The organism is Sphingobacterium kyonggiense (assembly GCF_039536825.1).
In the GTDB taxonomy this organism is placed as follows: Bacteria; Bacteroidota; Bacteroidia; order Sphingobacteriales; family Sphingobacteriaceae; genus Sphingobacterium; species Sphingobacterium kyonggiense.
Genome location: NZ_BAAAZI010000010.1, coordinates 232,494 through 290,164, shown reverse-complemented (window position 1 = coordinate 290,164; position 57,671 = coordinate 232,494). Strand labels below are relative to the sequence as shown.

52 protein-coding genes (2 of these 52 cut by a window edge) are annotated in these 57,671 nt (G+C 38.0%); 26 read left to right on the top strand and 26 right to left on the bottom strand.

Annotation, left to right across the window (positions count from 1 at the left end; all coding sequences use genetic code 11):
- Positions 1–1,084 carry the 5' end (the start) of a glutamate synthase large subunit gene (gltB, locus tag ABD676_RS13030; protein ID WP_344675148.1) on the bottom strand. It extends 3,416 nt beyond the left edge of the window, so the window shows 1,084 of its 4,500 coding nt (coding positions 1–1,084); it begins with the start codon at positions 1,082–1,084; the stop codon falls past the left edge of the window.
- Between the two features lie 208 nt (positions 1,085–1,292).
- Between gltB and ABD676_RS13025 the strand changes: the two genes are divergently transcribed.
- The 4 genes from ABD676_RS13025 (at position 1,293) to ABD676_RS13010 (ending at position 5,311) form a co-directional block, all read left to right on the top strand.
- Positions 1,293–2,393 carry a mandelate racemase/muconate lactonizing enzyme family protein gene (locus ABD676_RS13025; RefSeq protein ID WP_344675147.1) on the top strand — a complete coding sequence of 367 codons (1,101 nt, stop codon included), beginning with the start codon at positions 1,293–1,295 and terminating at the stop codon, positions 2,391–2,393.
- 198 nt (positions 2,394–2,591) lie between these two features.
- Entirely contained in the window at positions 2,592–3,572 is a 981-nt protein-coding gene (locus ABD676_RS13020; protein WP_344675146.1) for a deoxyhypusine synthase family protein, read from the top strand.
- 36 nt (positions 3,573–3,608) lie between these two features.
- Complete coding sequence (locus ABD676_RS13015) at positions 3,609–4,169, top strand: hypothetical protein (protein ID WP_344675144.1); 561 nt, start codon at positions 3,609–3,611, stop codon at positions 4,167–4,169.
- A gap of 191 nt (positions 4,170–4,360) precedes the next feature.
- Entirely contained in the window at positions 4,361–5,311 is a 951-nt protein-coding gene (locus ABD676_RS13010) for a hypothetical protein (RefSeq protein WP_344675143.1), read from the top strand.
- A gap of 29 nt (positions 5,312–5,340) precedes the next feature.
- On the opposite strand, the gene ABD676_RS13005 is transcribed toward ABD676_RS13010, so the two are convergent.
- On the bottom strand, positions 5,341–7,743 hold the full coding sequence (locus tag ABD676_RS13005; protein WP_344675142.1) for an OstA-like protein: 2,403 nt from the start codon (positions 7,741–7,743) through the stop codon (positions 5,341–5,343).
- Positions 7,744–7,837: 94 nt separating this feature from the next.
- Between ABD676_RS13005 and tilS the strand changes: the two genes are divergently transcribed.
- The 7 genes from tilS (at position 7,838) to ABD676_RS12970 (ending at position 12,968) form a co-directional block, all read left to right on the top strand.
- Positions 7,838–9,166 carry a tRNA lysidine(34) synthetase TilS gene (gene tilS / locus ABD676_RS13000; protein WP_344675140.1) on the top strand — a complete coding sequence of 443 codons (1,329 nt, stop codon included), beginning with the start codon at positions 7,838–7,840 and terminating at the stop codon, positions 9,164–9,166.
- Positions 9,167–9,171: 5 nt separating this feature from the next.
- Positions 9,172–9,657 (top strand): hypothetical protein, encoded by a 486-nt coding sequence (locus tag ABD676_RS12995; RefSeq protein WP_344675139.1) that lies wholly within the window; start codon positions 9,172–9,174, stop codon positions 9,655–9,657.
- An 82-nt stretch (positions 9,658–9,739) separates the two neighbouring features.
- Positions 9,740–10,042 carry a DUF4834 family protein gene (locus tag ABD676_RS12990; RefSeq protein ID WP_344675138.1) on the top strand — a complete coding sequence of 101 codons (303 nt, stop codon included), beginning with the start codon at positions 9,740–9,742 and terminating at the stop codon, positions 10,040–10,042.
- A gap of 36 nt (positions 10,043–10,078) precedes the next feature.
- On the top strand, positions 10,079–11,188 hold the full coding sequence (gene recF, locus ABD676_RS12985) for a DNA replication/repair protein RecF (RefSeq protein ID WP_344675137.1): 1,110 nt from the start codon (positions 10,079–10,081) through the stop codon (positions 11,186–11,188).
- The gene (locus ABD676_RS12980) at positions 11,175–11,492 is read left to right on the top strand and encodes a DciA family protein (protein WP_344675136.1); all 318 of its coding nucleotides are present in this window, start codon (positions 11,175–11,177) and stop codon (positions 11,490–11,492) included. The genes recF and ABD676_RS12980 overlap by 14 nt, the downstream gene beginning before the upstream one ends.
- Positions 11,493–11,514: 22 nt before the next feature.
- Positions 11,515–12,414 carry an EamA family transporter gene (locus tag ABD676_RS12975; protein ID WP_344675135.1) on the top strand — a complete coding sequence of 300 codons (900 nt, stop codon included), beginning with the start codon at positions 11,515–11,517 and terminating at the stop codon, positions 12,412–12,414.
- Positions 12,411–12,968, top strand: a complete 558-nt coding sequence (locus ABD676_RS12970) for a Crp/Fnr family transcriptional regulator (RefSeq protein ID WP_344675134.1) — start codon at positions 12,411–12,413, stop codon at positions 12,966–12,968. The genes ABD676_RS12975 and ABD676_RS12970 overlap by 4 nt, the downstream gene beginning before the upstream one ends.
- Before the next feature lie 11 nt (positions 12,969–12,979).
- On the opposite strand, the gene ABD676_RS12965 is transcribed toward ABD676_RS12970, so the two are convergent.
- Entirely contained in the window at positions 12,980–13,840 is an 861-nt protein-coding gene (locus ABD676_RS12965; protein WP_344675133.1) for a nucleotidyltransferase domain-containing protein, read from the bottom strand.
- Positions 13,841–13,905: 65 nt separating this feature from the next.
- On the opposite strand from ABD676_RS12965, the gene ABD676_RS12960 reads away from it, so the two are divergent.
- On the top strand, positions 13,906–14,346 hold the full coding sequence (locus tag ABD676_RS12960) for an SRPBCC family protein (RefSeq protein WP_344675132.1): 441 nt from the start codon (positions 13,906–13,908) through the stop codon (positions 14,344–14,346).
- Here ABD676_RS12960 and ABD676_RS12955 read toward each other — a convergent pair.
- From ABD676_RS12955 to hemA, 5 genes are all read right to left on the bottom strand, one after another.
- Complete coding sequence (locus ABD676_RS12955; RefSeq protein WP_344675131.1) at positions 14,341–14,961, bottom strand: L-threonylcarbamoyladenylate synthase; 621 nt, start codon at positions 14,959–14,961, stop codon at positions 14,341–14,343. The genes ABD676_RS12960 and ABD676_RS12955 overlap by 6 nt on opposite strands.
- Before the next feature lie 96 nt (positions 14,962–15,057).
- Positions 15,058–16,503, bottom strand: coding sequence for an asparagine--tRNA ligase (gene asnS / locus ABD676_RS12950; protein ID WP_344675129.1), 1,446 nt, complete (start codon positions 16,501–16,503; stop codon positions 15,058–15,060).
- Between the two features lie 154 nt (positions 16,504–16,657).
- Positions 16,658–17,629, bottom strand: a complete 972-nt coding sequence (gene hemB, locus ABD676_RS12945) for a porphobilinogen synthase (protein ID WP_344675128.1) — start codon at positions 17,627–17,629, stop codon at positions 16,658–16,660.
- Positions 17,630–17,680: 51 nt separating this feature from the next.
- Entirely contained in the window at positions 17,681–19,276 is a 1,596-nt protein-coding gene (gene hemC, locus ABD676_RS12940) for a hydroxymethylbilane synthase (RefSeq protein WP_344675127.1), read from the bottom strand.
- Positions 19,277–19,385: 109 nt separating this feature from the next.
- Positions 19,386–20,627 carry a glutamyl-tRNA reductase gene (hemA, locus tag ABD676_RS12935; protein WP_344675126.1) on the bottom strand — a complete coding sequence of 414 codons (1,242 nt, stop codon included), beginning with the start codon at positions 20,625–20,627 and terminating at the stop codon, positions 19,386–19,388.
- 290 nt (positions 20,628–20,917) lie between these two features.
- On the opposite strand from hemA, the gene ABD676_RS12930 reads away from it, so the two are divergent.
- On the top strand, positions 20,918–21,334 hold the full coding sequence (locus ABD676_RS12930; protein ID WP_344675125.1) for a hypothetical protein: 417 nt from the start codon (positions 20,918–20,920) through the stop codon (positions 21,332–21,334).
- A 454-nt stretch (positions 21,335–21,788) separates the two neighbouring features.
- On the opposite strand, the gene ABD676_RS12925 is transcribed toward ABD676_RS12930, so the two are convergent.
- The 5 genes from ABD676_RS12925 to ABD676_RS12905 form a co-directional block, all read right to left on the bottom strand.
- Complete coding sequence (locus ABD676_RS12925; protein ID WP_344675124.1) at positions 21,789–22,430, bottom strand: hypothetical protein; 642 nt, start codon at positions 22,428–22,430, stop codon at positions 21,789–21,791.
- Positions 22,427–23,503 (bottom strand): aminotransferase class V-fold PLP-dependent enzyme, encoded by a 1,077-nt coding sequence (locus tag ABD676_RS12920; RefSeq protein ID WP_344675123.1) that lies wholly within the window; start codon positions 23,501–23,503, stop codon positions 22,427–22,429. Before ABD676_RS12920 ends, ABD676_RS12925 begins: the two co-directional genes overlap by 4 nt.
- Positions 23,490–24,149, bottom strand: coding sequence for a leucyl/phenylalanyl-tRNA--protein transferase (gene aat / locus ABD676_RS12915; protein ID WP_344675121.1), 660 nt, complete (start codon positions 24,147–24,149; stop codon positions 23,490–23,492). The genes ABD676_RS12920 and aat overlap by 14 nt, the downstream gene beginning before the upstream one ends.
- Before the next feature lie 11 nt (positions 24,150–24,160).
- Positions 24,161–24,538: a 30S ribosome-binding factor RbfA gene (gene rbfA / locus ABD676_RS12910; RefSeq protein ID WP_344675154.1), complete on the bottom strand. Its 378-nt coding sequence runs from the start codon at positions 24,536–24,538 to the stop codon at positions 24,161–24,163.
- Positions 24,539–24,710: 172 nt separating this feature from the next.
- A complete protein-coding gene (locus ABD676_RS12905) occupies positions 24,711–25,160 on the bottom strand; it encodes a PepSY-like domain-containing protein (RefSeq protein ID WP_344675120.1) in 450 nt (149 codons plus the stop codon).
- A 1,044-nt stretch (positions 25,161–26,204) separates the two neighbouring features.
- Between ABD676_RS12905 and argH the strand changes: the two genes are divergently transcribed.
- Positions 26,205–27,536 (top strand): argininosuccinate lyase, encoded by a 1,332-nt coding sequence (argH, locus tag ABD676_RS12900; RefSeq protein WP_344675119.1) that lies wholly within the window; start codon positions 26,205–26,207, stop codon positions 27,534–27,536.
- Between the two features lie 52 nt (positions 27,537–27,588).
- Here the strand turns inward: argH and ABD676_RS12895 are convergent, their stop codons facing one another.
- Positions 27,589–28,647 (bottom strand): aldose epimerase family protein, encoded by a 1,059-nt coding sequence (locus ABD676_RS12895; protein ID WP_344675118.1) that lies wholly within the window; start codon positions 28,645–28,647, stop codon positions 27,589–27,591.
- 108 nt (positions 28,648–28,755) lie between these two features.
- On the opposite strand from ABD676_RS12895, the gene ABD676_RS12890 reads away from it, so the two are divergent.
- The 6 genes from ABD676_RS12890 (at position 28,756) to ABD676_RS12865 (ending at position 35,052) form a co-directional block, all read left to right on the top strand.
- Positions 28,756–29,226, top strand: coding sequence for a hypothetical protein (locus ABD676_RS12890; protein WP_344675117.1), 471 nt, complete (start codon positions 28,756–28,758; stop codon positions 29,224–29,226).
- 50 nt (positions 29,227–29,276) lie between these two features.
- Positions 29,277–30,623, top strand: a complete 1,347-nt coding sequence (locus tag ABD676_RS12885) for a deoxyguanosinetriphosphate triphosphohydrolase (RefSeq protein WP_344675116.1) — start codon at positions 29,277–29,279, stop codon at positions 30,621–30,623.
- 96 nt (positions 30,624–30,719) lie between these two features.
- Positions 30,720–32,831: a type IA DNA topoisomerase gene (locus ABD676_RS12880; protein ID WP_344675115.1), complete on the top strand. Its 2,112-nt coding sequence runs from the start codon at positions 30,720–30,722 to the stop codon at positions 32,829–32,831.
- 18 nt (positions 32,832–32,849) lie between these two features.
- On the top strand, positions 32,850–33,500 hold the full coding sequence (locus ABD676_RS12875) for an alpha/beta fold hydrolase (RefSeq protein ID WP_344675113.1): 651 nt from the start codon (positions 32,850–32,852) through the stop codon (positions 33,498–33,500).
- 89 nt (positions 33,501–33,589) lie between these two features.
- A complete protein-coding gene (locus ABD676_RS12870; protein WP_344675112.1) occupies positions 33,590–34,573 on the top strand; it encodes a hypothetical protein in 984 nt (327 codons plus the stop codon).
- Positions 34,574–34,626: 53 nt separating this feature from the next.
- A complete protein-coding gene (locus ABD676_RS12865; protein ID WP_344675111.1) occupies positions 34,627–35,052 on the top strand; it encodes an energy transducer TonB in 426 nt (141 codons plus the stop codon).
- Positions 35,053–35,168: 116 nt separating this feature from the next.
- Here the strand turns inward: ABD676_RS12865 and uvrA are convergent, their stop codons facing one another.
- Positions 35,169–38,018 carry an excinuclease ABC subunit UvrA gene (gene uvrA / locus ABD676_RS12860; protein WP_425565289.1) on the bottom strand — a complete coding sequence of 950 codons (2,850 nt, stop codon included), beginning with the start codon at positions 38,016–38,018 and terminating at the stop codon, positions 35,169–35,171.
- A 115-nt stretch (positions 38,019–38,133) separates the two neighbouring features.
- Between uvrA and ABD676_RS12855 the strand changes: the two genes are divergently transcribed.
- On the top strand, positions 38,134–39,180 hold the full coding sequence (locus tag ABD676_RS12855; protein ID WP_344675110.1) for a DUF2157 domain-containing protein: 1,047 nt from the start codon (positions 38,134–38,136) through the stop codon (positions 39,178–39,180).
- Positions 39,181–39,443: 263 nt separating this feature from the next.
- Here the strand turns inward: ABD676_RS12855 and lpdA (ABD676_RS12850) are convergent, their stop codons facing one another.
- A complete protein-coding gene (gene lpdA, locus ABD676_RS12850; RefSeq protein ID WP_344675109.1) occupies positions 39,444–40,832 on the bottom strand; it encodes a dihydrolipoyl dehydrogenase in 1,389 nt (462 codons plus the stop codon).
- A gap of 194 nt (positions 40,833–41,026) precedes the next feature.
- On the opposite strand from lpdA (ABD676_RS12850), the gene ABD676_RS12845 reads away from it, so the two are divergent.
- Positions 41,027–41,326 carry a DUF3817 domain-containing protein gene (locus tag ABD676_RS12845; protein ID WP_344675108.1) on the top strand — a complete coding sequence of 100 codons (300 nt, stop codon included), beginning with the start codon at positions 41,027–41,029 and terminating at the stop codon, positions 41,324–41,326.
- Here the strand turns inward: ABD676_RS12845 and ABD676_RS12840 are convergent.
- The 7 genes from ABD676_RS12840 to ABD676_RS12810 all read right to left on the bottom strand — a co-directional run bounded on the left by ABD676_RS12840 (position 41,323) and on the right by ABD676_RS12810 (position 50,669).
- A complete protein-coding gene (locus tag ABD676_RS12840; RefSeq protein WP_344675107.1) occupies positions 41,323–41,730 on the bottom strand; it encodes an acyl-CoA thioesterase in 408 nt (135 codons plus the stop codon). The two genes, ABD676_RS12845 and ABD676_RS12840, sit on opposite strands and share 4 nt — an antisense overlap.
- Before the next feature lie 254 nt (positions 41,731–41,984).
- Positions 41,985–43,391 (bottom strand): dihydrolipoyl dehydrogenase, encoded by a 1,407-nt coding sequence (gene lpdA / locus ABD676_RS12835; RefSeq protein ID WP_344675105.1) that lies wholly within the window; start codon positions 43,389–43,391, stop codon positions 41,985–41,987.
- A 204-nt stretch (positions 43,392–43,595) separates the two neighbouring features.
- Complete coding sequence (locus ABD676_RS12830) at positions 43,596–44,135, bottom strand: plastocyanin/azurin family copper-binding protein (RefSeq protein ID WP_344675104.1); 540 nt, start codon at positions 44,133–44,135, stop codon at positions 43,596–43,598.
- Positions 44,136–44,201: 66 nt separating this feature from the next.
- On the bottom strand, positions 44,202–45,824 hold the full coding sequence (locus ABD676_RS12825) for a response regulator (protein ID WP_344675102.1): 1,623 nt from the start codon (positions 45,822–45,824) through the stop codon (positions 44,202–44,204).
- A gap of 8 nt (positions 45,825–45,832) precedes the next feature.
- Positions 45,833–46,393 carry a chemotaxis protein CheB gene (locus ABD676_RS12820; RefSeq protein ID WP_344675101.1) on the bottom strand — a complete coding sequence of 187 codons (561 nt, stop codon included), beginning with the start codon at positions 46,391–46,393 and terminating at the stop codon, positions 45,833–45,835.
- Positions 46,394–46,404: 11 nt separating this feature from the next.
- On the bottom strand, positions 46,405–47,238 hold the full coding sequence (locus ABD676_RS12815; protein WP_344675099.1) for a CheR family methyltransferase: 834 nt from the start codon (positions 47,236–47,238) through the stop codon (positions 46,405–46,407).
- The gene (locus ABD676_RS12810; RefSeq protein ID WP_344675098.1) at positions 47,226–50,669 is read right to left on the bottom strand and encodes a response regulator; all 3,444 of its coding nucleotides are present in this window, start codon (positions 50,667–50,669) and stop codon (positions 47,226–47,228) included. The genes ABD676_RS12815 and ABD676_RS12810 overlap by 13 nt, the downstream gene beginning before the upstream one ends.
- A 470-nt stretch (positions 50,670–51,139) precedes the next feature.
- Between ABD676_RS12810 and floA the strand changes: the two genes are divergently transcribed.
- From floA to ABD676_RS12795, 3 genes are all read left to right on the top strand, one after another.
- Positions 51,140–52,117 (top strand): flotillin-like protein FloA, encoded by a 978-nt coding sequence (gene floA, locus ABD676_RS12805; protein ID WP_344675097.1) that lies wholly within the window; start codon positions 51,140–51,142, stop codon positions 52,115–52,117.
- A gap of 750 nt (positions 52,118–52,867) precedes the next feature.
- On the top strand, positions 52,868–53,386 hold the full coding sequence (locus ABD676_RS12800) for a KdsC family phosphatase (RefSeq protein ID WP_344675096.1): 519 nt from the start codon (positions 52,868–52,870) through the stop codon (positions 53,384–53,386).
- Positions 53,386–53,982, top strand: a complete 597-nt coding sequence (locus ABD676_RS12795; protein WP_344675095.1) for a Maf family protein — start codon at positions 53,386–53,388, stop codon at positions 53,980–53,982. The genes ABD676_RS12800 and ABD676_RS12795 overlap by 1 nt, the downstream gene beginning before the upstream one ends.
- Before the next feature lie 413 nt (positions 53,983–54,395).
- Here ABD676_RS12795 and ABD676_RS12790 read toward each other — a convergent pair whose 3' ends face one another.
- Together ABD676_RS12790 and ABD676_RS12785 are read right to left on the bottom strand one after the other, a co-directional pair.
- Complete coding sequence (locus ABD676_RS12790; RefSeq protein ID WP_344675093.1) at positions 54,396–55,085, bottom strand: response regulator transcription factor; 690 nt, start codon at positions 55,083–55,085, stop codon at positions 54,396–54,398.
- 35 nt (positions 55,086–55,120) lie between these two features.
- Positions 55,121–56,977 carry a sensor histidine kinase gene (locus tag ABD676_RS12785; protein ID WP_344675092.1) on the bottom strand — a complete coding sequence of 619 codons (1,857 nt, stop codon included), beginning with the start codon at positions 56,975–56,977 and terminating at the stop codon, positions 55,121–55,123.
- 126 nt (positions 56,978–57,103) lie between these two features.
- On the opposite strand from ABD676_RS12785, the gene ABD676_RS12780 reads away from it, so the two are divergent.
- A complete protein-coding gene (locus tag ABD676_RS12780) occupies positions 57,104–57,514 on the top strand; it encodes a hypothetical protein (protein ID WP_344675091.1) in 411 nt (136 codons plus the stop codon).
- 84 nt (positions 57,515–57,598) lie between these two features.
- Here ABD676_RS12780 and bla read toward each other — a convergent pair whose 3' ends face one another.
- A protein-coding gene (gene bla / locus ABD676_RS12775) for a class A beta-lactamase, subclass A2 (protein ID WP_344675090.1) crosses the window boundary here: on the bottom strand, positions 57,599–57,671 show its 3' end. It continues 836 nt past the right edge of the window; only the last 73 of its 909 coding nucleotides appear in the window; the start codon falls outside the window, past its right edge — the gene reads right to left on this strand; it ends in the stop codon at positions 57,599–57,601.

Sequence of the window (57,671 nt, the reverse complement as noted above, 5' to 3'; positions counted from 1 at the left end):
CCCCAATGATGTTGCCATCGGTAAAACAAAGTGCAGCAGGACCATCCCAAGGCTCCATTAGTGTGGCATGATATTCATAGAAAGCCTTTTTCAAAGGATCCATTTGTTCATTACCATCCCATGCTTCAGGTACTAGCATCAGCATCACATGAGCTAAGCTACGACCGCTATGTAACAGTAATTCCACTACATTGTCTAAACAAGCTGAATCCGATTGTCCTCTATCCACAACTGGTAATAGAATCTCCATTTCCTCAGCTGTAAAGTAAGGCGAAGAATACGCACGAACACCAGCATAAAACCAATTGAGATTACCTGTTAAAGTATTAATTTCTCCATTGTGAGCTAACATCCGGAAAGGCTGAGCCAATGACCAAGAAGGAAAGGTATTAGTCGAAAATCTAGAGTGCACTAACCCGAAAGCAGACACTACTCTTGAATCTTTTAAATCCGTAAAATAGCTTCCAACCTGGTAAGTTGTCAACTGACCTTTATAGATTATTGTTTTGCAAGATAGAGAGGCGATGTAAAGTGGGAGAGGGTATTCTTGTACTTTTTTTACTTTTTGGATGATTAGGCGTCGAAGAACATATAATTTCCGTTCGAAATCTGCCGTGCTTTTTACATCCTGAGGTCGTGCAACAAAGAACTGCACGATCTCTGGTTCGGCACTTAAAGCCGTTGGACCTATACCTTCTCGATTGACAGGGACGGTTCTAAAACCTAAAAATTCCATTTTCCTATCAGCAGCAGCTTCCTCTATTATATCCCGACAAATTGAATTCATCTCCTTGTCCTTTGGAAGGAACAGCATTCCAACACCATAATAGCCTGGTTCCTGAAGTTGAATGCCCAATTGTATACATTCTTCCCAAAGAAACTCATGCGGTAATTGAATCATGATTCCTGCACCATCACCAGATTCAGGATCACATCCACAAGCACCTCGGTGTTCCATGTTTTCCAACATGGTCAAGGCATCTTGTACTTGGGCATGATTCTTTTGCCCCTTGATGTGTGCTACGAAGCCTACACCGCAGGCGTCGTGTTCAAATTCGGGATGATATAGTCCTTCTTGCTGCATGGTATTTCGATAATTAGATTGCTTAAGTTGAGATTGCTAATATATGAATAAAAATCATATAAAATTATTAAAATGATAATATTTATTATGTTATATTGACTATAATGTAAATTATACGCTTGTTAGTAATTGATATTGTATTTGTTTCGTTATAAGGTTAGATAATTGGAATATCATTCGTTACATTTGTTAATCCAACAAACGAATTATGTTAATCAAAGAAGTTGAAATTTATAGACTGCGTATTCCTATGGAGCCTTTTGTTATTGCAACAGGCGTTATGGATTATGCGCAAAACACCTTTATTCGTATAAAAACCGATGGAGACCTATATGGAGTTGGGGAATGTTCTGCTTTTCCAATGATCGTTGGGGAAACACAAAACACTTGTATTGCAGTTGCACAGGACTTTGCTAAAATATGGATTGGAAAAGACCCATTGGCGATTGAGGAACGAATGGCCGAATTGCATCTTTACATTGCAAAGAATAACACCATCAAATCTGCCTTTGATATGGCACTATATGATTTGGCTGCTAAACATGCGAATTTACCGTTGTACCAGTTCTTGGGTGGAAAACCTCGGGAAATTATTACGGATATAACTTTGGGGATAGCCTCTCTGGAGGAAATGGCTGCAAAAGCCAAAGCTTTACATGATGGAGGTGCATTTGCCTTGAAGGTAAAACTTGGGAAGAAGCCTCAAGATGATATTGCTCGCATGAAAGCTATTCGTCAAGCAGTAGGTTTTGACATTCCTATTCGCATTGATGCCAATCAAGGGTGGACTTTCGAAGAGGCTGTAGAGGCTTTATGTGGTCTTGAGTCCTTGAAGATTCAATTCTGTGAGCAACCTATGCGAACCTATAACGATCATTTGCTTGCACAGTTACGTACAGAAACCATTGTCCCTATTATGGCCGATGAATCGGTTTATGATCATCATGATGCTGAACGCCTTTGTCGTACAGATTCTTGCGATTACATCAATATCAAATTTTCAAAATCTTCCGGTATTGCTGAGTCCTTAAAGATTCAAGCTGTTGCTGCCGAATACCATATTCCATGTATGATCGGTGGCATGTTAGAAAGCCGCCTAGCATTAGCTGCTAAAGCACACTTTGCTTATGCTGCTCCAAATGTTAAATTCTTTGATTTAGATACCTGTATGGTTGGGCACTTAGTCGATCCAGTTATAGGAGGGATACAATATGATGGTTATTCCATTAAATTAACAGAAGGTCCTGGAATCGCTGCTGATATCGCACCAGACTTTCTAGAAACCTGTGATAAATGGACAATTTCTTAATGATGATTTTACTCCAATTAAACAACGATACTTGGAATCTAGGTACTTCTGAGATCTTGATATTAGGTATTCTTCTGATCATAGTCATCTTTTTCTTGTATATTTTCAAGAAACTATTGAAGCGAAAGTAGCCCACTGGACCTCGTAAATTAGCGTTTAAATAAGTACCTTTGGGAAGATTTATCAGAATATAATATTATGAGTACACAAAGAGGACCTATTTCTCAATTTATTGAGAAAAACTACCTTCATTTTAATGCTGCTTCCTTGGTAGATGCAGCTAAAGGTTATGAAGATCATTTAGCGGCAGGTGGTAAAATGCTAGTATCATTGGCAGGTGCTATGAGTACTGCTGAGTTGGGTATTTCACTAGCTGAAATGATCCGTCAGGATAAAGTAGCTATTATCTCTTGTACAGGGGCTAACCTAGAAGAGGATGTGATGAATTTGGTAGCTCACTCACACTATAAACGTGTTCCAAATTACCGCGATTTAACACCTCAAGATGAATGGGAATTATTAGAAAATCACTATAACCGCGTTACGGATACTTGTATCCCTGAAGAAGAAGCATTCCGTCGTTTGCAATCTCACTTAGAGAAAGCATGGAAAGATGCAGAAGCTAATGGCGAACGTTATTTTCCACATGAATTCTTATACAAAGTAGTCCTTTCAGGTGACCTAGAACAATACTATGAAATCGATCCTAAGAACTCTTGGATTTTAGCAGCTGCTGAAAAGAATATTCCTATTATCGTACCGGGATGGGAAGACTCCACTACAGGTAACATCTTCGCATCTTACGTAATCAAAGGTGAATTAAATGTACATACCGTGAAAACAGGTATTGAATACATGATTTACTTGACAGAGTGGTACCGTGCGAATTCTGGTGGTAAAGGAGTAGGTTTCTTCCAAATCGGTGGTGGTATTGCTGGTGACTTCCCAATCTGTGTGGTTCCTATGATGTATCAAGATTTAGAGTGGCATGACGTACCTTTCTGGTCTTACTTCTGTCAAATATCTGACTCTACAACATCTTTCGGTTCTTACTCAGGTGCAGTTCCTAATGAAAAGATCACATGGGGAAAATTAGATACCGAATCGCCTAAATTCATCGTTGAATCTGATGCAACTATCGTTGCTCCATTGATTTTTGCATGGGTATTAGGACAATAGTATAATTATTATTTAAAGAGGGGATTAGCAATTAAATTGGAAAAGCCATTACATACTACGAATCCAGTAGCGCTTCAAGCCTTACTATCGGAGACTATATTTTCCATTCCAGAGGAAGGACTTCCAGTTACGGAGGTTATTCATGCTAGTCCAATTCAACATCATATTCAAACTCCTTCTAAGGTAGCAACTAATGCTACCCAGGAGGAGTTTATTTTTAAAGGTGATAAATCCACTGGGGTCTTATTTATCCTTCGTTATCCGGAATATCCCTATTTTTCTCCAAAGGCAGAAGAGGCCTTTCTCAAAACCATTGGAGCTTTACATTTGAATGCTGATAATGTGGCTGTAGTCAATTTGGCTAATCCACATAATCCTAATGATTGGAAAAGAATCATGGCATTCTTCCAACCAAAGAAAATAACCCTTTTAGGTGTAGAACCCCTTAGCTTAAATTTGCCCGCCATAGCGCATAACTCCTACATGCGTGGTAGAATCGCTACTGTATTTAATACCTTCTCCTTTGAAGAGATGTTCGCTGATGTACAGAAAAAGAAACTCTTCTGGATGGAATTCAAAACTTTTATCGGAGGATAATAAATTATTTTGTAAATAGCTGTGCTAAGTGATATTCTCCAAAAATCTAACAAAGCTATTTTACCATTTTTATATAATTCCAATAAGTTAATTTCTCTAATTGGAAACTCTTTCCTGTATTTTGTCGTTATCTATTAAGATTCACTAAGGCATTTAGATAGAAATTGTCTAGTACTTTTATTCAAATAGCAATGAAAAATATTCTGATACAATTATTTATCCTTCTCCCTTTTTTGTCTTCCTGCCAATCAAATGAAAAGACAACATCGTCAAAAGATTATATAGAAGCAAGTGCTTGGATTTCGTATGGAAAGTACAGCCCAAAGGGTAAGATCTATGTCGATAAACGCCTTCAGGAAGTTGATAAATCCAAAGCGAGTTATTACCTGGAGAAGGAAACTTTAGGCCAGGAGATTATTCCACGATTTGAATATAGGGGTAATACAGGAGACCATCATGAGGATAATAAGAAGTATGAAGACACCCCAATAATCAAGTATTTATATAAGTATAAGGGGATTCAAGATGATAAGATTGCTATTGTTACGACAGCTTCCGAATTAGTGGATGCACCAGGAGAATTTCTCTTTGATGGAAAAGCTTTTTCGGTCTATCCCAATGAGCAAGTACATGAAGTATTTCGCTTTGAAGTTGCCAGGATAAATGGCGAGTTATTGCGGTATGATGATACGGGGAAATTGCTTGAAACACGCTATTTCGATCAAGGACAAGAATATTGGAATACCTTAGATAAGGAAAGAGTACATCAGGATTTGGTTGGTACATGGACAATGGAGCTGGAGAATGATGGATCTTTCAAGAAGGTAATCTTGGTGATGGAGCTGTTGGAAACAGGGATGATGAAAACTTATCAAGAGATTTATTATAATGATGCTGATGCGGGGAAATTGCAATGGCGTCTAAGTGAATCGAATGAAAAGGAAGCAACTACCGCCTTATGGATTTATATCCCTTTATCAAATACAACAGGTGAGTTTCAGGTTCAATTGAAAGGAAAGACCATTGAAAATGATAAAGTAACCATCATTGATAAGGATCATATGAAATTTGAGATTACCTATTTGGCACCTAAATATGCCGATTCTAAAATCAAAGGTTATGATTTCAAGCGGAGGAAATAGATAAAGACATTAAATAGAAAAGGCAGGAATTAATTTCCTGCCTTTTCTATTTCCTTCAGTGGCTTCAGCACTGGATTTACTTTCTTTTGTAATGTATCTACTGCTGGTGTTTCTTTTATTGGGGTCAAAGGTTTCTCGATTTTCTTTGTTGAATCCTCTTCCCCTTTTTCTACTGGTACTTCTTTTTTCTCCGTTGGTTTACTTGAAGTTCCTTTCTCCGGTGGAACATCAGGTTTACCATCACCATCAGCATCTAGAACTGTAGGCGATTTTGATCGCTTCCTGCTCATCATGTCTTCAACTGATTTAGGTCTATCTTCTGGCTTCCAGATAAAGCCAGGAAGAACTTCATTTTCCTGTGTAATAAACTTTAAAGGATAAATCTTTTGGTCTACCTTATGAATCGAATGATAGTCGATGATTTGTTTGCCTTCCATCTTAATCTTGATCCGGCTACTGCGATCATGAAACATCTCTTTAATTCTATTGGTCTTATCAAAAGTGGTAAATACCAAGTTCTCTGCATTTCCATCGACATAGATGCGATCAATATTATTATTGGCAAAGAAGGCTGTAATCTTTCTTCCTTTCAGTTGATTAAATTTAACCGTGTCAGCTACAGCATTCACCATAAACGCATTATCCTTCAATAAGGCATTGTCCATCTTGTTGTTCTTGATCTGCATGTATATGGTATCCGAGGATATTTGAGAGCCATCTGACCAGATCATTGGTTTACCCATGAAACGAAACATGGAATCCACCATGCCATAATACACCGAATCAGAAACAGCCTGCAGGTCCGATTTATAGACGCGCACATTGTAATAGGCACGCACAATCCTTGTCCTGGCCGTGTCGGAATAGAGAACAGTAGAATCTTTTATGGTCGTATCTGCGGTTTGGGCAGCCACGAATGCCTTTTTCATAATACTATCTTGTTCTTTTCCAGTAGGCATAACTGCATTACGCCTTAATACCGAATCTGCTTTGGAATTAATTTGAATTTGTTTTGCATCCAAAGGTTTCGGAGGCGTCTTTTTTTCAGGTGCTGTTACTTTTGCCTTTTCCTGTTTTGGAGCTTGTCTTTTAACTGGATTTAGCTGTGGTGTTTTTAAGGATGTAGAATCCAATTGAGTCGAATCTCCTGTGGAAACTATATCAATTTCTTCAGGATCTCCATAGTCAACATCTTCACTCGTCTCCAATGTACCTCCATCCCGACTTAATTTAAGGTCTAAAGGTTTATAGTCTTTGACTAGGATTACTTTGGAAAATATAGTATCCGCAGTCATATAAGCCGTATCTACTTTGATATTGTCCTTAACAGGAGGACTCAATACGGAATCTGGAGGCGCTATTGCCACTTGTTTTATACCTTGATTTGAAAGTTCCTTACGTTCTTTCTCCGCTTGTTTCTCTTGTTCCTTTTGAACTTTCTCTTGTTCCTTCTCTAGTTTTCGCTGTTCTTTCTTTGTCAGCGGTTTAACCAAGGTAGAATCAGTGGCGGTAGAATCATTATTACTGGAGTCTTGTTGAACCACGTATTTAATCAATGGTCGCGTATGCATCATAATTGATTGATCCGATTCTAAGTATCGACCAAACTCACCAGAAGCATAAAACTTATCTAAAGTATCAATGAAAAGTACGTTACGGAAGGCCTCACCAATACCTTTATCCCGATCATAAAACAAACTGTCACCTTTTAAGAAACGACTTCCTTCAGTATATAAGTTGTTTTTATTGAATTTGGCAATTCCAAATGCCGTATTGTAACTTCCTTTTTCTGTATAAAGCTTTTCCCCTTTACGGCCGTTGATATTCGTAGGACCAAAGAAAAAAGCATCACGATACATGGTATTGTACTGCAATGTATCGGTGTAAATAACAGCACTTGGCGTTCTCACAATAACCTTATTTCGGAAATAGGCATCCTTCGTACGCTCAAAGTAATAAGCGTTCTTAGAAGTGATGGTATCGCCTTTGCCGACAATTCTTCCCCCACCAGTATATGTTCCGGTTTGTTTACCTGTATTGTAGGTCAGGTAATTTGTAGTTAAAGTGGTCTCCCCATCAATCATACGCACATTTCCAGTTAATACGGCTTGTTGGCTTGAGGCACTATAGTCTAAGCGATTCGAATAAATGACAGTACCAGAAGGTTGAGTAATAACCACATTACCTATGGCTTTGAAGTATTCATTTCCGATATCGTCTTTATAATAATCACCTGAGTCTGCAGCCAATTGCGAACCTTTATGTTCATAAACGGCATTGTAGGCTCTAAAAATCTTCTGATTGATACCACGAGCACTGGAAGAAGAAACCAAACGCATAGGTTCTCCCGCTCCTGGAGGAGGGGTTAAAGGATCTTGTCCATAGCTGCTAAGGCAGAATAAGCTCAGAAACAGTAATAATAGGTATCTCACAAGCGCAAAAATATACAATTAATTAGCAAAAAATTGTTAAACAATAATTTTTAATCGCAATCAAGAAGAAGTATTAAATACCTATTTTTGAACGATGAGCATTTTGGATCATTTAAAAGCCTATATTTCGCAGCTTGATTTAGTGAAAACTACGGATAAGCTGCTCCTTGCTGTCAGTGGGGGCAAGGATTCTATGCTAATGACCAAATTGTTCCTTGACCTTGGTTATACCTGCCAAATCGCCCATTGTAATTTTCAATTGCGGGATAAGGAGTCTGATTTAGACGAACAATTGGTTCGATCATATGCCCAAGAATTAGGATTCCCAATTCATGTAAAGCACTTTAATACGGCAGATTATGCGGAGGAAAATAAAATCTCCATTCAAATGGCTGCCCGTGATTTACGATATGCCTGGTTTGAAGAGCTTCGAGTTTCTCAGAACTTAGATTATATAGCCATTGCTCAACATCAAAATGATCACTTGGAAACGGTATTGCTCAATCTGACTAGAAGTACTGGATTAAAGGGTTTATTGGGCATTGCTCCTAAAAGGCATACGATCATTCGGCCTTTGTTAGGATTTACAGCAGATGAAGTGGCCGAAGCTGTAAAGGAATTACAGGTGCCATACCGTGACGATCAATCTAACTTTTCGACAAAATATGCACGGAATAAAATCCGATTAGATATCATTCCCAAATTCAAGGAAATTCAACCAGACTTTGAGCAGATCTTAAAGAACAATATTCAGCACTTTGAAGATAGCTATCATTTCATCCAACGAATTGTAGATGAAAAGCGAATAACACTTTTTAAACAAAATGGGCAAACTATTCACATTGCGCGTGAAGAGTTAAACCCATTCATAAAGGACGATTATTTTTTATTCGAATTATTTAAACCTTTTGGCTTTCAGAAGTCTATTTTGAAGGAGATGGCGGCTGTCTGGGATAAGCCAATGGGGCAAGTATTTGAGGCAGATCAATATGAAATGCTGATGGATAGGGATCAACTTCTACTTAGACCTCGAGCTAATTCAAAGAAGTGTGAATCGATTCAGATAACAAATCTTGTAGATAAATATTCTTGTTGGGTTGGTACATTGAGTTTCCAAACTAATAAAGATTTTGTTAAATCAAGTAATCCTAATCAAGTACAGGTGGATGCTGAACTGATAAAACTACCTTTATCCCTTAGAACATGGGAAAAAGGAGATTGGTTCATCCCATTAGGTATGCAAGGAAAGAAGAAGATCAGTGATTTCTTTATTCAGCAGAAGGTTAACCGATTTGAAAAAGAAGAAGTGCCTATTTTGTGCAATGGGGAAGGTGAAATTATTTGGATAATTGGTCAGCGTTTAGATAATCGCTTTAAAGTGACAGAAAATACAAAGAAAGTACTTACTTTAGTATTCTATTAAGAAAGATGACAGAGCAACCTTTATTTCAGGAAAAACAGTACTTAGGACGAGACATGACTTGGATAAGTGTTCGCTTAATCCTGGCCTTGTTCTGTTTTGTCGCTTATTACATTAACTGGGAACACATGGTCTCAAGACAACTATTTTTTATTGTCGGGGTTGGTATTTTGATCGTTTCCATCATCATGTTATACCTTATCAGTTACCGGACGAAGGTTACTGCTACCCATGTTATCCTGAGTGGACTGTGGACTACCTCTTTAGTTAAGATTGACTTAAATTCCATCAGTAAAATAGAGAAAAAGAAGTACTCAAGCTACTTTTTCAATAACCCAGTTTATAATTTGCATAAGAACGGTAAAATCCGTTTCTATTCTGGAGGAAAGGATGCAGTTTGGTTAACAGATAAAGATGGATTAATCTATGTGATTGGTTCTCAGCAACCTGCTCAATTGTTCCAGGCAATTGAACAAGCGAAAAAGAATTCTTAAAAAATTGTTAACTGATATTTCCTTGACAATTTGCCTTCCAAGGCTTCTATTTATTTATTAAATTTGAGAAAAAGCATTAGAAATGACATTTATCTATTTCCTTATATCAATAGTTGTATTTTACTATATTTTTAAATTCGGCATGCGTCTTTTATTGCCTTTCTTCATGAAGAAAGTAGCGGAGAAGATCATGAACGGTCAACAAGGGCAGTATGCCAATGAAGGTCCTCAACAAGGACGTTATCAAGACCCTTTCAGCCAGTTTAAAAATAGAGACTCAAGACCTGACGGTCGTGTTCAAGTGGATTATATGCCCCCAAAAGCTAAAAAAGGTAAAGGGACTGAAACCGCAGGTGAGTTTGTCGATTTTGAAGAGGTAAAATAAAATAAGCCCATCTAAAAAGAGTATCTTTGCTTTCCTATGTGGTTAAAGCATTTATCTGTATTAAACTTTAAGAATTATACGGAATCCTTCTTGGATTTTTTACCAGAAACCAATGCCTTTACTGGGCAAAATGGATCTGGTAAAACCAATCTGTTGGATGCCATTCATTATTTATCCCTCTGTAAGTCTTTTTTCAACCCTATTGATTCACAACATATCAAAAAGGGGGAAGATTGGTTTATGGTACAGGGAGAGTTTGATCGTGAATTGCTATGTGATACCGTATCTTGCAGTATCAAGAAAAACCAAAAGAAACAATTCAAGAAGAATAAAAAAGAATATGGTCGTCTAGCTGATCATATTGGACAATTCCCTTTGGTGATGATTTCCCCGAATGATACTTCCATTATCATGGAGGGAAGTGAGGAACGACGCAAGTTTATTGACAATGTCATCTCCCAAACAGATAATCGATATCTAGATATTCTTATAAACTACAACCGAATTTTATTGCAAAGGAATACCTTATTGAAGAATATTCGAGAGAAGGGTGTTTTTGATGTGGGTCTTTTGGAAGTGCTGAATTTACAACTTGTGGAATTTGGTGAACAAATCTATGCAAGGCGTCAGCAATTCATGGAGGAATTTCTTCCTCAATTTATGCGCTATTACCAGTTCCTATCCGATGATGCCGAACAAGTAACACTTGTTTATGAATCGCCATTGCAAAACAAAGATTTCCTAGTCCTATTAAACGAGAGTTTAGAAAAAGACAGAGCACTTGAACGAACTAGTGTAGGTATTCATAAGGACGATTTGTTGTTTAGCATTCATGAAGGCATGCCATTGAAGAAGTTTGGTTCACAGGGTCAACAGAAATCATTCTTGATTGCCCTGAAGTTGGCACAATATGCTTTCTTTAAGGATAAAAAGCAATTTAAGCCTTTGCTTCTCTTGGATGACATCTTTGATAAACTAGATGAAAACCGGACCAAGAAATTAATGCAATTGGTTTCTGAGGATGAATTTGGACAGTTGTTCCTAACAGATACCGATGCACATAGAATTCGTAGAATTTTTGAAGAAATAGGTCAGCCTATTCGTATCTTTGATATTCAAGGAGGTCAAGTCAATGGGCAAGTATAATAGGGATGATGCATTCCGCCGAAGTGATGATATTACCATCAAACAAGCGGTAGATAAACTTTTAGAAGTTTATCGTTTGAGAAGGAAGTTCGATGAAACATCCATTGTTGCCGCTTGGCCAGAACTGATTGGACAAGCAATCGCCAACCGAACCCAACAAATCTATATTCGAGATAAAAAGCTATTTGTAAAAGTAGAATCTGCAGTCATAAAGAATGAATTAGCGATGATGCGTAGACAGATTATTGGCCGCGTTAATGAATACGTAGGCCAGGTTGTCATCGAAGAATTTGTAATTCTATAATTCTTTTTTCCGTACCAAACCTATGAAGTATTATCTTTCTGCCCTCACCGGTTTTATTATCTGGGGAACATTTGCTCTTGTACTAAAACCATTAGGTGCCTATGCTGCTTTAGACATTCTCCTACATCGAGTACTCTTTGCTTCCTTTTTCATCGTAATAGCTTGTTTTCTTTTTCGGAGAAAGCAAGCCCTTCAAAGTATTCAATACCTGAAAACATTAGCCGGCAAAGATCGCAACAAACTTTTGATCAATATTTTTGCTAGTGCACTATTACTAGCCATGAATTGGTTTTTATTCATCTATGTGATGAATGCTGTCTCCGTCAATGCCACTTCTTTGGCCTATCTCATCTGCCCCATACTCACAACCGTATTGGCAAGTATATTTCTAAAAGAAAGGTTAAATAAAGGTCAATGGTTTGCTGTGGGTCTAAGCGTTGTTAGCTGCCTTCTAATGGCCTATGGTCACTTTATCGACTTGTTCTATAGTTTTATTATAGCGTTGTCCTACGCGGCTTATTTGGTCTTACAAAAGAACGCATCCAAACTTGATAAATTCTTTACCCTGACCATCCATATCTTGGTGAGTACCATTTTACTATTACCTATACTGGGGATAATTGACCATTCTGTAGCAAAAACCAATGAATTTTATTCTTTCATACTTATCATTGCTATAGGATACACGATTATACCTTTGTTTTTGAATATCTATGCCCTAAAGGGATTAGATTCATCCGTTGTAGGAATTTTACTCTATGTAAATCCTATAATTGCGTTTTTCCTGGCGATATTTTATTACAAGGAAAGCATCAATAGCTTTCAAATTATTGGCTTTAGCTTAATTTTCATTGCGATTATTATCTTCAATGTTGCCTATCTTTATGAAAGAAGGAAAACAAGAAGCATTCGCAGCCTATGAGTAATTTTAAAGCACAACTCTTCCAGTTATTTGAATTATCAGAAGATCAAGCAGATTTCATTGTTTCCAAATTCACAAGGGAATCATTTAACAAGCAAGAATTATTTCTAGAGACTGAAAAACAATGTGACCGATTAAGTTTTATTGAATCCGGTTATTTCCGAGTATTCAAATGGACGGAGCAAAAGGAAGTCACTCAATGGATAGGAGGAGCAGGATATTTTATTACTGACTTATCCTCCTACATCTTTGATCAACCAGCACTATGGTCCATCGAAGCCTTAAGTCCAGCAGTTGTCTGGTCTCTCAGTAAATCCGATTATCGACAATTAGAACAAGAAATCCCCAACTGGAATGTTCTTGAAAAACGCTTTATAGCGAAATGCTTTATGCAATTGGAAAACAGAATATTCAATTTTATTGCCCTAAGCGCCGAAGAACGCTATAAACAATATTTTGAAAACAATAAAGAACTCTTTAATCAAGTGCCATTACAGTATATCGCATCAGTCCTTGGTATGAGCCCCGAAACCCTGAGTAGGGTGAGGAGATAGCGGTCTCCCCCTCAATTCACCACTACCAATGACTCGATCTCAATCAATAACAACTTGGCAATATTCAAGCTCTCTTGTGGATTCTCACTCAAATTATGAAACAATTCCTCAATTCTTGCCGCATAGTTAATCGGTGCAAATTGAAAACTCATAATCCGATGTACCGCTTTCTTTTCATTTAGCATATACACCTTGTTTTTAGCAAAAATCACCTGATTAAAAGCAGAAATCATTTTAAACAGTAAACCATGAAAATAATAAGGATCCTGGTTGCCCAAGTTCTTTTTAGCGAGCATAAGATAAAATTCGGCTTCGAAGCCAAAGAATTGCAATAGGTTTTGTTGTAGGCTAGAAGGATACTGTTGGGCTAGGATTTTAAGGTCTGAGAAAGAAGCCTCACGAGCGAAAATAACTTTATTGTAGGCCAATTCACCTCGGTACATGTAGTTCATATAGGCATGAGGATGTCCTGGCTGATAATTTGCCTGAAATGTTCCCTGATTGGTATCTTGAATCACTTGCTTTACACGAGCGATATCCCGAAAGATTAAATCCACGGCAATTTCATTGATCTGCAGCCAAGCGCCAAAGTTAACCCATGGCCCCCAATCACCTTCTTTTCCTATTAATCCTTTTCGATGACTATCATCCAAACGGCTGGCTGCAACATTTAATGCGTCGAAATCAAAAATTGATGCATTATAATAAATGCCCACGTCGATATCCGATTGAGGTCCTGCTGTACCTGTAACTCGTGAACCTCCTAAAACGATAGCCTCTACTCCGGAAACTTCTGATAACGCCTCCTTAATTCGTCCTAATATGCCCTGTATATCCATCTTATTGCCCGTTAATTCGCTATTGATGTTCAATTTACAAATATTTATTCTTGATAAATGTCAAGTGGCTTAAAATAGATGCTAATTAACTTTGTTCTATGAAAACGACAATAGAAACACAACAGATCATACAAGCGCCTATTTCTAAAGTATGGCAAATTTTGACTCGATTTGAAGATTATCCTAAATGGAGCCAGTTTATTAAGGAGTTTTATGGTAATCCAACTGTAGGGTCTCGAATAGGAGTGCTTTTGAGTCCTCCTGGGGGAAAGAGCATGAAGATGAATCCCGTTTTCCTAAAAATTGATAAGGAGCGGGAGTTACGATGGCGTGGGAGCCTTATTGTAAAGGGTATTTTTGATGGGGAGCATTATTTCATACTCCAAAAAATAAACGAGAATAGCACCAAATTAATTCAAGGAGAGAACTTTTCTGGAATTCTAGTGCCTCTGCTTAAGAAAATGATTATGGGCAGTACCCTAAAAGGTTTCGAACAATTTAATCAAGCCATAAAAGAAAGGGCCGAGCAGGGCTTATAAGTATTGATCCAAATCGCCTTTCCCTTCACGGATTACTTCGAAATCACCTGAAGTTAAATCTACAACAGTAGAAGCGACGTTATCACCATATCCACCGTCGATAACCAGATCTACCTTATCTTGGTATTTCTCATAAATCAATTCTGGATCGGTAGAATATTCTATGATTTCATCATCATCATGAATGGAAGTTGTCACAATAGGATGTCCTAATTGTTTCACCAACTCGCGGATGATGTTGTTATCAGGAACACGGATACCGACAGTTTTCTTCTTTGAGCTCAGAAGTTTTGGAACTTGTGAACTCGCATTGAAAATAAAGGTAAAAGGACCAGGAAGTGCTTTTTTCAACACACGGAATACTGTGGTGTCAAAAGGCTTTGTATATTGAGAAATATCCGTTAAATCGTAGCAGATAAAAGAAAGATTAGATTTCTCAGGCTTCAATCCACGTAAAGCATAAACTTTCTCAATGGCTTTCTGGTTGGTTATGTCACAGCCCATCCCGTAAACCGTATCGGTAGGATAGATGATGACACCACCTTTACGAAGTACCTCTACAGCCTCTTCAATGGCTTTTGGGCTTGGATTATCATTATAGATTTTTAGTAACATAACTCTTCTTGGTTTGACAGTAAATATTCCTTATAGGATAAACAAAGACCGCCAAAATTAGTTTTTTAACGGTCTTTATCTTTAATATGGTATTTGTTAAAATTCTGCGTTGTTAGGTGTTCTTGGGAATGGAATTACATCGCGGATGTTAGTCATTCCTGTGGTAAATAGTACCAAACGTTCAAATCCTACACCGAAACCGGAGTGAGGTACTGAACCGAATCGGCGTGTATCTAGGAACCATTCCATTTCTTCTGTAGGAATACCTACTTCAGCCATTCTGGTTACCAATTTCTCTAAATTCTCCTCACGTTGTGATCCACCAACCATCTCACCAATTCCTGGGAAAAGGATATCCATGGCACGAACCGTTTGTCTGCCTTGTGCATCCACTGGGTTCTGTTTCATGTAGAAAGATTTAATCTCTCTCGGATAGTCTGTTAAGATAACCGGTTTTTTGAAGTGTTTTTCTACCAAGTAACGCTCGTGTTCCGACTGCAAGTCAGCACCCCATCCTTCAATTAAATATTTGAATTGCTTCTTCTGGTTAGGCTTGCTCTTTAATAAGATATCAATAGCTTCAGTATAAGTTAGACGCACAAAGTCATTCTCCAATACGAAGTTTAATTTGTCTACTAAGTTCAATTCGGAACGTTCTTGTTGCGGTTTGGATTTCTCTTCTTCCAATAAACGGTTTTTCAAGAACTCAATTTCTTCTGGACAGTTTTCTAAAGCATATTTAATAACATACTTCAATAGATCTTCTGCCAAGTCCATATTGTCTTCCAACTCATAGAATGCCATTTCTGGCTCGATCATCCAAAACTCAGCTAAGTGGCGAGTAGTGTTGGAGTTCTCAGCGCGGAATGTTGGTCCGAAGGTGTAAATATTTCCAAATGCTAATGCAGCAAGTTCCCCTTCCAATTGACCAGATACCGTAAGGTTCGTCGATTTACCAAAGAAATCTTCTTTGAAATCGATTTCTCCCTGCTCTGTTCTTGGAAGATTATTTAAATCCAACGTCGTTACGCGGAACATTTCTCCTGCTCCTTCAGCATCTGAACCCGTAATGATTGGTGTATGCATGTAAACGAAATCACGCTCTTGGAAAAACTTATTGACAGCAAATGCTAATGCATTACGTACTTTGAAAATCGCATTGAAAGTTCCGGTACGAAAGCGTAAATGTGCAATTTCGCGTAAAAATTCTAAGCTGTGTTTTTTAGGCTGTAAAGGGTATTTCTCTGGATCAGAATCACCGATGATACTCACTTCAGTAGCCTTGACTTCCACACGCTGTCCCTTTCCTAAGGATTCAATTAAATTACCTTTAACACGAACGGCAGCACCTGTAGTGATTCTTTTCAAAATCTCATCAGGGGTATTTTCAAAATCGATTACAGCTTGTATATTATTGATGCTTGAGCCATCATTAATGGCAATGAATTGATTGTTACGGAAGGTGCGAACCCATCCTTTTACAATAACTTCTTTTCCAAACTCTTCTGATTTTAATAATTCTTTTATTCGCGTATGTTCCATGTTTATGAAATAATAAATAATGCTCGCTATTAAGCTTACAAAAATAGCCAATTAATTGATTTCTCAACTAAAAATATCAATTGTTAGGCTTTGAATAGGTTAATTTGAAACAAATAAGGGGAAGTTGACACAACTTCCCCTTATTCTTATCGTTTTATTTTACCCAACCTTTTTCCAACACCTCTTTGGCATGGTAGGTTAGGATGGAAGTTGCTCCTGCTCGTTTGAAACTCAATAAGGTTTCCAAGATCACTTGTTCTGAAAGCCATCCGTTTGCAATTGCCGCTTTTAGCATCGCATATTCGCCGGATACATTGTATGCTGCGATTGGAAGATCAAAATTGTCATGCAATAATTTGATTACATCCAAATAAGGCAATCCCGGTTTTACCATTAAGAAATCTGCTCCTTCTTCGGCATCCAATTGCGCTTCAATTAACGCTTCACGACTATTTGCCGGATTCATCTGATAGGATTTCTTATCACCTTTTTTAGGCGCTGAACCCAAAGCGTCACGGAATGGACCATAATATGCCGAGGCATATTTTGCGGTGTAAGACATTAATGAAACATTGCTGAATCCATTAGCATCTAGGGTTTCTCTCAAATAACCGATACGTCCATCCATCATATCGGATGGTGCAATGATATCAGCACCTGATTCCGCATGTGCCAATGCCATTTTTCCCAATACTTCCAGGGTCTCATCGTTTAAGATCTCACCGTTCTCCACAATACCATCGTGACCATCAGAACTATATGGGTCCATAGCTACGTCTGTCACGACACAAGCCTCTGGAAATTCTTTTTTAACAGCTTCTATTGCACGTAAATATAAAGTACCCTTACGGTAGCTTTCTGTTGCATATTTGTCTTTTAAAGATTCCTCAACCGCAGGAAACAAATCAAAAGCCTTTAAGCCCAACTTCATACAGCTCTCTACTTCTCTCAATAGGTTGTCTACCGAGTAACGGTAGATGCCAGGCATTGAGGATACCTCAACTTTTTGATTATCTCCATCAACAATGAAAAGTGGAAAAATAAGGTTGGCCGCAAATAAGTGGTTCTCTTGAACCATATCGCGTATAACTGCCGATTTCCTGTTTCTTCTAGGACGATGTAACATGATAATTTATTTAATGTAAAAAGGGGGTGCATTCCCCCTTAATTGTATTTTTTAATGTTTTTTATAGTCTAATCCGAATATAGCTTCCGATAAACCAATTTCATCTGGGGTGAATGGCAAATGATATTTTAATCCTAAGTGCGCAATTGCTGCTGCTGTAGAATGTCCGATACAGATGATCTTCTGATCTGGATCCGCTAAATTCTCACGGAAATAAGCTTCAACATTACTTGGACTGGTAAATACCATAACTTCTGCATTCGTTTTGTCCACATTCTCCTCGATCACCGTTTCGTAAATCGGCATATCAATAACTTTAGTTTCTGGAGTCAAGGCCTTTTGAATGGTCATCAATGAACCCTCTGCACGAGGAATCAATACCGTCTGACCACTTACCATTTTAGCAAATTCCTTAGCAATATCCTCTGTTTCTATACCTAAATTATCGCCAGAGAAATCCGCTACGCGATTGAATTTACGTAAGGTGTCTTCTGATCCACGACCTAAAACCGCAATCTTAGTTTTCTTCAGAATCAATGGCTCCAACTTAAAGAAGTGCTCAATCGCATTCTTACTGTTGAAGAAGATCCAGTCCGCACGTTTTAGAATAAAAGAATCTAATTTATTGATGGTAGGGAAAATACGGATCAACGAACGAGCATCAATCTGTATGTTATGTTTCGCCAAAAATCTTCCTAAGTAAGAATTTTCTGCTAGGTCACGTGTGATAAATACCGAAGTCGGTAATGCACGGTCCTTGCTGTATTTTTCAAATATCTTAGCTGCCAGACCATCTACTGTTTCCGATTGAAGGAATACTCGGTCCGGAAAATCTTCATTGGTATCTGCAATGGATGTCCAGGATTGGAACATACCATCTTTTTTACGGCAGTAAGAGCCAAGAGGCGCATGACAGCCGGCATCAAATAAATTCAATACCTTCCGTTCAACGGAAATGGCTTCTGCCACATCCTTATCATGAATACCTTGTAATAAATTAAATAGTTCTTGATCGGACTCACGAATCTGAATAGCCAATACTCCTTGAGCAGGAGCAGGGATAATTTCTACCGGAGAGATCTCTTCTAAATGAAAGTCAGAGAGATCCATATTAATACGTGCAATACCTGCTTTTGCTAACATGATCGCATCGTATTTTTCATCCCTTAATTTTTGCACACGTGTTTGTAAGTTCCCACGAAGGTCATCAAACTCCAAATCCGGACGTAGCGACAGTAATTGTGCCTTTCTACGGTTGGAGGATGTACCTATGGTCGCATTATGTTTTAAGGAAAGTCGTTTACTGATATCAACACAGTCTTTATGAACGATAAGTAATTCCGAAGGGTCTTCTCGTTCTGAAACTGCTGCAATGATTAATCCTGGTGGGTTTACCGTCGGTAAATCTTTGTGTGAGTGAACGGCTAAGTCAATGCCGCCAGAAAGTAACTCTTCTTCAAGTTCTTTCGTAAAAAATCCCTTGCCTTCTAGTTTGTCAAGACGAAGATGTTGGATGATATCACCTTGGGTTTTGATGATTTTCAATTCGGCTTCAACATTAATCTCCGCTAATCGGTCCTTTACATAGTTTGCTTGCCATAAAGCTAATTCACTGCCTCGGGTACCGATAATTAATTTTCTATTCACGTTCAAAGATTTACAAATTAATAATTCGGAGTCAAAGTTAAGGAAATAGCCTATTAGTTCTGCCTTTTTATTGTCAGAATCCCCGAATATTTAAATAAAATGTTTATGATTAATTGCTTTCAGATTCAGCAGATTTTACCAAGATCTCTTTTGCGATTACCATGGGTACTTTGATGTATTTTTTCTCCATGTAATTGATCACCTTGTTCAGGATCTCGCGCGCTTGAGGATCAAGTTGTTCCATCTCATTGGCAAATACTTCTGTCATGGCCAACTCACGAATAGCCTTGATTTGCTCTGGAACTTCCTTCATCGCCACTTCTACACGACGCTGTTTTAGGATTGGTAAAAATTCTTTGATATTTTGATCAATGATCTTAGCCGCATTTTCCAATTCCGAATAACGCTCTTGGATGTTTTTCTCCGCAATCTGCTGTAAGCTGCTTACTTCGATGTAATGAACCTGATGCTTAGCGATAATCTCTGCATCGATGTCATTTGGAATGGCTAAGTCAACAATGACCTTCTTATCGTCTTCACCGTTTAAAAGAGATTGATATAGGTCATCATGAATGATAGCCTCCGGGGCACCTGTACAGGTGATCATCACATCAAATCCTTTTTTGTAGTTCTTTAACTCCGATAAAGGGTAGACCGGTGCCTGTAATTCTGCAGCTAGCGTTGCAGCATTCGCAACTGTACGGTTAAAGATGGTGAAATTGCTGTATTTATGTTTCTTCAAATACTTCGCTAAATTCTGGTTCGTCTCACCAGAACCTATAACCAAGATTCTCGGGTTGTCCTTTAATTTTACTTCACGAAGCTTACGGTAAGCTAATGAAACCACTGAAATAGGGTTTCTTGAAATATTGGTGTAGGTATATACTTCTTTTGCTGTTTTAACCAAACGGTCCATCATCAGACGTAAGAAGTCTCCAGTAAATCCCGCCGCTTTACAACGATCGTATGCACGACGTATCTGCGCCAAAATCTCTTTCTCCCCAACTACTAAACTCTCCATGGAACAAGAAGTGCGGAACAAATGTTCCAATGCTTCCTGACCGGAATAACGAATAACCTGACTCAAATAATTCTGCATACGCTCCGCTGGAACACAGAAATTCATCTTGTCAAGAAATTGTACTACAAAATCATCGCTTAACTCATGTGGACCATAGAAAACAAACTCAACACGATTACAGGTGCCAATATAGAATATTTCCGGAATGTCTAAGTTGTTTTTTAGGTTAATAAGGCGATTATCCAACTCCTCATTGCATATAACCAAATTCCCCAAATCTTTTAGATCGACATGTTTATGGGTAAACGCTATAACTTTTAAATTCTTCAAAGCTTAATCTTTCGCCAATAATTTTGTACTGCAAATGTAGATTAAAACCTTTGTGATATTGTCAAAAATCTGTCAATACAATGAATTTAGAACGATTATAAATAATGTTAATTTATTGTTAAATTACAGATTGATAGTTCGTTATAAATCAAAGCGCGGATTTTATGTGATGAGAATCATAATTTGAACGTCCGTTTTATGACGCTTATTACGCTTCTGAGCGATAATTTTTTACTGCTCATAGCTGAATTTCAAGACGAATGTTCATATTTGGAAAAAAATTAATACTCATGCGCTTATACAAACCATTAGCCTACTTAGGTTTTATTGTCGTTTTCTTAGCAGCTATATTCTGCCCCTTCCTAAAAGTTCCTATTAAAGGCAACTGGAACCTCTATCAGGTGGATTTCTCCCTATATGTCATCACAAATGGTTTATTGGGATTGTCCGTGCTCTTCTTTTTCATCAGGAAGTTAGCTGCATTCCGATTCGTCGCTGCCGCATTATTCATTTGGACCATCCTTTCCTTAATCTTAGTATACCTGCAAATAAATAATTATTTCGGTATCAAATTAATCGATGGCTTATTGGCAAAGACTCTTCACTTGAAGTGGGGTTGGGTTCCCTTGATCCTTGGTGCTTTGCTTTTGTTTATTTCTGTGCGAAAAACGAAGCATTCCAATGTAGAAAAACAAGAAGTAAAATAGACTTTCAATTCAAATTATAGAAAAAGCCCAATAATCAATTTCAGATTATTGGGCTTTTTCTATGTGGTATGGTTTAATTCTTTATAAATAGAAACTCCACTAAGGCGCTCATTTATTTTCTCATTCCTTCATTATTCATAATATATTTCCTGCATTTTCCTTTGATACTCTTAGGGAATTTCCTTGGATCTGATATGGATTTTGTTCGGAACTCCTTCGGATCTCGTTCGGTCGGAACCGAACGAGATCCGAAGGAGTTCCGAACAAGTTCCGAAGGAGATCCGTATGAGTATCGAATAAAACCTCTGTAAGAGACTGTTAGATATCAGACAAAAGACAACAGATTTCGCAATGTCTGATATCTGATGTCTGTTGTCTGTCGTCTCCTAACTCTATTATCTGATGTCTATTGTCTGTCGTCTCCTAAAAACCACTACCCACTAATTCTTTAGGGTTATTTCTGTGGTCTATGGGAGATAAAATGAGCTTTCAATTTATCAATGCCAATATTTTCTTCAATTTTATCCAGTTCAAAAAGCCATGCTTTCTCTGGTAATACCTCTGAGTGTTCTTTGGAGTTTATTAGTTCTAGAGGTTTAACCTTGATGGATTTCTCGATTGGCGAATTTGCCTGATACGACTTTCTGGAACTACGGATAATTTGGAATTCCAGAGTAGGCCATTTATTGATTGCTGAAAAGTTTGCGGTATAAATTTGATTGTACTCGCTAGCTGGGATGATATTGGCAAAAATTCCGGTTCGTTTATTCCCATTCACCTCAGAAACGGAGACCAATAGTTCATAAGAAGTCTCATTGACCAAGTAGAATTTTACTAGACCCTCTTTTTGTTCACCGGTTAGCCCAAGGAATATGCCTTTGTCGATGAAAGGAAGATTTTGATTGACCTGTACGGGTTCATCATCTTCTTCCATACGCATGTTTCCATGTACTAAGGTAATTTTACTTTGCATCACTGGGATTTCAAATCCCGTTTCATCCGTTACACCTACTAATCCGTTTTCAAGGAAAGAGGTGATATGTCCTTCGATTGGTTCATCGACGAAGCGTACGAGGTCGCCTATTTTATAGTTCATTGTATACTTTCTAAAATGTTTATTAAACGATGTATATCCGCCAGGTTGTTGTATAAATGCAAGCCTATGCGAATGCCTGTTCCCCTAGGGAAACATTTTACACCAGAATTTAACAGGTTGGGGTAGAGCTTCGGGTCAATTTGGATATTGATAACTGAAGATTGTACGGCTCGTTTGGTATGCGGTAATAGCCAACCGCGCTCACCCAGTAATTGATAAGCCTCTTTTTTTAAGGCTTGAAGATGGGATTCAATATTGTTTAATCCGATGTCGGATAAAAAAGTCAAGGAATGTCCCAGGGTACCATGCGACAGCGTGTCTTGGTGTCCCGGTTCAAAATAGGTGCTTAAAAGTGATTTATTTGCCCACATGGCAGCCTGAGGTTTGGGGATATCCTTTGCTTGTTCATGTATTAATTCTACTATCTGATCACTTAAACAGATAAATCCATTTCCAAATCCTGATAATAACCATTTATAACCTGAGCTAGCAACCGCATCAAATCCTGATTCTGTAAAATTGAATGGTTCTGTTCCTAAATATTGTGTTCCATCTGCAAGGATTAAAAGAGAAGGATTTTCTTTTTTCAGCTTCTTGATGAAGTTTAGATCCACCTTAAGACCGGATATGTATTGTACAATACTGAGCACCAATACATCGGGTTTATGGAATTTAATAGCTCCGGAAAGATCTTCTTCCAATTGCGTGGAAGGTTTGATCTGGACATAATTCAATTTCCGGTTTACAATTGGATATTGCAGGGAAGGGTATTCTTCTTCCAAAACCAAATACCGATAGCCCTTCGGCAATAGATCGATCAGGGTATTGTATCCAAAGGAGAAATTCGGGGTCAAAAAAGTCTGCTCAAATTTGGAATGAAACAGGTCGACGACTTTTTGTTTAACCCCAACGAGGAATTCCAATTGCTTATCGCGTAAATCACTTGCGGTATCAAAGAAGCTGATATCACGCTCCAATCGCCATGTTTTGCTGGTTTTAGGCAGCAAACCATTGCCTGGAGTATTGAGGTAGAGGATATCATTTGGAATATCAAAGTGTTTATTGTAATCCATATGCAGTTGTTTCTTGTTTTGCTAAGATAGATAGAAACTCTTTTTGAGGCATTGATGAAGCCCCCATGCTTAATAAATGTTCTGTCGGGAATTGGCAATCTATTAACTGGATGTCGTAGGAGGTTGCCAAATGAACTAATGCTATTTTGGAGGCATTAGAGACCTTCGAGAACATGCTTTCGCCACAAAATACCCGGCCAATCAAAACACCATATAAGCCTCCGACCAGTTCATCATTTTCCCAAACCTCTATGCTATGGGCAATCCCTAGCTCATGTAATCGGATATATGCTTCGATCATCTCTTGGATGATCCAAGTTCCCGCTTGATCTTTTCTGCTTATTTCCGCGCAGTTCTTAATGACAACTTGGAAATCTTGATTGGCTGTTACACGGAATTTTTTTGACTTGATGACCTGTTTCAAGCTTTTTGAAACATGGATGTTTTCACAAGGAATGACAAATCGCATTAATGGTGCATACCACAGAATTGGACTGTCTTCATCGTACCATGGGAAGATTCCATGTTGATACGCTAGGATTAAACGCGCTGGTTGGAGATCTCCACCGATGGCAAGTAGGCCATCCTCATCCGCCAAGGACGGATGGGGAAATGCTATTTTCTGTTCATCCAAGAGGTAAGCCATACGAATAGGCTCTAGTCTTCGTCAGGTTGTCTAGGTTCCTTGCTGATTTCATCAAATAATTTATCCATATGCTGAACATACTCATTGGTGTCATCAAGGAAAAATTCCAATTGAGGAACAATACGTGCTTGGTTCTTAATTCTCGTTCCCAGTTTATAACGGATTTCATTGCTCTTGCTCTTTATCTGTTCGATATCCTCTTTTGCCGTTTTGGTGTTTAAGAAGCTAAGGTAAACGCGAGCGATTGCTAGGTCTGGTGTTACCCTTACTTTGGTGACAGTAATAAAGGCTCCCGGTGCCCAAGCGTTGCCATCACGCTGAAACATCTCCGCCAAATCCTGTTGGATAACCCCTGCAAATCGTTGTTGTCTTTTACTTTCTGTTCCCATCATATTACGATTGCAAGATTACCGAATTGTAATCTTGTTGCACAAATATAAGAATTTAGCATGAAGCAATAACCAATGCATTAGGGCAACTTGCGGAATAATCACCTAAAAATGAAAAAAGGCATCCCGATATCGAGATGCCTTCCACTTGTTTGAATTGTTTTTTGTTTAGTTATTCGTCAACCTTGACAAAGTTCCCCTGTAAATCGAAGTCAAGATCGGTTCCATCTGTCAATTCAATTTCATAACCATCGTCCTCAATTTCGATGCTGTTGACACCTAAACCTGGGTAGTTGATGGCTAAATAGGCTAAGATCTTCTCCGGAACAAATTCCGAAGGGATGGATTGGTCATCCTCTACAGCTTCAATTTCTACCCAATTCCCGTCCTTGTCAAATTCAATTTTAATCCCGTTGTCCAAGATTACTTCGAATTCTTTTTTAGTTAGATTGTCATTTACCTTAGAAACCTTTACCACCTTGGCAGTTTTAAATTTTGCCGTGATGAATGTGTTGGCTTTGCCCGGTAATACAATCTCATTACCAACATTGTCTTTGCTACATGAAATTGCAGTGATTGCAATAGCTAATAGGAAAGATAACCCCAATAGAAATTTTTTCATAGTTCTGTTTTTTATAAGTAATTGTTTCAGTAAACAATGCAACCCCAATTTTTTCAATATTGCATCTGTTTATGTTAGCCTTCATATCGATATCAATGCCAATTATGTAAGACTTTTAGAAACTCGTCATTTTAATTATTAGCGTATATTTTAAAATATGGATAAATCAATGAATTATAGCAATTAAAGTGTTAATGAATAATTTATTCACGAAATACGCACTTGTTAGTTTTATGTTACATTAATGTTACGTAATTGTATTAATTAATATTCAGTTTGTACTCTAAGTTGGACATAGCCTAAATCATATTTTATAGCATGGTCATGATATGCGGTAAACAATTGGGATATCTAAGCAAAAAGTGTTTTTTATCATGAAAAAGGGCTTTATTGCAAGAATTGGATTATGAAAAAATAGTCCATAAAAAAAAGACTTGTCGTGGGCATGGTGACAAGTCTTTAATCAAAATTAGTTTATAATTGGATAGAATAATTTCTTTCAAAGTTTTAAGACATTTTGGTCTATCATGTTTAGTTTCGGTGGTTATTAGCGTGAGTAAAAACTCACTTTGGTATTCTTTTCATCTCCCTTTACATCACAAACATAGTCCTTTAAATAGGTTGCTACCAAATGTTTTTTAAAAAAAAGTAAGTGATTACTTATATTATGATTTATTTAAATCAGCCATAAATTGATAATAAAGCGCATTAATAATAGAAAAGATCGGTCGAATCATTCAAGGAATAATTGGAAATTTTAGGTCTTAATGGACTGCTAAAACGCCATAGCTAGATTATTTTTGTGTTAAATAATTGCTAAGAATGTATTTATATGGAAATACGCATGTTTAACAGCGATAGTTCAAAATAAAAGATTCGGAATTGTAATATTTTGTAAAAATATAAAGTCAAACAACCTCATTTTTGATAGGTAAGGACAGAGGTCAAGACGATTCATGAGAAATTTCACAGGAATTTATTCCTCATAATAACAACTTGAAATTTCTGTTCTAATTGGTACTTTTGTTCGACAAGATTGAGAAAATGAAAATTTGGCAAAAAAATATAGATGTTGACTCCTTTGTAGAATCTTTTACCGTTGGTAAAGATCGCGAGATGGATTTACAATTAGCTGGTGCAGATGTATTAGGTTCCTTGGCACATACTCGAATGCTTCATAGTATTGGATTAATGGATCAAGAGGATTTGGATGCGGTACAAGCAGAATTGAAAAACATTTATAAAGAGATACTAGCGGGAGATTTTCAAATTGAAGACTCGGTTGAAGACGTGCACTCTCAAGTGGAGATGATGCTGACCCAGCGAGTTGGCGAAGCAGGTAAGAAAATCCACTCCGGTCGCTCTAGAAATGACCAGGTGTTGGTTGACCTTAAACTTTATTTTCGTTCAGAAATTGAGAGTATTTTCAAGAATACAGAAGAACTGTTTCAAGAGCTGATTTTATTGAGCAACAAGTATCAACACGTATTGATGCCAGGATATACGCATTTGCAAATTGCGATGCCTTCATCCTTTGGATTGTGGTTTGGAGCTTATGCAGAGAGTTTGGTGGATGACTTACAGCTTTTAAAAGCTGCATGGAATGTATGTAATAAAAATCCTTTAGGCTCTGCAGCTGGATATGGTTCCTCATTCCCCCTAAATAGAACGATGACCACGCAATTGTTAGGTTTTGAAGACTTGAACTATAATGTGGTTTATGCACAAATGGGACGTGGCAAAACAGAGCGCATCTTAGCGCAAGCTATGAGCTCAATCGCAGCTAGTTTAGCGAAATTTGCCATGGATGTTACTTTATTCATCAACCAGAACTTTGGCTTTATTTCCTTTCCGGCACATTTGACCACTGGTTCAAGCATTATGCCACATAAGAAGAACCCTGATGTTTTTGAGTTGATTCGTTCCAGATGTAATAAGATTCAGGCTCTTCCAAATGAAATCGCAATGATGACTACCAATCTACCGGTGGGTTATCATCGTGATTTACAATTGTTGAAAGAGAATTTATTCCCTTCGTTTCAATCGCTTAATGATTGTTTGGCGATTGCTAAGTATATGTTGGAAAATATCAGTATCAAGGATAATATTTTGGATGATCCAAAATATGACTATTTGTTCAGTGTAGAAGTAGTGAACAATGAGGTTTTAAAAGGCGTGCCTTTCCGTGAAGCGTATAAGCAGATAGGAATTGATATAGAAGAGGGAAGATTTAAGCCAGCTAAGGAGGTGAACCATAGCCATGAGGGTAGTATTGGTAATCTTTGCAATCATCAAATAGAAAGAATGTTCCAGCAAATCAAGCAAGAGTTTGGATTTGACAAGGTTGATCAAGCACTTCAAGATTTATTGAAATAATTCCTATAACAGGAATTAATAAGAATTAGAAAGGAGGCCTAGGCCTCCTTTGTTATTTCTGTATACTGAATTTATATCTGATCTCACTTTGGAATACTTCACCTGGTCTTAGGACAACAGAAGGGAAGTCTGGGTGATTGGGGCTGTCTGGGTAATGTTGTGCCTCGAAACAGAAACCGCCATAGCGTAAATAACGATGACCAGATTTTCCTACATCATCAGCCAGGAAATTACCGGTATAAAAATGTATGCTCGGCTCGGAAGTGAAAACCTCCAGCAGAATACCGCTTTCTTTGGAATAGGCGCTAGCGATGGCTTGACTGATAGGTTGCTTGTTGAGGTAGCAGTGGTCATAGCCATTAGCATATTCTAGTTGATCGTCTTGAGCATTGATGTCTTGAGCGATAGTCTTCGCTTGTCTAAAATCGAATGCTGTTTCTTCAATGGATTCCGGTTTGCCAATTGGAATTTGGTTTTCATCAATCGGAAGAAATTCATCTGCGTTAATCTGAATGAGGTGATTTAGTACATCACCATTTCCTTCACCATTCAAATTAAAATAGGCGTGATTAGTTAGATTGAGTACTGTTGGGGCATCGGTTGTCGCGCGGAATTTAATGATGATTTCGTTTTCATTGGTCAATTCATAAGAAACTGAAGTCTTTAACTCACCTGGAAAACCCTCTTCACCATCTGGCGATACGTAGTAGAAATCCACTAACTTTTTGAAGCTCACTTGACGATCCCAAACCTTACGATGAAAACCTTCGATGCCACCATGTAGGCAATTGTTGCCATTGTTTAGGGCTAAGCTATATTCATTGCTTTCTAGGTGAAATTTACCTTTGGCTATGCGGTTACAGAAACGACCTACGGTTGCTCCATGGTATTGTTCTTTTGCTTGCAAGTACCCTTCGATAGAATCAAATCCAAGGACGACATCAATTAAGTTCCCATGCTTATCCGGAACTAAGGCACTAACTAACCTAGCGCCGTAATCGGTTAAGGCAATGGCCATTCCAGCACGATTTTTTAAAGTAATTAAATGTGTGTTTTTATGGTTGATTTTATGTTCAAAACCTTGGACTATAGGTAGTTTATAAGTAGTCATTGCTTCTGGATGTTAATGTCCTAAAGATAAGCATTTAGCTTGTCCATCACAAAGACAAAAACCTTTAAAAATAAAATTGATTTTCGTAATTTGGTAAAAATCAAATGCATGACAAAGGTTTACGCTTTATTCTTTTTGCTAAGTTTTTTTCTTTTTTTATATGCCGTTTTAGTAGTACCTATTGATTCCGTGACGAGTGCGCATTTTTTTGGAACAACCTATGTTCTTTCCGAACGAATGGTTTGTTGGATGCTCTCCTTGACAGCCTTGGTTTTTGCTGTACTTTATTTATTCACAAAAAACTTGCTTTACTCCAGTGTATGGAGCCGCATGCATTTAATCTGTTTTATCTTTTTGGCTATTAATATTTGTGCATTTTCATTTTTGGAGCGTCATTACTTTGAGTTGCTTAACCATAAGAATGGGATGACTTCTGCCGATGTAGAGGCACAAAGTAGTTTTTCAAGGATAAGTGAGTTTTTTGTGGGAGGCATGTTCATTCTTCTGATCATGCAATTGCTTTACCCATTGAATTTGATCTTGGGTATTATCGTCCGAAAAAGCCAAGTAGAGGGATAAGCTCCGGTTTTAAAAACGTATATTTGCTATCCTAAATCCAAGATTTTTAGATGAACTGGAAACAATTAATTTCTGCTAAGCGCTGGGGTTATGAAGACCGCGTGCCAAATGAGCAATTTGATGCACGTTCGGAATTCCAACGTGATTATGATCGATTAATATTTTCTTCTCCATTCCGGAGATTACAAAATAAAACACAGGTATTCCCATTACCGGGAGCTGTCTTTGTGCATAATCGATTGACGCATAGTTTAGAAGTTGCTTCGGTAGGACGTTCCTTGGGACGTTTATTCTATAATCTGGTAAAAAAGAATAATCCGAATATTGATGAGGAGGCACCGTTCCTACAGGAAGTGGGCAATATTGTTTCTGCAGCATGTTTATCTCATGATTTAGGGAATCCAGCTTTTGGACATTCCGGGGAAGCTGCCATCTCTTCGTTCTTTACCGATGGGAAAGGAATGAAGTACCAGGAGCTAGTTAGCAAAGAGCAGTGGGCAGATTTAACTCATTTTGAAGGTAATGCCAATGCCCTTCGGATCTTGACGCATCCTTTTAAGGGAAAAGATCCTAGAGGATTTGCATTGACCTATACCAGTTTGGCAGCGATTGTTAAATACCCTTGTGCAGCCATTGATGGACATATTAAAGGTTCGCATCACCGCAAGAAATATGGCTTCTTTGATGCTGAAAAAGCAGTGTTTGAAAAGATCGCTCAGGAGTTGGGCTTAAAGAAAGATCCATCAAATCCTGGAGGATATGTTCGTCATCCTTTGGTTTATTTGGTGGAAGCAGCAGATGATATTTGCTATAACATTATTGATCTGGAAGATGCACATCACTTGAAGATATTGTCCTATGAAGAAGTAGAGGCTCTCTTGATTCCCCTTTGTGGAGAAGATAATTTAAAGGATCGACTAGCTACGCTAGAGGATCCTGCAAGTCGGGTTTCTTTATTACGAGCGAAAGCTATCAATACCTTGATTAATGCTTGTGCTAATCTGTTTGTACAACATCAGGAGGAGTTTTTAGCAGGTACTTTTCAAAAGCCATTGATGGAAGCTTTGGATTCGGACATTGTTGCACACATGGAACTGATATCCAAGATTTCTGTTAAGAAAATCTATAATGCTTCTGCCGTAGTGCAAATTGAGATAGCAGGTTTTAAGGTAATGAATGCTTTATTAGAAGAATTTGTTCCTGCTTATTTAAAGTCGAATAAATCCCTATTCGATAAGAAAGTGGTTGCGATGATTCCATCACAATTCCATAGTCAACAAGAGGATACCTATTCAAAAATCAGAGCAGTTTTGGATTTTGTATCTGGTATGACGGATGTTTATGCTGTTGACTTATACCGGAAGATAAAAGGAATCTCTATTGCAGCATTAGACTAATCTATGCAAAGGGTTTATGTGGCCTGTTTCATCTTGAAAAGATGGGATGTAAAAGACATGAGCCGACTTTGCGTCATGATATAGAACGAATTTAGAATGAAAGTAGTTATTGCAGAGAAGCCTTCGGTGGCTCGTGATTTAGCACGAGTTATGGGGGCTAAGGAAGTGAAAGATGGATACATCAGTGGAAATGGCTATGCATTTACCTATGCATTCGGTCACTTGGTACAGTTGTGTACCCCGCAAGCCTATGGTTTTCACAATTGGTCAGTTAGTAATTTGCCGATCATTCCACAGCAATTTGTATTGGAAGTAAAAAAGGTAAAAAAAGAAGGTAAGCAGATGGATGATGGGGGAGCCCTGAAGCAGCTGAATACCATAAAATATTTATTGGAGCAGGCGGAAGAGATTATTGTAGCTACAGATGCTGGGCGTGAAGGGGAATTGATTTTCCGAAACATCTACTATTACCTGAAGTCTAATGTGCCATTTAAACGATTGTGGATCTCCTCGCAGACTGATAAGGCTATCAAAGAAGGATTTGCTAATCTTAAGGAAGGGACAGAATACGATAGTTTATACATGTCTGCTAGATCTCGTTCAGAATCAGATTGGTTAATTGGTATCAATGCCACCCAGGCATTAACATTAGCAGCAGGAAATAAGGGTTTACTATCCTTAGGCCGGGTTCAAACACCCACCTTGGCCATGATATGCTCTAGATACCTTGAAAATAAAGATTTTAAACCACAGGCATTTTATAAGATTCAAGCAGGTTTTGAAAAAGATGGAATAAGCTTTAAGGCTACTTCCAATAAAATTGATAAAAAAGATCAAGCAGAAGAAGCGATTTCCAAATTGCAGGTAGGTATGCAAGGGAAGGTGGCTAATGTGGAAGCAAAGGAAACTAAAGAGCAACCACCTTTATTGTTTGACTTGACCTCTTTACAGCAGGATGCCAATAAAAAATACGGCTATTCCGCTGATCAGACCTTAAGTATTGCGCAGACCTTATATGAGAAAAAGGTCATTACCTATCCGCGTACTGGTTCAAGGTACATTGGAGAAGATGTTTTTGAAAAGATTGAAGAGCTTTTTCAACATCTGGCGGATACTGCAACAGAAAGTATTGCTGTCATTAGTAAGAATTTAATAGGCGCAAAACTCAACAAGCGTTCGGTTGACGATAAGAAAGTGACGGATCACCATGCTTTATTGGTGACGGACGAGAAACCAGGGCCAATGCCTATGGATCAGCAGAACATCTATAACATGATTGCTAAGCGTATGGTGGAAAGTTTTTCCGATGTCTGTCTGAAAGATATTACTACTGTTACTATTGATGCGGCAGGAATTGAATTGATTGCAAAAGGTACGGTAATTCGTCAATACGGATGGCGTTTGTCTGCTGATCAGGTAGAGCTACCTGATGAGGATAAGAATACCGATGATCAGGATAATGAAAATGCCCAATTACCAAAGCTCATCATTGATGAATTATTGGAGGTTTTGACATTGGAGTTAGCAGAACGACATACGAAAGCTAAACCTATCCATACGGAAGCATCCTTATTGAAAGCCATGGAAACCTCAGGTAAGGAAATCGAGGATGATGAAATGCGCCAAGCGATGAAAGACTGTGGTCTGGGTACTCCGGCTACTCGTGCGGCAACCATTGAAACCCTATTCCAAAGAGACTACATCAAACGCGATAAAAAGAAACTTATTCCAACCGAGAAAGGTTTAGCGGTATACCTATTGGTCAAAGATCGTTCGATTGCTAAGGTGACATTAACTGGTAAATGGGAACAGAAGCTGGAGGAAATGCGCGCCAATAAAGTAAGTTATGATGTGTTCATGAAGCACATTAAAGACTATACAGCAAAAATCACTAAGGAGTTATTGCAATTGCGCATCGCTATTGCTCATGAGGAATTGAAGCCTTTACAGAAAGGAAAGATTAAATGTCCAAAATGTACTCCTGGACAAGTACATCTTTTTGATAAGGTTGCTCAATGTGATCACTATGCTCGGGGTTGTGACTTTAAGATCTGGCGTACATTAAATGGTGTTTTCCTGGAAGAGAAGGAGATGAAGAACTTGCTGGAAAAAGGAAAAACATCGCCTTTGAAAGGCTTAAAAAATCAACAAGGACAGTCCGTAGAAGGCAGTTTAGTGTTTGAAAACTTTAAAGTAAATATTGCTTGATTTCCTTAACTTAGGGAAATGGAGAATATCTACCTCTTTTCAGGATTAGGCGCTGACCGCCGAGTTTTTGCTAATTTGGATCTTTCGGGTTTCCAAGTGATCTATGTAGATTGGTTGAAACCAAGACCTGCTGAAGCCCTAGAGAGCTATGTTTTCCGATTAGCAGAACATTATCAAATACCAAAACAAGGAGCCAATGTATTGGGGGTTTCCTTTGGAGGTATGTGCATTGCCGAGCTATCCAAATACTACGATTTCAAAAAGACCATATTGATTTCTTCGGCCAAAACGAAAGATGAACTACCTAAGCTATTAGGGATATCCAAATTGCTTTCCTTACATAAATTATTGCCCGATGCTGCAACAAGTTCGACTTCATTGAAAGTACTGTCTTGGTTATTCGGCGCTAAGTCTGAAGAGGATAAAAATCTCCTACAATCCATCCTGAAGGAAACTGATCCTGATTTTCAGCGATGGGCAGTGGATAAAATCGTGCATTGGGAAAATACACAAACACCAGCCAATTGCTTGCACATTCATGGAGATAAGGATCATTTATTGCCTATTCAATATGTGGATTACTCCATTCGGATAAAGGGTGGAGGACATTTCATGGTTTGGAATAAAGCGGCAGAGATATCCTTTCCCATTAGAAACTTTCTGCAATAGCTTATAGGTGGCTTGTATAGGTCATTCTTGCGTAAATTGTCCTTAAATAGCCATTTATCTTTTTGAATTCTATTACCTTTGCTGCCACTATGGCGACAAAACTCTATAACCCATTTCTGGATTTTCATTTTGACAACAAGACCTGTTTCCTTACTGGCCAAGCATTGCACTCCGATAAGGATCATATCCAAGTCTTTCCAGAATGGATGATGGACTCATTCGAATTGGCTGATAAGCCCTTTAAAATGCTGGATGAAAGCATGACGACTTATGGTCAATTGCAATTGCCTTGTACTCCAGAAGTGGCCGAGAAGTTTCATGCTTTGGAAGCAAGTATTCAAGAAGCTGCTCGAAAAGGCTATGAAGGAATGAAAGCTATTCCGCAATTGGAGCTATTTCAATGGATTGGTAAGATGTTGTATGGGGTTGTGTTTAATGAGATTCAGGTAGGCATTCGACAATCTTTTCTCTCTGGTGAGCAAATGAATTTCTCCCAAGCATTGGTGCAGAAATTTAAAAACTTGCATGCCATGTTGCAGTCGATTTTAGTGCCACTAGAGTTTGAACATAAGAATCCATTCACTGTAGAGGTTTTTCCTGTGGATAATGCCGAGAATACCTTTATGTATAGAGATGAGATCAACACCTTGATTTATTCGTTAAGAATGGGTGATTTTGGACTTATCGCTACTCTACAAGATAATGGAACCCATGCTATTTACCACGAGGAAGTATTGGAAAAAGTAAAGGGACATACACTTCATCCTATTCAGTTTGAAGAGATTTGTGCGCGATATTTTTATTCGGCCTATCTGTTTAACCGATTGCCAGAATATACCTATATGGAAGTTCCAGAGAAGGTTTTCGTTGAGCCTATGCCATTAAATGATTGGACCATGAAACCTATCTTTGATAATTGGCAGGTTAAAACTTACGGTCAAGTGCTGGAGAATTTCTGGAAGCCTTGGGGCTATACCTTGTTTGAGATTATCAAAAATCCTGATAGTCCTATGAGTTTTATTCAGGATGCTGATGGGAATTTTAGAAGTTCCATTGACCTTCCAAAGGAATAAGTGAAAAAGACATTTCGGAGAAATTCGTATATTTATTAGAAAAAGGAGGGCTTATGCGTTATTTGATCATGTTGATTTGCTTGAGTTTATCAAGTTTCGCTTTTGGGCAAAAGACCGATACGGTAGATACAAAAATTGTGTTTTCTGTGGATCGATTACCGGAATTTAAAGGTGGTTCTGCAACTTGGCAACAGTTCCTTTCCAGAACGATTGACTTGAATAGAACTTTAGAGGAGATGGACAGCACCCAATATGTCGATTTTGGGGTTCGTCAAACGGCTATTTTAGAGTTTACGGTTTGTGAGGATGGTATGGTATGTGATATTAAGGTCTTGAATAAAGATAAAGTTAGTCCAGCTTTTGCTGCTGAGGCTGTTCGTGTAATGAAGAAATCACCAAAATGGCAACCTGCCATGAAGGATAATAAGCCTGTAAGAACGAGATTCAGACAGAATATTGTTGCGGTATTAGAAGAATAAACTGTTAAACCTCTTTACAGGAAATAAGAGATAAAACAACAGAGCCAACAAATTTATGTATTTGTTGGCTCTGCTGTTTATATGCTGTTGAAAGCATTTTTCAATAAACTTGGATATTACATCTCAAGCTTAAGGAATCGACCAGTTTCACTGCCTTTTTGTTTTATTAAGCCTTCCGGTGTACCTTGGAACAATACTTTTCCACCATCTTTTCCACCTTCAGGTCCCATATCGATAATCCAATCAGCTGCTTTGATCATATCCATATTGTGTTCAATAATCATCATGCTATTACCTCGATCAACTAATCGATTGATAACACCCAAAAGAACATTCACATCTTCAAAGTGTAAACCAGTAGTAGGTTCATCTAGAATATAGAAAGTTTTACCGGTATCTTTCTTAGAAAGCTCGGTAGCTAATTTTACACGTTGCGCTTCACCACCCGATAAAGTCGTTGAAGATTGTCCCAAAGTAATATAGCCTAATCCCACATCTTGTAGGGTTTTAATCTTTCTATAAATGGAAGGGATGTTTTCAAAGAAAACTACCGCTTCATCAATGCTCATGTCCAAGACATCTGAAATGGACTTTCCACGGTATCTCACTTCCAAAGTTTCTCGGTTATAACGCTTTCCATTGCAAGTTTCACAAGGAACTTGAACATCAGGGAGGAAATTCATCTCGATAATCTTCATCCCTGCACCTTGGCAAGTTTCACAACGTCCTCCTTTTACATTGAAGGAGAAACGACCTGGTTTATACCCGCGAATCTTCGCTTCCGGTAATTGAACATACAATGCTCGGATATCAGAGAATACGCCAGTATAAGTAGAAGGGTTAGAGCGTGGCGTACGGCCAATTGGTGATTGATCAATCTCGATTACTTTATCAATATGCTCAAGGCCTTCAATCTTAGAATACGGTAATGGCTTGGCCTTTGCACGGAAGAAGTGATGATTTAAGATAGGATAGAGGGTGCTTGTAATTAAACTGGACTTACCAGAGCCTGATACGCCTGTTACAAGGATTAGTTTACCCAAAGGGATATCTATGCTTACATTCTTTAAGTTATGCCCTTTGGCGCCCTTTAATGACAGTGTATTTCCATTTCCTGATCTTCTCTCCTTAGGCGTTGCAATTTCTTTGGTGCCGTTCAAGTAATCGGTTGTCAAGGTATGTGCCTTCATCAATTGTTTTGGTGTACCTTGTGCTACCACCTTTCCACCAAAAACACCGGCAGCTGGACCCATGTCAATCACATAATCAGCATTCATGATCATGTCTTTGTCATGTTCTACAACCAGTACGGTATTTCCGATATCACGAAGGTTCTTTAGCGCATTGATCAGACGCTCATTATCACGTTGGTGAAGACCAATACTTGGTTCATCCAGAATGTATAGTACATTCACCAATTGAGAACCAATTTGTGTGGCTAGACGAATCCGCTGAGCTTCTCCACCTGATAGTGTTTTTGAACTACGATTTAAAGTCAAGTAATTCAAACCTACATCCAATAAGAATCCGATTCTTGTTTTAATCTCTTTTACAATTTCTGTGGCAATAATATTTTGTCGCTCCGATAAACGGGTTTCAATACCTTGAAACCATTCATTTAAAGCAACAATATCCATATCGGCTAATTCAGCAATGTTCTTCTGATCAACTTTGATATGTAAAGATTCTTTTTTTAATCGAGCACCATGACAAGATGGACAAACTACTTGCGTACGGAAATCCTCTAAAGACTGACTATCTTCCTGGTATTTGGCACTCATTTCCTCTAGCATCTTAAAGATACCTTGAAACTGAATCTGGTATTCTCTAGCTCCGTAAGAGCCATAAGAAACGGTTAATCCAATAGGTTCTTCTCCACCAAATAATAACATGTCAATTGTTTCTTCTGAAAGCTTGTCAATCGCTGTTGTTAAGGAGAAATCAAATTTCTTAGCTACAGCTTTTAAGACAGCAAAAGTCCAAGATTCCCGAACAGGACCTAAAGGAACAATTGCACCTTTCTGAATACTTAAGCTGCGATCAGGGATAACTATTTTTTTGTCTATTTCGTAGATGTATCCCAATCCATCACATTGCGGACAAGCACCGTAAGGAGAATTGAACGAAAAGGAATTAGGTTGTGGCTCATCATAGGAGATACCGGATTCTGCATCCATCAAATACCTACTGAAGAACTGCTCTTTATTTTCTTTATTAGCAATCTTAATAATCCCTTTTGAGGTTTTTAAGGCTTGACCAATACTGTCGAATAATCTTTTGCGGGAATTGACTTCCACGATAATGCGATCCACTACAATTTCAATATCGTGGATCTTATACCTATCGACTTGCATTTTAGGTGCAATATCAAGTATTTCTCCATCGACACGAACTTTGGTGTAACCCTGCTTACGAATCTGTTCAAATAGTTCGCGATAATGTCCCTTACGACCTTTGACAACAGGAGCCAAGATGTAGATGCCCTCTCCGTTAAAATCATTTAAAATACGGTCTGTAATTTCATCATCAGACATCCGCTCCATTTTCTTGCCAGTCACATAGGAGAAAGCTTCTCCAATACGTGCATACAACAAACGCAAGAAATCGTAGATCTCGGTAATAGTACCAACTGTTGAACGCGGATTCTTGGAAGTTGTCTTCTGTTCAATGGAAATTACTGGACTCAATCCTGAAATTTTATCCACATCAGGGCGTTCCATGCCACCTAAAAACTGACGGCTATAAGCCGAAAATGTCTCCATATAACGGCGCTGTCCTTCAGCATAGATGGTATCAAATGCTAGCGAAGATTTTCCACTACCACTCAATCCAGTTATTACTACCAATTGATTTCTAGGAAAGGATACGTCTATATTTTTTAGATTGTGAACTCGAGCACCAAATACTTCTACCTCGCTTTGGTCCCCAAGGTCTACTGTTTTTCGTTGGGCCATTAATGTCGTCATTTGCAAGGGGCAAAGTTACAGATTTTTAGTGGGCTTACGATATGACCTTTTGGTTAATCTTTGATTATGAGAGCAAAATGAAAAGTATTACCTTTATTTAACAAATCTAACTATTTTGAAGAAACTCGACGTCAGTAAGCATGAAAGGGAAATCATTGAGGATGCTATAAAACATTGGCAGGAACAATCACTATTGGATGCTGAAAAAGCCAAAGTATTACAGGCTAATCTGGATGATAAAGGTTTTGAATGGGGGATGCTTGCACGTTATGCCTTCTGGATAGCGCTAGCTTCATTAATATTTTCAGTCGTTTCCCTATTCTCTGATGGCTATTTATCAGATCTGGTCGAGCGATTTTATGAAACTCCTAATGTAGTGTTCTGCCTAGGCTTTGCAGCCATCGCTGTATTTTTCTATGCCTTAGGTTTTCGAAATAAAGCCAATAACCCGGATAAAAACTTCTCCAATGAAACACTGATGTTGGCTGGTGCATTTGCTACAGCAGCAAGTATAGGTTTCCTTGGTCAGATATTGGACCGTAATGAAAACCATTATACGTTGATGTTCCTCTTATCCATCTTGATTTATGGGGTGTTGGCGGTGAAGATAAAATCCAAACTACTTTGGGTATTTACATTAGTGGCACTAGGAATATGGTTTGCTACTGAAACCGCTTACCATAGCAATTGGGGATTCAAATTCTGGGGTATGAATTATCCTTTACGATTCACCATATTCGGTGCTTTATTAACAGCATTCGCTTATTTCATACAACCTAAGCTCAAAAGCATTGATTATTTCCAATCCACCAGCTTTGTGGTTGGATTGCTCTATTCCATGATTGCCCTTTGGTTATTATCCATCTTTGGTAACTACAGTGACTTTGATAAATGGTCTTCAGTAAGACAATATGAAATCTTCTATTGGGGATTACTAGGAATAGGGGTGTCCCTAGGCTTGGCAATTTATGGTATGAAAACCAAAGACCATGCTGCTCGTGATATCGGATTTGTATTCTTTATCTTAAATCTCTACACCCGCTTTGTGGAGTACCTTTGGGATAATATCAATAGAACCATTTTCTTCTTATTGTTGGCAGTCTCCTTCTGGTTTGTAGGCCGATGGGCAGAGAGCATATGGAAGAAAAAACCTGGCGTGTGAGACCGCTACACTATTAGATGTTAGATTTGAGACCGCTACGCTGTTAGATTTGAGATGTGAGAAAGTAAGGCGGAAATCTTCTGGAAATGTTTAATTAGCAAAGTTCCATACTTCCTTTGCAATTATCTTGTTTCTGTCGTTCTCCATTTTATGTAGGGGCGATGCATGCATCGACCGATATAAATTCCAACAATCAAAATCCTCATAACATGCAAAAGCCACCCTAAGGTGGCTTTTAATATTTAAAGATATTTTTTAGAATCTTATAAGTGGATTACTTCACCGTACGCATCAGCTACAGCTTCCATAATCGCCTCACTCATGGTTGGGTGAGGGTGAACTGCTTTTAACACCTCATGTCCTGTAGTCTCTAATTTACGAGCTACCACTACCTCAGCGATCATTTCAGTTACATTAGCACCAATTAAGTGTGCTCCTAAGAATTCACCATATTTAGCATCGAAGATAACTTTTACGAAACCATCTTTTGCTCCAGCAGCAGATGCTTTACCAGATGCTGAGAATGGGAATTTACCCACTTTAATCTCATATCCTGCTTCTTTAGCTGCTTTTTCTGTGAATCCAACAGATGCAATCTCTGGTGTACAGTAAGTACATCCAGGGATGTTGTTATAGTCAATAGGATCTACATGTAGTCCTTTGATTTTCTCCACACAAGTGATACCTTCAGCAGAAGCAACGTGTGCTAAAGCTTGACCTTTAACGATATCTCCGATAGCATAAACACCATCGATATTTGTTTTGTAGAAATCATCAACTAATACACGTCCTTTATCGGTTTTAACACCAACTTCTTCCAAACCTAAGTTCTCGATATTTGGCGTAATACCTACTGCAGATAATACAACTTCAGCTTCGATAGTTTCTGTTCCTTTGTCAGTTTTGATGCTTACTTTACATAAATCACCTTTGGTGTCAACGGATTGAACTTCGGATTTAGTTAGGATATTGATACCTGCTTTTTTCAGGGATTTCTCTAATTGTTTTGATACCTCTTCGTCTTCTACAGGAACGATACGGTCCATGAATTCAACGATAGTAACTTTAGTACCGATAGCGTTGTAGAAATAAGCAAATTCTACACCGATGGCACCAGAACCAACAACGACCATAGATTTAGGCTGTTGTGGAAGATTCATTGCTTGACGGTAACCGATGATTTTCTTGCCATCTTGAGGAAGATTAGGTAATTCTCTAGAACGAGCACCTGTAGCAAGGATAGTGTGTTTAGCAGTATATTCTTTTGTAGAGCCATCTTCAGCTTTAACTTCGATTTTACCACCTTTTTTGATTTTCGCAGTACCCATGATCACGTCGATCTTGTTTTTCTTCATCAAGAATTGGATACCCTTACTCATTCCTTCAGCAACACCACGACTTCTCTTTACGATTGCTCCGAAGTCTGCTTCACCACCGTTTACTTTAATTCCGTAATCGGCAGCATGGTTTAAGTATTCAAATACTTGTGCACTTTTTAGAAGTGCTTTGGTAGGAATACAGCCCCAGTTAAGACAGATTCCGCCTAATGATTCACGTTCAATAATGGCCGTTTTGAAACCTAATTGTGAGGCTCTGATCGCCGCAACGTATCCGCCAGGACCACTACCAATAACAATAATGTCGTAATTCATAAATATTAAGTGTCGTTATGTTTGCAAAATACAATTCCTCAAAAGTACGCATTTTTTTATTTAGTGCAGTCATTACTTTTTCCTCAAAAACCCGCCTATTTATTCAAATATGTCATTTCGAGGTCACTTCCTCTAGAATCATTTCCTTTACAAGGGGCATTTCCCTTTCTTTGCGCTGACTAATAGTATCATGTATGTTAAAAACACTTCAAATTTCCGCACTTATTGAAGCGATCTCCGCTATTTTACTGTTTTTTGTTGCCATGCCTTTAAAATACATTTTCCATAACGATACCATCATGCGTCCAGTAGGAATGGCACACGGTGTTTTATGGATTATTTTTGTGGTATTATTAATCGCATGTTGGAGCACGTATAAATGGTCTTTCAAGAAATTCGCTAAGTATTTCATTTTCGGGACACTACCAGTTTTATCCTTTTGGGTAGAAAAAGATCTAAAGAGAGAATTAAATGCACAAAAAGAAGTGGTTTAATCCCGCTTTTTCATATCCTTCTCAATGCCCATATAGGCATAGGTGATCTCGGTTTTACCGTGAGGGGTCGGTACGCCATCCTTATCCAGATTGACAAATACCAATTTATCAATGGAGAGGATGGTCATTCTGCTGATCTTATTTCTCACCACACAACGCATCGTCAATGATGTCCTTCCGAAGTCAATAGCCTCAATCCCCAATTCGATAATATCACCCTGCTTGGCCGCACTCTCAAAGTTAATTTCCGAGATGTACTTCGTCACCACATGCGGATTACCCAACTGCACAATAGCGTAAATTACTGCCTCTTCATCTATCCAGCGTAATAAAGTGCCCCCAAATAATGAACCATTTGGATTCAAATCCTCAGGCTTCACCCATTTCCTAGTGTAAAAGTTCATGTTGTCGTTTTGTTAATATTCGATTGCTTTAAGATAAGAAGATGCACTATAAGTATCAAAAGTTTTTGTATTAACCTGTTAATGCATGTATCAAGCCAATATCAAATAGTCCTATGCTCCCATTGCAATCAAAACAAAGAGTTCCTACATCCCACATCTAACAGCGCAGCGGTCTCAAATCTCATATCTCATATCTAAAAAAAAGACTCCCGATTGAATTACAATCGGGAGCCTTTTTTTTTATTTCACAACGCTTACGCGTGGATTGCTCTATTAGAAGTAGCAGCAAGAGCTGCCTCTTTGAATGCTTCAGTGAAAGTAGGGTGAGCATGACAGATTCTACCGATATCTTCAGCAGATGCGCGGTATTCCATAGCTACTACCGCTTCAGCGATCATATCTGCAGCACGTGGACCAATCATGTGTACACCTAAGATTTCATCCGTATCGGCATCAGCAAGTACTTTGATGAAACCATCTGTATCACCAGATGCCTTCGCACGTCCAGATGCTTTGAAAGAGAAGCTACCAGATTTGTATTTCTTACCTTCTTCTTTTAATTGCTCTTCTGTTTTACCAACAGAGGCAACTTCTGGCCAAGTATAAACTACACCAGGGATTAAGTTATAGTCGATATGTGGTTTTTGACCAACGATACGTTCCGCTACATAGATACCTTCGTCTTCTGCTTTGTGAGCTAACATGGCACCTTTAATAACATCACCAATAGCATATACACCTTCAACAGAAGTTTCCAAGTGATCATTTACCGGGATTTTATTTCCACGTTCTTCGGTTTTAATACCGATATTCTCTAAACCTAGACCTGCGGTATAAGCCGTTCTACCAACAGCTACGATACAGTAATCGCCCTCGATTTCTACAGCTTGACCTTTTGCATCTTCAGCAGTTACAATAACTTTTTTGCCTTTAGTAGCAGCACCAGATACTTTGTGACCCATCAAGAATTCCATACCTAAGTTCTTTTTCAAGACACGTTGTAATTCTTTACCTAAGCCAGCATCCATCGTTGCAATGATAGATTTTGCATATTCTACCACGGTAACTTTAGCACCTAAGCGTGCATATACCGATCCTAATTCTAAACCGATAACACCACCACCAATAACGATTAAGTTCTTAGGAACTTCCGTAAGGTTTAATGCTTCAGTAGATGTAATGATACGTTTTTTGTCAACTGGCAAGAAAGGTAATGCCGTAGGCTTAGAACCTGTAGCGATGATAATGTTTTTACCTTTAATTTCTTCTGTAGCCCCATCTTCTTTTGTGATTTTGATGGTGTTTTTATCTACAAATGAACCAACACCTTGGAAGCTGTCGATTTTATTTTTCTTGAAAAGGAAAGTAATACCAGCGGTATTTTGGGCAATGACATCGTTTTTACGATCGATCATCTTTTTCATGTCCAACTTAAGGTTGCTTAAGCTGATACCGTGCGCTTCAAAATTGTGCGCCGCATTGTGGTAGTGCTCTGAAGAGTCTAATAATGCCTTGGATGGGATACAACCTACATTTAGACAGGTACCACCAAATGTGCTATATTTTTCGATAACTGCTGTTTTTAAGCCTAATTGGGCACAACGGATAGCGGCAACATAACCACCTGGACCACTACCGATTACGATTACGTCGTATTGCATAGAATTCGGATTTGTTTTATCCGACAAATTTAGTATTTAAAAGCATATTAAGCGAAGCATTTTTCAGATAATAACAGGCAATCGTATGCATGCACTCATATTTTACAACATTTCTAAGTCAAATTTTTATCGCAACAAAAAAGGGGAGTCTTTTTAGTAAGACTCCCCCTCATGTATTTTATCCTAAGAATGGAATTGTAGGGATTATTCCGCAACAATTTGTCCATTCATAATACCGTAGTGGCCAGGGAAACTACATAAGTACGTGTAAACCCCTTTTTCTAAAGTGAACGTGATTTTATCTTGCTCACCTGGACCTAACAATTTCGTATGTGCCACGATTGATGATAAAGAGGATTTAGGAATGTACTCATTGTCTGCAGCAGCAGCAGCCTCAGCTCCAAAAGTCGCTTTATCTACGCCTGGTTTTAATACAACGATATTATGTCCCATTGATTCCTTTGGTTGAGAACCTACATTTTTTAAGGTCAATTCAACCGGCTCACCTGCTTTCACACGAATCAAGTTGATGTTAAATTGCATTTGGTCATTACCTTCAACTGTCCATTGGTTGGAAAGCGTAACATTTTCAATCCCCGGAACAGTTGTTTCTGTAGCTGCACTAGTTTCGGTTGAACTTGCTGTTTCGTTAGTTGCAGTTTCAGTTTTCTTTTCTGAGTTTCCACCACATGATGCCAATCCAATTGCGATGGCTAAGGCTGGAACAAAAAATAATTTCTTCATAGCTGATTGTTATATATTTTTAACGAATTTACTATTAATAATCCATTAATGCACTTTTCACCCTCATTATGGTGTCAAATTCATGTTTTTATTCTTGGTCGTAACAGCTATAATCTTTTGATATAACTCAATTGGGTCAAATGGTTTCCCAATAACGCCGTCGGCCCCAGCACGATAAGCTGCCGCTTGTTCATGCTCCAACACCGATGCTGAAATCGTAATAATAGGAATACCATGCTTTTCCGGAGCACTATGATTCTTGATTTCCTTAATTGCCTCAAAACCACTCATGATTGGCATATGTGTGTCCATCAAGATTAAATCGTAGTTATTATGCTCCACTTTCTCTAATGCCAATTGCCCATTCTTGACAATGTCCACCTCACAGTTCCAACTGCGTAGCATATGTGCTAGCATAAAGGAGTTCAAATCATTGTCCTCTGCTACTAACACGCGCATATCATTGAATTTAGGGAAGCTATTATAGGTTGGAACCTCCTTGTTTTTGTCCTCAATCTCTTTAGTCGAAGACTCAAACCAACCTTCGAAATAAAAAGAAGATCCTTCCCCATAAACACTTTCAGCCCCAATATTACCATTTAGTAGATTGGCAAGACGTTTTACGATTGCCAAGCCTAATCCGGTACCGCCGAATTTCTTCGTAATACCATCATCCGCTTGCTCAAAGGCCATAAAGATCTTCTCAACCGACCCTTCCTTGATCCCAATTCCCGTATCTTTCACGGTAAATCGAAGACGATGATTGTTGTTTTTCTTTTCAACCTCCGTAATAACCAGATCAATGGAACCTCGCTCTGTAAATTTCAAGCTATTGGAGATAAAATTGCTAATGATTTGTTGTAAACGCAGCGAATCATAACGTATATATTGTGGTACAGAATCTCCAACGTCAATCTGAAAATCCAACTGTTTATGGTTTGCCTTGATCTTAAAGATGCGTTCAATATCTTCAATCATTTTGGTCAAAGAGAAATCCTCGTATTCTATTTTTAACATTCCTGAATCAATCTTCGAGAGGTCAAGAATGTCATTGATGATGAGCAATAAGGACTGCGAGGCATTATCCAGTCTTTTCAGCCAATCCTTTTGTTCATTAGATAGTTCCGAACTTTTAAACATGTGCATGATGCCCATAATACCATTTATCGGCGTACGGATCTCATGACTCATATTCGCTAGAAAGATTTCTTTTGATTTACGTGCTTGTATAGCTTCTTCCTTTGTTTTTAGCAATTCCATACGTGAATCTTCCAGTTCCTTATTCTTTTTGATAAGTTCTTGTTGGATTAAAATTTGTTGAACAAAGGATTTTACTTTTGCAATGGTAATTTCCGGATTTAAGGGCTTGTAGAGATAATCTACTGCGCCACTTTCCAAACCTTGGAGCAGGTATTTGTCCTCCTTGGAAATTGCAGTGACCATGATTGCCATGATATGGCTTGTTTTTGGATTCGATTTCAACAAAGAAACAAATTCAAAACCATTAATATCGGGCATTTGAACATCAACTAAAGCTATGGAGATGTCATCTTTCCAACAGATCTTCAACGCCTCATTAGGGTCCGTAGAACTGATGATATTAATATGCTCAACATCCTGCAGTAGCGCATGTAAGCTAATGATATTTTCTTCCTTATCGTCTAATATCAAAATGTTGATTGGTTTCATGTTGTTTATTAAGTAATAGATCTGAAAAAATTGATTATATGTTCGTTGGGAAGAGCCTGTACATGTTTTGTCATGGATAATCCACTCTTAGGCATCGTATCTATTACGGCCTCTTTTGGGTCTTGAACATAACATAAAGCTCCTGCTTCTTCTAATAATTTTAATCCTTTTGCACCGTCTGTATTGGCTCCAGACAACAGAAATGATGTAGTTTCTTTTGCATACAATTCCGCTAACGACTCAAAGAATACGTCTATGGATGGTCGGGAGAATTGTACAGGTTCAGAGATGTCTAAAGAAAATTGCATGCCTGGTTCTGCTAATGTATGGTAACCTGGAGGCGCAAAATATATGTTATTTGCCAAAATAGGATATTTGTCTTTGATGGAAATAACATTACGTTCCAAACGTTTAGACAAACTACTCTCTATTTTTGTTTCATATTTTGAGTTTCGATGGAGAACGATTATGATGGCCGACTGAAATTTCTCAGGAAGGTGTTCTAAAATCTCCACGATTAATTCATAGGCTCCTGCTGAACCCCCAATTGCATATATGTGATTAGCCAATGAATCCATCCCTATTTTATTTTCTGATAGATGTTGAATTCCTTGTCTACCACTTTGAAATTTGCCATAACAGGATGTTTCAAAATCGTTTCTTTTGTTCCTAAACACAGAAAGCCAAACAAAGCCAAAGACTCATAAAACAAATTAATGACCCGTTCTTGTAATTCCAGGTCAAAGTAAATCAGGACATTCCTACAGGTGATTAAATGAAATTCATTGAATACCTGGTCACTTGCTAGATTGTGCGTAGAAAATAATATGTTCTGCCGGATGTCGTGATTGATAATGGCTGCTTCATAGCGAGCGGTATAGTATTTGGAAAGGCTTTCCTTCGAATTGTAAGTGTTGAAGTTATCGGAGTATTCCTTGAATTTCCGCAATGGATAAATACCTTTTTTTGCGATGTCCAAAACCTTACTATTGATGTCTGTCCCATAGATAAAAGAACGATCGTATAGATTGTTTTCTTTGAGCAAGATCGCTAAAGAATAGACCTCCTCACCTGTAGAACATCCAGCACTCCAGATCTTTATACGAGGAAAGGTTTGAAGGTAGGGGATAATCTCGGTATTCAGGCGATTAAAGAAAGCTGGGTCACGAAACATTTCCGTCACATTGACGGTCACTTCTTGAATAAAGAATTGTTGAAAACCTGGAATATTGATTAGGGCATTCTTAAGGTCTACAAAATCTAAACTCTCTAAATTCATAATCCGTTGGATTCTGCGTTTTAAAGAAGACCTTGTATAGCCCGAAAGATCAAAATCTGATACGTTTTTTAATAAAAATATCAATTCCTCAATCTCAGGAAAGGTGATGTCATATGTCACTTTTAACTCAGCCATACTTGCATTAATGATACTAAGCGATCTAAATCAATTGGTTTACTTACATAATCATTTGCTCCAAGCTCGATGGATTTCTCTCGGTCACCTTTCATTGCTTTCGCTGTAACAGCGATTATAGGTAAGTTGTTATTTTTCTTGTTTTTGCGAATCTGCTGTATAGCTTCATAACCATCCATTTCCGGCATCATAATATCCATCAATACAATGTCGATTTTCTTCTCTGGATTTTCAACCAATTGCACAGCCTCTAAACCATTGTTCGCAATCTCAATCTTCATGTTGTACTGCTGTAATGAGGAGGTCAATGCAAATACATTTCGCATATCATCATCAGCTATCAGCACGGTCTTATTCTCCAATACACTTGCTCCGAAATTCTCTTGCGGATCTATTTTATCCAGATTCTTAATCGGACTATATGCCGGCGTAGCCAATTTATTTAAGAACAAATTTACTTCATCAATCAGTCTATTATTAGATTTACTGGATTTTAAAACCATGGACTGTGTATGACGTAATATACGCTCCGTTTGTTCTGAAGTCAAATCATAAGCCGTATTGATAATGACTGGCAATTTCTCAAATTCTGGATTTGCTTTGATTCTATCCAGCATCTCCAAACCACTACCATCAGGTAACTTAATGTCCAAAATAATGCAGTCTAGGTTCTTTTCCTGCTCTAGTTTTTTCATGCCAGATTCAATGGTAAAAGCTTGAATCACATTAATGTTTTGTTCTGCGAATGCCTTTTTGATGAGGTCACTTTGAAACTCTTGATCTTCAATCAACAGGATTTTCTTTAGTTCCTTATTGATATTGATCTGAATATTTTCAAAGGCTGAGGCAATACTTTCTTCTGTTACCGGTTTTGCCATAAAACCAATAGCCCCTGATTCTAAGAAATCTTTTTTATCAAAATTAGCGGCAGACATCATATGAATAGGGATGTGCTTGGTCGCAGGATCATTTTTCAGTGTTTTTAATACTTGCCATCCATCTGCCAATGGAAGCATCACATCCAATATGATTGCATCCGGCTGTTTATGTCTAGCCATTTGAATACCTGCAATACCATCATAGGCATTCATCGTTTCGAAACCAAATCCTGTAGAGAAACCTTTCAGAATATCGGCAAAATTGACATCATCCTCAATGATCAAGATGCTTTTACCGGCTGCTTTTTCCGTGTTTTCAGTCTTTTCTGAGACTTTAGATTCAACTTTAGCTTCTTGGTTTGAAGCAGCTTTTGTAGGAGATGACTCTTTTCTCTCTTTGGTGTTTTGCTTCGGTTTTTCCTGTTCTTCTGAAGTAGGAACTTCGGCTAAATAGGGGATGATTAAAGTAAATGTACTTCCTTCACCAAGAGCACTTTGAAGGGATATTCGGCCATTTAATAATGATGATATTTCTCTAGAAATGGAAAGTCCTAATCCGGTTCCACCATATTTGCGACTCGTCGAGCCATCTTCTTGACGGAAGGCCTCAAATATTAAGGCTTGTTTGTCCTCCGATATACCAATTCCAGAATCTCGAACAGCGAACTGTAAATTCCCAGCTTGCTGACTGATGGTTAATTCTATTTTTCCCTTCTTGTCCGTAAACTTGAATGCATTCGATAAGAAGTTTTTAAGCACTTGTTCTAATCGATATTCATCCGTCACGAAATGTTCAGGAGCCTCTGAGATGTCTATATCAAATTGTATAGACTTCTCTTTCGCCAATTCCTTGAATAAGGACTCCATGTTTAAAGCAAACTCTCGAGTATCAATCTGCTCTTTCATCATTTCTACCTTACCCGACTCAATCTTCGCCAAATCCAATAACTCATTGATTAATTGCAATAGATCAGAGCCTGCATTGTGAATCACAGATGCATATTTCGTTTGCTCCTCATTCAGGTTCTTCTGTTTGTTATCCTGAAGAAGCTTAGCAAGAATCAAAATACTATTCAGAGGGGTCCGTAATTCATGGCTCATGTTGGCCATAAATTCAGACTTATATTTACTCGCTTGCTCGACTTCAACAATTTTCTGTTCCACGATATTATGCGCTTCATTCAACTCCAAGTTCCGACGTTCCAATTCAGCAGCTTTTTCATTCAACTCCTTATTGGCTTGCGACAATTCCTCTTGTTGAACACGAAGCTCCTCTTCCGATGCTTCTAGCAAGTTTGTTTTATAAACCAATTCTTCATTGGTAATACGAAGTTCTTCTTGTTGTGCTTCCAGTTCTTCTGTTTGTCTCTGGGTTTCGGCCAATAACTCTTCAACCAACGCATGATTTTGTCTGGAGTGTAATGTTGAACCGATAGATTGTGTTGTACGGTCAAGGTAATTTAAGATACTCTCTTTTTTACCTTCCGGAAAAGAGCCAATTATTTCTAATACTCCGATACAATAATCTTCATTTATTATAGGGAAAATAATAACATCGGCTTCTAAATTTTTTATAGTAGCTGTTTGTATATGGGTTCTATTGAGGTCCTGAATAGGAAGAATCTGCGGTTTTTTTTCTTCTGCAACAGCACCAAGTATTCCATCACTCATCAAAAACTGATTGATCGTCTCCTTACTTTCCAGTCCTTTACTATATCTTAAGGAAAATTGATAGGAGTCAATTTTGCGAACATAAAAGGCTGCAGCATAAAAATTCACCACATCAGCAATGAAATTTACAGATTTTTTCGCGATTTCCTGTTCGCTTAGGAGACCATTAATTTGATTGTGGATTTTGGATGAGTTTTGAAGTACCCAATTGACATCCTCCAATTTTTTAGTGGTTTCCATCAGATTCTGGTTAAGATCTCGCCCACGTTTTCCTGTCTTCCGTAAATGTGCAAGGATACGCATGGTCTGCAATAGCACCAATAATATCACAAGAAGGGAGAATATTCCAAAAATGATCGTATATCTTCTTGTCTTATCCAGGTTACTATGACCCTCTGCCACTTTATCTTTTCGACGTTGAACAACCTCATTGGTGATTTTATTGCTTACTTCAACAATTCTTTCTTGCTCTTCAGCTAATCGTTGTGGGACATTATTGAGGTTCTGAATAACTTGATTTTTTTCTTCAAAAAATGAAGTACTCATAGCCTTCGCATCCGCCAATGAAACTATAGGTTTTTCAATTAAGCTATTCTTTTCTTCTAGTTTTTTTAAGCTATTGGAGATTTGTCCTTTAAGTTGATCCTCTAAGATGCCGTTTTGTTGACTTTGAAGATTTTTATACTTGGAAAACTTCTGAATAGCAATTTCCCATTGCTGGATTTCATTAAATTTTTCTTGTGAAAGTGTCATATACTCATCTACCTGAGAGGAATATGCATTCTGTTTATCCAAGAAAAACCAAAATGAAAATATAATGATGAGATAGGCAACGATGGTACTGCCTATAAACTGCCACCTTAATAAACTGAGTTTGTTCATGTCTCGTTAATAAAAGCTTGATATTAAAATCAAAAAACCTGGATTAGCAACAATAAACGATGTTGTTGATTTCAAGTTTAGATCTGAAGTGCAGCTAACTGCGTTGTTTGTTTTAAATGTTAAGTAATAAGCCACATAATACTAGGTTGAAACGCTAAAAATGAAAACTACCGTTTTCTAACTTTTCATTCAAAGTATGGAATTTATGCGAAAAATTGCTACAAAATTCTAAATTTTTGTTTAAACTTTTACTTTCATTCTCTAATTTTTTAACAATTAATTCGTTGATGCGATAAAAACAAAACTTATTCGATAATCCTTGTATCATTTTTATAAGAATTCAGCTGGTTTTTTTGGAGCTTTGAAAGTTGTGAAATGTTTTTTTAATAGAGTAGAAGGGTAAGGAACTTATGGATTCTCGAAATATTTATTATCTTTAGTTACATATAAAAATTATTAATCCTTATTGCATGGAAGCACCTGTTCAATTAATTCTAATTATTATCGGTTCTGTAATTGGTATATTCGTATTATTATACCTATTGCCCCTAAATCTTTGGTTCACTGCCCAATTATCCAATGTTAAAATCAGTTTATTGAATTTGGTGTTGATGCGTCTGCGGAAAGTATCACCTGCCTTGGTTACCAATGCGATGATTACATCTACAAAAGCAGGTTTAAAAATCACGAGTAATGAAATTGAAACGCATTATTTAGCTGGGGGTAATGTCAATAAAGTAATCAAAGCTTTAATCTCAGCAGATAAAGCGAATATCCCTTTAGATTTTAAATTAGCAACGGCGATTGACTTGGCTGGCCGTGATGTATTTGATGCGGTACAGTTATCCGTAAACCCACAAGTTATCAATACACCTCCAGTTGCTGCGGTAGCTAAAGATGGGATTCAGTTAATCGCGAAAGCGCGTGTAACGGTACGTGCTAATATCAATCAATTAGTCGGAGGTGCTGGTGAAGAGACCATCCTAGCGCGTGTCGGTGAAGGTATTGTAACAACAATCGGTTCTTCAACTAATCATAAAGAAGTATTGGAAAATCCTGATCGTATTTCTAAAACAGTTCTTGCTAAAGGGCTAGACTCTGGTACTGCATTTGAGATTCTTTCTATTGATATTGCTGATATCGATATCGGTGAAAACGTTGGTGCAAAACTACAGACTGATCAAGCAGAGGCTGATTTGAAAGTAGCGAATGCACGTGCGGAAGAACGTCGTGCAATGGCGGTAGCTACTGAACAAGAGATGCGTGCTAAAGCACAAGAAGCTAAAGCGAAAGTTATTGAAGCAGAATCGCAAGTGCCACTTGCTATGGCTGAAGCTTTTAGAAATGGTAATCTTGGTGTAATGGATTATTATAAAATGCAAAACTTACAAGCAGACACCGATATGCGTACTTCCATATCGAAACCAAATGGTCCAGAAAAGAAATAATAAACTCCAATAATAAAAATATGGAAATGCCCATAGCAACACATTTGCTATGGGCATTTTTTATGAAATTTATACCCTTTTCTATGCTTTCTATTCTTTTTCCGAGGTTATATTTCTGTATAAGATAGTCTCATTTTTGTTGTGAATTTCTGTGGTCTTTTGTCTGCTATCTGACGTCTTTCCTATTGGTTTCCTTCGATACTTATTCGGATCTCCTTCGGAACTTGTTCGGATCTCCTTCGGATCTCGTTCGGTTCCGACCGAACGAGTTCCGAACAAGATCCATATCATATCCAAGGAAAATGCGTAGCAGTATCAAAGCAATATCGACCAGATTATGATGTTATTTACTTCCTAATAAGTGGTAATACTAATGTTGATGTTGTCATTCCAAAATTCGTTGGATTAATTTAAGGTGAAAATACTTGCAAAGAACAGATGGAAAATAGGCTAACCTGTAAAAAGAAAAAACCCTGACGATGGGCGCCAGGGTTTGATACTAACCAATTATAAACCTAAATTATGAAAAGACAATTTTAAATTAATTCTACGTTACCGCTGAATTGTTCCACAAAAGTACAGCAGAAATTGGTAACTGCAAAGCATTTGGATAAAAAAGTTGCATGAGCAACTATAATCTGACAATTCTCTGATTTATCTGTTTGAACAGATAAGGGAATGGCTGTTTTTGATTAATTAAAGGGTAAATTGGATCGAAAAACTTTCCTTACATTTGGGAAAAATGCGAATATGATTTTTCAAAAGCTCAAACACATTAAAGCGGTTATCTTGGATGTTGATGGTGTCATGACAGATGGTTCCATTCATGTGACAGAGGAGGGGCATCAATTGCGGACTTTCTACGTCAAGGATGGTTATGCTATGCAATTGGCTATTAAACGAGGTTTGCCGATATGGGTGATTTCGGGAGGACGTTCAGAAGGGGTTCGCAAGCGTATGCTTGGCTTAGGAATCACCGAAGTTCATTTAGGAGTAAGCGATAAGTTAGCCCTTTTGCAAGATTTGATGGGTAAATATAACTTGAGCAAGGAAGATTTATTATATATGGGAGATGATCTTCCGGATTTTGAAGTGATGCAAGCGGTAGGATTTGCTTGTTGTCCTTCGGATTCCATTGAAGAAATTAAGGAGATTAGTCATTACATGTCGCCTTTTGCTGGTGGAAAGGGAGCAGTTCGAGATATTTTAGAGAAGGTTATGAAACTGCAAGGAATTTGGAGTGTAGAAACCAGCATTAAAAGTATCTGATGATTTTACAAGAACGTTTGAAAACAATCGAAGTGATCTTAGGGTCTAAATCACCTCGTAGAAAAGAATTGTTGTCCGACATGGACATAGCCTTCCAAGTTGAGGTTCGCGAAACAGATGAAAGCTATGACCCAAACCTAAGTCCAATTCAGATTGTACAACATATTGCGGATGCTAAATTGGCTGCATTCCCCTCAGATGAATTTGCTGATAAATTAGTTATCTGCGCAGATACTATCGTCTTGGATGAAAAGGGAGCAGTGTTGGGAAAACCAAAAGACCTAAACGAAGCAAAGGAAGTCATCCAAGGCCTATCTGGAAAAATGCACTGGGTCTATACCGCAGTTTCCTGCGCATACCAAAATCAATTTATTCGCTTTGTAGAAGAAACCCAAGTATGGTTAAATAACCTTACTGAAGCGGAAATCGAGTACTACGTGCAAAAATATCAACCACTGGATAAAGCCGGCTCCTACGGCATCCAAGAATGGATCGGTAGAATCGGAATCGGAAAGATAATTGGCTCCTATGAAAACGTCATTGGCTTGCCAACCGCTAGGTTGCAAGTGGAATTGAAGAAAATTTTTAGTATTTAGTGGTTAGTGTAAAGACCTATGACTGAACGAGATGTGTGAGAACGCTTCGCTGTCAGAGGAGGAAGTTTGTTTGGATATTTCCGTTTCATGTAGAGGCGATGCATGCATTGCCCGCAGTCAGATACAACCATTAAACTCATTTAAACACACCATTAAAAAGCAACAGTCTTTTAAAATCTGTCGCCTTTCTCTATATAGCTTGAAGTTCTTTCGGCAAGCCTCAAGATGACAGGCTTGGTAGGGAAGAAACAAAGATTCTTCGCTTCGCTCTGAATTGGAAGTTGCATACTTTTTATCCACCCGCCTTTGATCCAATACCACCCCCCCCTAATCCAATCTTTTAATCCACAAAAAAGACCCATGGTTTTTCCGCCATAGGTCTAAATAATAAATACTTTCTACTAAATACTATTTTAGCTTACAAGCAGCTTATAGCCTTTACCATGTACATTGACAATTTCGACACTTGGGTCTTCTTTGAGGTATTTTCTTAGCTTACTCAAGAACACGTCCATACTACGGCCTGTGAAATAGTTGTCATCATGCCATATTTTGATCAATGCTTCTTCACGGGTGAGGACATCGTTTTTCTTCAGACATAACAAACGGAGCAATTCCGCTTCTTTGGTGGAAAGCTTTTGTTGTTGTCCTTTGAAAGAGATAATTTGACTGGTATAATCGAAGAAGTATTCGCCGATTTCAAATTTGTCCGATATTTCTTCTTCCTTGTCTTTGGATGCACGTTTAAGAAGTGCATTGATCCGAAGAAGTAGTTCTTCAACACGGAAAGGTTTCGTGATGTAATCATCACCACCAAGCTCAAAGGCTTGGGTTTTATCCTCCATCATGCCTTTTGCAGTGGCATAGATAATGGGGATTGTCTGATTGATCTTGCGAATATCTTTTCCCAAAGAGAAGCCGTCTTTTTTAGGCATCATGACATCTAGGATGCAGAGGTCAAATTCCTCCTTACGAAAAGCTTCCATCGCTTCCTGTCCATCGACACAAAGTACAACATCAAACTTTCCTTTTAACTCCAAATAGTCTTTGAGTAATTCACCCAAATTTGGGTCATCCTCTGCTAATAATATCTTTTGATTCATAAATTTTCAAGCTATATAGTTTAAGATACCTCTTTTTAGGAGTTTCTTAATGGTAAAATCACTTCAAATTGTGTGCCTTTATCTTTTTCAGACTTCACAGTTATCCTTCCGTTTAATCTTTTGATGATATCATTCACATAACTTAAGCCTAGTCCAAAACCTTTTACATTATGGATATTTCCAGTTGGGATACGGTAAAATTGGTCAAAAATCTTCTCCGCCTGATCCTTCGTCATCCCAATCCCTTTATCGGAAACCGATATCACAATATTTTTTCCGCGGTTTAAGGTTCGGAAAGTAATTTCAGGTTTCTCCTTGCTATATTTTATGGCATTGTCTACTAGATTATACATGACATTCGATAAATGTAGTTCATCACCAATCACGATATCTTTTTTGGCATCCAGGTTAATTTCCAAGGTACCACCGGCTTTTTCCAACTGCAATTTCATGCTTTCCAATACAGCATTTGCCAATGTATTGACATGCACATTTACACGTTCAATTTTTAGGTTTTCTTTTTCAAGACGTGCAATATTCAATACCCGTTCAATATGCGAACCTAAGCGAACATTTTCATCGTAAATGATATTAGCGAGTTTGCTGACACGTTTTTCATCTGCTGATATCTCCGGATCTCTTAATGATTCACTGGCGATCATAATGGTCGCCACTGGAGTCTTAAACTCATGTGTCATGTTATTGATGAAGTCAGTTTTCATCTCGGAGATTTTCTTCTGTCTAAAGATGATCATCAAGGTATAGGCAAAACTACCAATCAATAAACCAAGGAGCGCTAGAATGGTTGGGAATAACCAGTAACCCATATTGCTGGCAATAATGCTATCCTTGTTTGGGAAATAAATTCCTAATTCACCTGGTGACTTTCCTTGATCACCTTGGAATAATTTCGTTTTATAGATAATCGGGTTATTGATTTTTTCAAAATCTTCGTTGTTAATCAGGTGTACTTCTTGAAATACCAAAGGAGAATTTTTAGAAGTCTTTACCTGCAATACGAATGAGGAATTGATTCCTCGCTCTGCTAATTCATCCACCAAAAGCTGTTTAACGATCTGACGGTTTAAGCGCTGCTCTAAGGGACGTTTGGTCAGTTCGAGTCCGAACGCTGCGTCTTGAACAACCGAGCTCTTCTTGCCGCTTAAAACAGCCACAGAATCGAAGAGGCTGGATGCATTGTCTAGATTAACATTATTCATCTTGACAAGCTCTTTTTCTAACTGAATAATGCTTGAGATTATTTTATTATTCGTTTTTGGTGGTAGAGTTACCCATTGGAAACTGCTTGCTCGTTCATCTCCTGGTAGAAATTTAGGTATGATGTATCTTGAGGAATCATCACGTGCTCGAATTACTGAGGTTTGTTTCACAGCATCTACTCGAGGGAATGTTCTAATGCTGCCATCTGGCATTCGGATTTTTTCTAACCAAATGAGGAGTTGAGGATTAGGCTTACTCCGAATATAGGTTTCAAAGAAATCATTGTCGATAGGGATGTTCATGAAGTTGCTGTTCAACTCCCTTTCCGCCTCATTGAATCTTTGTTCATAGTCAAATAATTCAACTTGCAATTTCTTAATACGCTCTTGGTATTCGACTTGTTTCGCTAAAATAAGTTGCTTCTGTTGTTGTGCTTTTTGGTTTTCTATAAATTGTTTTTGATTCTTTCTTTCCTGTTCTTGAGCAAAATCATAGATCTCTTGTTGCTCCAGTTTATTGGCAACGGTTGCTAAAGATGCTTTTACGGCATCGTCAAATATTTTGGATTTTTGTCGGAAAGATTCACGGACAAAGTAATACTGCATTGCCATCACGGCAATAAGCGCGATGGACATCAGCCAAATGATCAATGCAATACTTCTTTTCTTCATTTGTTACAAAAGTAATAAGGGAAATCAGCTAATTTACTCATTTAACACAATTTAACAGCGAATTAAGGCGGTTTTGATCTGCTTGTTGTTAAATTCGTATTTTACAATTACCAAAAGGAGCTGAATATGAAACCATTTGCAATAACGTTACTTTCCTTAATTTTTGGAGTCTCAATGACATATGCTCAAAATAAGGAAAAAAAGCAGGAGAACAAATCCATTAACCTGGATTTGACAACAAAAACCAATAATAATCTCTTGGCCAGTTCAGAGATCCAACCAGTGGAGCTAAAAGATGCGGGCAATCAGGTAAATGTTCTAAAGCCTGTGGGAGCCATAAAAACAGTTGATAATTTCAATTTGAGACTTATTCCAAATGCCTATAGCAACAGAAGTGGAAAGGATGACTCTGTCATATTGCAAAAGAAATTGGATCCACAAAGTAGTGTGAAGATGCCGGGAACAGAGAAGTTAAATCAGCCTGCTCGAAAAGTAGATACCCTAAAGGTTTTGCCTTTAAATGCTAGTAAGAAATAAAAATAGGTCAAAATAATGTGCCTTAAAATGAAAAGCCAACAGGGATTGCTGTTGGCTTTTCTATTATATATTATTTTAATTCGGTTATTTACTCGTGTAAAAGTCCCAAGCTGCTTTAGCAACCTCTGCTATGATTTTGGCACTATTTGCATCACCT

Coding starts and splice junctions, on each gene's coding strand:
- ABD676_RS13025 (WP_344675147.1), top strand. CDS start 1,293: ATGTTAATCAAAGAAGTTGAAATTTATAGACTGCGTATTCCTATGGAG.
- ABD676_RS13020 (WP_344675146.1), top strand. CDS start 2,592: ATGAGTACACAAAGAGGACCTATTTCTCAATTTATTGAGAAAAACTAC.
- ABD676_RS13010 (WP_344675143.1), top strand. CDS start 4,361: ATGAAAAATATTCTGATACAATTATTTATCCTTCTCCCTTTTTTGTCT.
- tilS (WP_344675140.1), top strand. CDS start 7,838: ATGAGCATTTTGGATCATTTAAAAGCCTATATTTCGCAGCTTGATTTA.
- ABD676_RS12995 (WP_344675139.1), top strand. CDS start 9,172: ATGACAGAGCAACCTTTATTTCAGGAAAAACAGTACTTAGGACGAGAC.
- ABD676_RS12990 (WP_344675138.1), top strand. CDS start 9,740: ATGACATTTATCTATTTCCTTATATCAATAGTTGTATTTTACTATATT.
- recF (WP_344675137.1), top strand. CDS start 10,079: ATGTGGTTAAAGCATTTATCTGTATTAAACTTTAAGAATTATACGGAA.
- ABD676_RS12980 (WP_344675136.1), top strand. CDS start 11,175: ATGGGCAAGTATAATAGGGATGATGCATTCCGCCGAAGTGATGATATT.
- ABD676_RS12975 (WP_344675135.1), top strand. CDS start 11,515: ATGAAGTATTATCTTTCTGCCCTCACCGGTTTTATTATCTGGGGAACA.
- ABD676_RS12970 (WP_344675134.1), top strand. CDS start 12,411: ATGAGTAATTTTAAAGCACAACTCTTCCAGTTATTTGAATTATCAGAA.
- ABD676_RS12960 (WP_344675132.1), top strand. CDS start 13,906: ATGAAAACGACAATAGAAACACAACAGATCATACAAGCGCCTATTTCT.
- ABD676_RS12955 (WP_344675131.1), bottom strand. CDS start 14,961: ATGTTACTAAAAATCTATAATGATAATCCAAGCCCAAAAGCCATTGAA.
- asnS (WP_344675129.1), bottom strand. CDS start 16,503: ATGGAACATACGCGAATAAAAGAATTATTAAAATCAGAAGAGTTTGGA.
- hemB (WP_344675128.1), bottom strand. CDS start 17,629: ATGTTACATCGTCCTAGAAGAAACAGGAAATCGGCAGTTATACGCGAT.
- ABD676_RS12930 (WP_344675125.1), top strand. CDS start 20,918: ATGCGCTTATACAAACCATTAGCCTACTTAGGTTTTATTGTCGTTTTC.
- ABD676_RS12925 (WP_344675124.1), bottom strand. CDS start 22,430: ATGAACTATAAAATAGGCGACCTCGTACGCTTCGTCGATGAACCAATC.
- ABD676_RS12920 (WP_344675123.1), bottom strand. CDS start 23,503: ATGGATTACAATAAACACTTTGATATTCCAAATGATATCCTCTACCTC.
- aat (WP_344675121.1), bottom strand. CDS start 24,149: ATGGCTTACCTCTTGGATGAACAGAAAATAGCATTTCCCCATCCGTCC.
- rbfA (WP_344675154.1), bottom strand. CDS start 24,538: ATGGGAACAGAAAGTAAAAGACAACAACGATTTGCAGGGGTTATCCAA.
- ABD676_RS12905 (WP_344675120.1), bottom strand. CDS start 25,160: ATGAAAAAATTTCTATTGGGGTTATCTTTCCTATTAGCTATTGCAATC.
- argH (WP_344675119.1), top strand. CDS start 26,205: ATGAAAATTTGGCAAAAAAATATAGATGTTGACTCCTTTGTAGAATCT.
- ABD676_RS12895 (WP_344675118.1), bottom strand. CDS start 28,647: ATGACTACTTATAAACTACCTATAGTCCAAGGTTTTGAACATAAAATC.
- ABD676_RS12890 (WP_344675117.1), top strand. CDS start 28,756: ATGACAAAGGTTTACGCTTTATTCTTTTTGCTAAGTTTTTTTCTTTTT.
- ABD676_RS12885 (WP_344675116.1), top strand. CDS start 29,277: ATGAACTGGAAACAATTAATTTCTGCTAAGCGCTGGGGTTATGAAGAC.
- ABD676_RS12880 (WP_344675115.1), top strand. CDS start 30,720: ATGAAAGTAGTTATTGCAGAGAAGCCTTCGGTGGCTCGTGATTTAGCA.
- ABD676_RS12875 (WP_344675113.1), top strand. CDS start 32,850: ATGGAGAATATCTACCTCTTTTCAGGATTAGGCGCTGACCGCCGAGTT.
- ABD676_RS12870 (WP_344675112.1), top strand. CDS start 33,590: ATGGCGACAAAACTCTATAACCCATTTCTGGATTTTCATTTTGACAAC.
- ABD676_RS12865 (WP_344675111.1), top strand. CDS start 34,627: ATGCGTTATTTGATCATGTTGATTTGCTTGAGTTTATCAAGTTTCGCT.
- uvrA (WP_425565289.1), bottom strand. CDS start 38,018: ATGACGACATTAATGGCCCAACGAAAAACAGTAGACCTTGGGGACCAA.
- lpdA (WP_344675109.1), bottom strand. CDS start 40,832: ATGAATTACGACATTATTGTTATTGGTAGTGGTCCTGGCGGATACGTT.
- ABD676_RS12845 (WP_344675108.1), top strand. CDS start 41,027: ATGTTAAAAACACTTCAAATTTCCGCACTTATTGAAGCGATCTCCGCT.
- ABD676_RS12840 (WP_344675107.1), bottom strand. CDS start 41,730: ATGAACTTTTACACTAGGAAATGGGTGAAGCCTGAGGATTTGAATCCA.
- lpdA (WP_344675105.1), bottom strand. CDS start 43,391: ATGCAATACGACGTAATCGTAATCGGTAGTGGTCCAGGTGGTTATGTT.
- ABD676_RS12830 (WP_344675104.1), bottom strand. CDS start 44,135: ATGAAGAAATTATTTTTTGTTCCAGCCTTAGCCATCGCAATTGGATTG.
- ABD676_RS12825 (WP_344675102.1), bottom strand. CDS start 45,824: ATGAAACCAATCAACATTTTGATATTAGACGATAAGGAAGAAAATATC.
- ABD676_RS12815 (WP_344675099.1), bottom strand. CDS start 47,238: ATGGCTGAGTTAAAAGTGACATATGACATCACCTTTCCTGAGATTGAG.
- ABD676_RS12810 (WP_344675098.1), bottom strand. CDS start 50,669: ATGAACAAACTCAGTTTATTAAGGTGGCAGTTTATAGGCAGTACCATC.
- floA (WP_344675097.1), top strand. CDS start 51,140: ATGGAAGCACCTGTTCAATTAATTCTAATTATTATCGGTTCTGTAATT.
- ABD676_RS12800 (WP_344675096.1), top strand. CDS start 52,868: ATGATTTTTCAAAAGCTCAAACACATTAAAGCGGTTATCTTGGATGTT.
- ABD676_RS12795 (WP_344675095.1), top strand. CDS start 53,386: ATGATTTTACAAGAACGTTTGAAAACAATCGAAGTGATCTTAGGGTCT.
- ABD676_RS12790 (WP_344675093.1), bottom strand. CDS start 55,085: ATGAATCAAAAGATATTATTAGCAGAGGATGACCCAAATTTGGGTGAA.
- ABD676_RS12785 (WP_344675092.1), bottom strand. CDS start 56,977: ATGAAGAAAAGAAGTATTGCATTGATCATTTGGCTGATGTCCATCGCG.
- ABD676_RS12780 (WP_344675091.1), top strand. CDS start 57,104: ATGAAACCATTTGCAATAACGTTACTTTCCTTAATTTTTGGAGTCTCA.